We start from the raw sequence: 57031 nt of genomic DNA, 5'->3' as shown, positions 1-57031 counted from the left end.
CCGCGCGTCCACGCCCTCCTCGGCCGCCCGGGCTCCTCTCCTGCGGAGTTGGCCCGCACCGTCGCCGCCGCCGCGGAGGCCGTCGCCACGACCCGAGCCTTTCTCCTCGCGGAGGGTGGTGCCTGATCTCCTGCGGAGGGCGTTCAGTTAGGGGCGCGGGGAACTGCGCGACCAGCCGAAGCGCGCCTTCAGGCGAAAAACCGCCCCCAGCGGGGCAGACGCTGTTGTTTTGCGACCACCGGGCCGGTGGGGGCTGAGCGCGCAGTTCCCCGCGCCCCTATCGGGCACCCACTTCCGTAGAGGTGCGGGTCAGTGGCGGGCCGCGTGGCGGAGGTGGTGGAGGACGGTGCGGGCGGCGTGGTGGCCGGACATGCCGTGGACGCCGGGCCCGGGCGGGGTGGCGGAGGAGCAGAGGAAGACGTTCGGCCGGATGGTGGTGTAGGGGTTGAAGGCCAGCCGTGGCCGCAGAACCGCCTGAAGTCCCGTATAAGCGCCGCAGGCAATGTCGCCGCCGACATAGTTGGCGTTGCGCGCCGCGAGCGCGGGCGGTCCGCTGACGGCCCGGGCCAGTACGAGATCCCGGAAGCCCGGCGCGAACCGCTCGATCTGCCGCTCGACCGCGTCGGTCGCGTCCCCGCGCCAGTCGTGCGGCACATGGGCGTAGGCCCAGAAGACGTGCTTGCCCTCGGGCGCCCGGGAGGGATCGATCACCGAGGGCTGCGCGGTGATCAGGAAGGGCGTCTGGGGGGCGCGCCCGGTGACCGCCCGGTTGAGCGCGTCACCGATCTCGGTGTAGGTGGGACCGATGTGCACCGTGCCGGCGCGGCGCGCGTCCGGCGCCGTCCAGGGCACGGGCCCGTCCAGCGCGTAGTCGATCTTGAAGACGGACGGCCCGTAGCGGTAGCCGCGATAGGCGTCGCCGAGCCCGGCGATCCGGGCGAGCGCGGTCGGCGAGGTGTCGAAGACGTACGCGCGGGCCGGCGGCAGTTCGTCGAGCTTGCGGACGGTGGTACCGGTGACGATGGTGCCGCCGAGTTCGGTGAGGTGCGCGGCCAGCGCGTCCGCGATGGCCTGGGAGCCGCCGCGGGCGACCGGCCAGCCGTTCTCGTGCGCGGCGAGCGCGAACATCATGGCCATCGCCCCGGTGAAGGGCTGCCCGAGCCGGGTGATGGCGTGCCCGGCCAGGCCCGCGATCAGCGCCCGCGCCTTCGCGTCGTGGAAGCGCAGCGCCAGCACGGCGGCGGGCGGGGTGCCGGTCAGCCCGAACCGCAGGAAGCGGTAGGGGTCGTGCGGGATCCCGGCCCACTGCGGGCGGAAGAAGTCCGCGGCGAGGGTGTCCCAGTGGCCGGTGTACGGCGCGAGCAGCCGCCGGTAGGTGCCGGCGTCGCGGGCGCCGAGGGAGGCCGCGGTCTCCCCCACGCTGCGGGCGAGCACGGCGGCGGTGCCGTCGGGAAAGGGGTGGGCGAGCGGGAGTTCTGGCTGCAGCCACTCCAGGCCGTGCTCGCGCAGCGGCAGGGCGCGGAAGACGGGCGAGCCGACGCCGAAGGGGTGGACCGCGGAGCACGGGTCGTGCCGGAAGCCCGGCAGGGTCAGCTCCTCGGTGCGGGCGCCGCCGCCGACGGTGTCGGCCGCCTCGTAGACCTGGACGGAGAGGCCGGCGCGGGCCAACTCCACCGCGGCGGTCAGCCCGTTGGGGCCGGCCCCGACGACGACCGCGTCGGCGACGACGGCGCGGCTCACCGTCCGGCCGCCATCAGGTCGGTGACCCGGCGCGCGGTGGCCTCGTCGCGGGCGAGGGTGAAGGGCAGTTCGTTGCCGCCGGGGATGGAGAAGGGCGCGCCCGACGCCGTACGGCTGACGCCGCCCGCCTCGGTGGCGAGCAGCAGTCCCGCGGCGTGGTCCCAGGGCGCCTCCCAGAAGAAGGCCACGCCGTCGATCGCGCCGCGCGCGACGTCCAGATAGGCCAGGCCCGCGCAGGTGCAGGGGGTGCAGACGGCGCCGGAGGCGTCGAGCCGGGTGAGCACGTCGCGCTCGTACCCGGTGCGGTAGACCGGGTTGGAGGTGGTCAGCCGCAGCGGTTCGCCGGCCGCCGGGGTCGCGGTGCGCAGCCGTTCGCCGTCCAGGTGGGCGCCCCGGCCGCGCCGCGCGGTCGCGAACAGGCCGCGCTGCGGGGCGTACGTCCAGGACGCGAGCGGCTGTCCGCCGTGCACCAGCGCGACGAGGGTGGCGAAGCCGTCCTCGCCGCGGACGAAGGCGGCGGTGCCGTCGACCGGGTCGACCACCCACACCGGGTCGTTGCCGCCGAGGCGGTCCAGGACACCGCTGTCGGCGCTGACCGCCTCCTCGCCGACGACGACGGAGCCGGGCAGCAGCGCGGTGAGTTCTTCGGTGAGCCGTTCCTCGGCGAGCCGGTCGGCGGTGGTCACCAGGTCGTACGGGCCGCTCTTGTGCGCGATGTCGCCGTCGTCGAGCCGCCGCCAGCGCGGGGTGACCTCGGCGGCGACCACCGCTCTGATCACGTCCTCGACGGCGGCGAGCAGCTCGTCGTCCACGCCGCCGGGAGCGCCGTACGCGCCCGCCGCGTCACCGGGTACCGCACCGACCTCGTCGCTCATGCCGCCATCCAATCAGACCGCGGGGCACGGCGGCTCCGGGCCCGGGCAAGGCGGCCGTGCGGGCCGGGAGCCGCCGGGAGTCGCAGGGGCCCGCCCGGGAATCAGCCCAGGACCGGCACGATGTGCTCGCCGTACGCGTCGATCGTCGCCTCCTTCGCGTCGTGCATGTCGTAGACGGCGAACTGGTCGACGCCCAGGTCCCGCAGGGCCCGCAGTTTCTCCAGGTGCCGTTCGACCGGGCCGATCAGGCAGAAGCGGTCCACGATCTCGTCGGGCACGAAGGCGGTGTCGGGATTGCCCGACCTGCCGTGGTGCGCGTAGTCGTAGCCCTGCCGGCTCGCGATGTACGCGGTCAGCTCCTCGGGCACCAGGTCGGAGTGCTCGCCGTAGCGGCCGACGAGATCGGCGACGTGATTGCCGACCATGCCGCCGAACCAGCGGCACTGCTCCCGCGCGTGGGCCAGCGCCTCGGGCGAGTCGTCGGCCGTGACGTAGGCGGGCGCGGCCACGCAGACGGTGACCGAGGCCGGGTCGCGGCCCGCCTTCTCGGCGGCCTCGCGCACCGCCTTGACCATCCATTCGGTGAGGTAGACGTCGGCGAGCTGGAGGATGAAGCCGTCGGCCTTCTCACCGGTCAGCGCGAGCGCCTTCGGGCCGTACGCCGCCATCCAGACCGGCAGTTCACCGTTCTCCACCCAGGGCAGCCGCAGCGGGGTGCCGTCGACCACGGCCTCCCGGCCCTCGGCGAGGTCGCGGATGACGGTCATCGCCTCGCCCAGCCGGGCAAGGGTGTTGGGCCTGCGGCCCGCCACCCGCATCGCGGAGTCGCCGCGCCCGATGCCGCAGACGGTGCGGTTGCCGTACATCGAGTTGAGGGTGGCGAAGGTGGAGGCGGTCACCTCCCAGGTGCGGGTGCCGGGGTTGGTGACCATCGTGCCGACCTTGAGCCGGTCGGTGTGGTCGAGGATGCGGCTGTGGATGACGAACGGCTCCTGCCACAGGACGGCGGAGTCGAAGGTCCAGCCGTGGGTGAAGCCGGCCCGTTCGGCGCGGCGCATCAGATCGACGACGTTCGAGGCGGGCGGGTCGGTCTGCAGTACGAGGCCGAAGTCCATGGCGCCGCTCCTTCGTTTCCTTGGCTGCCTTCGGTCGGGCACGGGCTGGATCAGGTACTGCACGGGCTAGATCAGGTACTGGCAGATGCCGCGCGGCGTGTACTGGCCGTGTCCCGCGCGGCCCACGTACGTGCGGTTGTCGATCACCGGGACGCCGCGGGAGAGCACCGTCTCGACCCGGCCGGTGGTGCGCCGGCCCTCGTAGGCGGAGTAGTCGACGTTCATGTGATGGGTCTCGGCCGACATCACCTGCTCGGCGTGCGGGTCGTAGATCACCACGTCGGCGTCGGCGCCCGGCGCGATGGTGCCCTTGCGCGGGTAGAGGCCGAACATCCGGGCCGGGGTGGCGCAGGCGATCTCGATCCAGCGGCGGCGGCTGATCTGCCCGTCGACCACGCCCTGGTGGAGCAGGTCCATCCGGTTCTCCACGCCCGGCATGCCGTTGGGGATCTTCGAGAAGTCGCCGACGCCCATGTCCTTCTGGCCGGCGAAGCAGAACGGGCAGTGGTCGGTGGAGACCACCTGGAGGTCGTTGGTGCGCAGCCCCTGCCACAGCGCCGCCTGGTGCTCGCGGGGCCGCAGCGGTGTGCTGCACACGTACTTGGCGCCCTCGAAGCCGGGTTCGGCGAGATTGTCGGTGGACAGGAACAGATACTGCGGACAGGTCTCGCCGAAGACATTGAGGCCGAGGTCGCGGGCGGCCGTGAGTTCGGCGACGGCCTGCTGCGCCGAGACGTGCACGATGTAGAGCGGGGCGCCGGCCACGCGGGCGAGCTGGATCGCGCGGTGGGTGGCCTCGGCCTCCAACAGGGCGTGCCGGACCTCGCCGTGGTAGCGGGGGTCGGTCCGCCCGGCGGCGAGCGCCTGCTGCACCAGGACGTCGATGGCGATGCCGTTCTCGGCGTGCATCATCGTCAGGCCGCCGTTGGCCGCCGCGCGCTGCATGGCGCGCAGGATCTTCCCGTCGTCGCTGTAGAAGACGCCCGGGTAGGCCATGAACATCTTGAAGCTGGTCACGCCCTCCTCGACGAGGACGTCCATCTCCTTGAGGGTGTTGTCGGTGACGTCGGAGACGATCATGTGGAAGCCGTAGTCGATGGCGCACTGCGCGTCGGCCTTGGCGTGCCAGGTGTCCAGGCCCGAGCGCAGCGAGCCGCCGACGCTCTGGATGGCGAAGTCCACGATGGTCGTGGTGCCGCCCCAGGCGGCGGCGCGGGTGCCGGTCTCGAAGGTGTCGGAGGCGGTGGTGCCGCCGAACGGCATCTCCATGTGGGTGTGGCCGTCGACGCCGCCCGGGATGACGTACTTGTTCGTGGCGTCGATGACGGTGTCGGCGCTCCAGCCGGCCGCCGCGTCGCTGTCGTGCGCGGCGAGTGCCGCGATCCGGCCGCCCTCGATGAGGACGTCGGCGTGCATCTCGTCGGCCGCGGTGATGACGAGGCCGCCGCGGACGACCGTGCGTGTCGTGGTCACTGCGCGGTCCCTCCTTCCAGTTCGGCCTGGGCCTGCTTGAGCGCCGCCTCCAGCGCCTCGGCGCCTTCCTCGGCCTCGGCGACGGTCAGCGACAGCGGCGGTGCGATCCGCAGGACGTTGCCCGCCAGGCCGCCCTTGCCGATCAGCAGGCCGTGCTCGCGGGCCGCTTCCAGTACGGCGGAGGCCGCGGCGGCCGACGGGGTGTCGGTGCCCGGCTCGACGAGTTCGACACCGAGCATCAGGCCGCGTCCGCGCACCTCGCGGACGATGCCGAGACCGGCGGTGATGGCGGTGAGCCGGGACTTGAGCAGGCCGCCGACGCGGCGGGCGTTGCCCTGGAGGTCGTGGTCGATCAGATAGCCGAGGTTGGCGAGCGCCGCGGCGGTGGTGATCGGGCTGCCGCCGAAGGTGGAGATGGAGTTGGCGCCCAGGCAGTTCATCACCTCGGCGCGGGCCACCACACCGCCCATCGACATGCCGTTGCCGACGCCCTTGGCGAAGGTGAGGATGTCGGGGGTGCCGGAGCCGCTGTGCGCCTGCCAGCCCCAGAAATTGTCGCCGGTACGGCCCCAGCCGGTCTGCACCTCGTCGGTGATCCACAGGATGCCGTGCCGGTCGAGGACTTCCTTGAACGCGGCCAGCAGCCCGTCGGGTCCCGAGGTGAAACCGCCGACACCCTGCACGGGTTCGGCGATCAGCGCGGCGACCGTACCGTTGGCCTGGCCGAGGATGTCCTCCAGGTCCGCGACGCACGCGGCGGTGAACTGCGCGTCGGTCAGGTGCGCGTACGGCCCGCGGCTGCGCACCCCGCCGTGCACGTACAGCGTTTGCAGCGGGGACAGGCTCGTCGGCGACCAGGCGGTGTTGCCGGTGATGCCGATCGAGGTGAAGGACCGGCCGTGGTAGCTGTTGCGCAGCGCCAGCACCTGGTTGGAGCGGCGGTACGTGGTCGCCAGCAGCAGGGCCGTGTCGTTGGCCTCGGTGCCGGAGGTGGTGAAGAAGACGCGCGCGTCGGGGATGCCGGACAGCCGGGCGATCCGCTCGGCCAGTTCCACCGCCTGGCGGCTGAGGTAGAGCGTCGAGGAGTGCAGGATCTTCCCGGCCTGCTCGGTGACGGCCGCGGTCACCTCGGGCAGTGCGTGCGCGGTCATCGTGGTGAGGATGCCGCCGAAGAAGTCCAGGTAGCGGGTGCCCTCGGCGTCCCACACATGGCGGCCCTCGCCGTGCGTCAGCTCGATCGGCCGGGCGTAGTACGTGGCCAGCCAGTCGGGGGCCACCGCCAGGTGGCGGGCGTGCAGCGCGGCGTGCGCGCTCTCGGTGGCGGTCGCCATCGCTCAGCCCTCCGTGAGGTCGCCGTAGGCGTCCGGCCTGCGGTCCCGGTAGAACGCCCAGGTCTGCCGGACCTCGTCGATCAGGTCCAGGTCCAGGTCGCGGACCAGCAGCTCCTCCTTGGTGTCGGAGGCGGTGCCGTCCACGAACTGCCCGCGCGGGTCCACGAAATAGCTGGTGCCGTAGAAGTCGTTGTCGCCGTACTCCTCCTGGCCGACGCGGTTGATCGCGGCGACGAAGTACTCGTTGGCGACGGCCGCGGCGGGCTGTTCCAGCTTCCACAGGTACGCCGACAGGCCGCGGCTGGTCGCCGACGGGTTGTAGACGATCTGGGCTCCCGCCAGGCCCAGCGCGCGCCAGCCCTCCGGGAAGTGCCGGTCGTAGCAGATGTAGACGCCGATCCGGCCGACGGCGGTGTCGAAGACCGGCCAGCCGAGGTTGCCCGGCTTGAAGTAGTACTTCTCCCAGAAACCGCTGACCTGCGGGATGTGGTGCTTGCGGTACTTGCCGAGGACGGTGCCGTCGGCGTCGATCACGGCGGCGGTGTTGTAGTACACGCCGGGCTGCTCGATCTCGAAGACGGGCACCACGATGACCATGCCGGTCTCGCGGGCCAGCGCCCGCATCCGCTGGACGGTCGGGCCGTCCGGCACCGGTTCCGCCCAGCGGTAGAGCTCGGATTCCTGGACCTGGCAGAAGTAGGGGGCGTTGAACACCTCCTGGAAGCCGATCACCTTCGCGCCCTGCGCGGCGGCGGCGCGAGCGTGTTCCTCGTGCTTCGCGATCATCGATTCCGTATCGCCGGTCCAGGTGGCCTGGACCAGTGCGGCACGCACGACATTGCTCATGATCAGCTCCTCTGACGCGGCAGCTTCACGTCGGCCGCTTTTCGTTCTACGCACGTAGATTCCGGCCGTGGGAAGAACGTAGAAGCGGGGTACCCACTGTGGCAAGGGTGGTGCCGTTACCGGCGGAAGACGATCACATTTCGCTCCCCGGGTACCCCATTCGGCCCCTCTCGGGGCCGATCTCTCCACCCGCACGCGCGGGGGGCGTTCCCCTCCTGCGGAGGGGCGTGCCGATTCGCCTGCCGGCGAGTGAGGTCCTTGGGGGGGCGCGGGGCCGCGCGCTGCGCCGGCGGAAGTGGGTGCCCGACAGGGGCGCGGGGAACTGCGCGCTCAGCCCCCACCGGCCCGGTGGTCGCAAAAACAACAGCGTCTGCCCCGCTGGGGGCGGTCTTTGACCCGCACCCCGCGCGGGCTGAGCGCGCAGTTCCCCGCGCCCCTGAGGGTTGCCGTCCCTCCGCAGGAGGGAACCGTCCTCCGCGGCGGGCGGGCAGCGGGGCGCGTCCGGAACGGCCTCGCTCGCCGTCGGGCGGGAAGGCGCCCCCGCAGGGGGCTAGCGGTCGGGGAGGGAGGAGCGGCGGAGGGCCGCGGCGATGTCACGCTGACGAGAGCGGGAGACGGCCTCGGCGGCGGCGAGGAGCGGCTGGGCGAGGCCCGGCCGGGCCTTGACGACGGCGACGGCCTCCTCGGGAGGCCGCACCCGGACCAGCGCCCCCAAAAGCTCGGCCACCTCCTCGTGGCAGCCCGCCGCGGTGAGCGCCCCGGCGATCATCGCGAGGTCGGCGGGCGGCCGGGACGCCGCCTGGTGCAGCAGCGTGCGGCAGTCGTCGGCGCGCCCGGCGGCGGCGAGCTCCGTCGCGGCGGCGGCCAGCGGATCGGCCGGCAGCGTCGCGACCTCCCACAGCAGCGTGGCCACGTCGGCGGCCAGCTCGGACCGCTCCAACTCCCGTACGAGATACGGCAGCGCGGCGGCCGGCCCGTTGGCCGCCTCGCTCAGGAAGACGTAGGCGGCCCCGCTCTGCCCGGTGCGCCGCAGATCGCCGAGGCGCGCGGCGTCCTGCCGGGCCTGGGCCCGTCGGCCCGGGTCGAGGGGCAGTTCGGGCACCGAGGGGCGGCCCCGCTCGGGAGCGCCCGCGAAGCGCGCGCCGCGCGGCGCGGGTCCGGCGTCCGCGGGAAGCCCGGGCTCGGGCGCCGCCGCGGTCTCCTGGAAGACCCCGGCGAAGCGGGCGCCGCGCAGCCGGGCGAAGCCCCTGCCGCGGCCGGACCGCGACGCCGCCGCGTCCTCGGCGCCGTCACCGGTGTCGGCGTCCTCGCGCGCCCAGGAGGCGCTGCGCGCGGGCCGGGCCGCGCCCGTACCGGCGTCGTCCATGCGCGGGCGCGGCGCCGGGACGCGCGGCACCGCGCCGCCCGCGCCCTCCCCGGCGAACTGCGGCGGCTGCCGGAACCACTCGTCCGCCGACGGAGCCGTGAAAGCCGCGAGCCGGGCCCGGATCTCGTCGCAGCGGGCCGCGGCCCGCTCCCGGTCGTCGCGCGCCCAGGCGAGGATGTTGGCGAGCCGGGCCACGGCGGGGTTGGCCGGGTCGGCGCCGGTCCTGTCGAGCGCGCGGGTCGCCTCCCGCTCGCGCAGCAGCGCGGTCTCGCGGGCCCGCGAGGTGGCGTCGAGCCGGTTCCGCAGCGCGTTCTCCGCGCCCGGGGCGGAGTCCTGGTCGGCGACGGCCGCGCGGTGCAGGGTGCGGGCGCGGCCGGCCTCCGCGTCGTCGAGCGGCGCGCCCGCGGCGGCCGCCAGATCGTGCAGGACGGCGCTGACGACGTCCCACGGCGGCACATCCGTACCGTCCTCATAGGCGCGCGCCGCGCCTGGCTCGCGTTCGGTGAATACGCGGTACCAGCCGGCGTGGTCGCCGAGCGCCACCACCATCGACCGGAAGTAAAACGCGAACTCCGCTGCCGCACCGGCCGGTTCCGTCGTCACCACACCCTCACGTCCTCCGCCGCCGCGCCGCCGTCCGGTGGGCATTCGACACCCGGAGTGTTACGGCGCTGCTACGAAGAGTTTTCCCCACGCGGAACGATTTCGGCAGGCAAACTTGCAAGTTTTCCCGCGGCCGTTTTACGGTGCAAGGGTGCCCACCGACGATCAGGCGCGTGCCGCCGACGAGCTGACGGATGTGATCGCGCGGTTCCACCGCAGGTTGCGGGCCGCGTCGGCGGCGGCGGAGGACGAGTTGACGCCCTCGCAGGTGTCGGTGGTGGCACGGCTCGGCCGGGACGGACCGGCGACGACGGCCGCGCTGGCGCGCGCGGAGATCGTCCGGCCGCAGTCGATGCGGACGACGCTCGCCGCGCTGGAGGAGCGCGGGCTCGTGGACCGGCGCCCGCACCCCACCGACGGCCGCCAGGTCGTCTTCTCGCTCACCGAGCAGGGCGCGCTGCTGCGCGGTACGGGCCGCAGGGCGCGCCGCGGCTGGCTGGCCGAGGCGATCGAGGCCGAGCTGTCCCCCGCGGACCAGCGCCGCCTTGCCGAGGCGCTTCCCGTACTCCGGCGCCTGGTCCCGTGACCCGTCGCCCGCGGCGGGCACCCCGGACCGGCCGCCTCACGGCCCCGGTACATCCGCACGGACACCGGCAAGCTTGCCGGGAAAGGGCCCCGCAGGCCCGGGCCCCGGCACCCCACGACCATCCCCACCCCGCGGCGCACGCCGCACCGAAGCACCGAAATGCCGGCACAAGGAGTTCCCGCATGACCGCCACCACTCTCGACCCGCGGACCGCACTCGTCGTCATCGACCTCCAGCGGGGCATCGTCGCGCTGCCCACCGCGCACCCCGCGCAGGAGGTCGTGGCGCGCAGTGCGAAGCTGGCCGCGGCCTTCCGGGAGCGGGGGCTGCCGGTGGTGCTGGTGAATGTGGCGGGGGTCGCGCCCGGGCGCAACGAGGGCCCGGCGATAAGCGGTTCGCTGCCCGCCGACTGGGCGGTGCTGGTGGACGGGCTCGACGCGCGGGACAGCGACATCAGGATCACCAAGCACCAGTGGGGCGCCTTCAACGGCACCGCGCTGGACATGGAGCTGCGCCGCCGCGGTGTCACCCAGATCGTGCTGGCCGGCATCTCGACGAGCATCGGCGTCGAGTCGACCGCGCGTACCGCGCACGAGCTGGGCTACCACGTCACCGTGGCCACCGACGCGGTGACCGACACCGACGCCGAGTCGCACACGCACTCGGTCACCAAGATCTTCCCGCGCCTGGCGGAGACCGGCAGCACCGACGAGATCCTCGCGCTGCTGCCGGCCGCCGCCGTCTGAACGCCCCCTGGAACGGGCCCGGTTACCGGGCGGGCCGCACCACGAGTGCGGACCCGCCACCGCGCCGTACGGGTTCGGCGGCGGCCAGCCAGCGGCCGTCCGGCAGCCGTTGCACACCGGTCGCCGCGCCGATCTCCGGATTCTGGGTGAACGTCTCGCCGAGCGCTTCCAGTTGGGCCCTCAGCGGGCTGTTCCAGAGCGCGGGTTCGAGTTCGGTGGCGGCCGCGTTGCGCTGGCTGGCGCGCGGCGCGGCGATGGCGTCCACCAACGGCAGCCCGCGGTCGATGTGTTCGGTGAGCACCTGGAGCACCGTGGTGATGATCGTCGCGCCGCCGGGCGAACCGGCCGCGAAGTCGACCTTGCCGTCCTTGAGCACGATCGTCGGGGAGATCGAGGACCGCGGCCGCTTCCCCGGGCCGGGCAGATTCGGGTCGTGCACGGCCGGGTTGGCGGGCACGAAGGAGAAGTCGGTCAGTTCGTTGTTGAGCAGGAAGCCGCGGCCGGGCACGGTGATCGCGCTGCCGCCGGTCTGCTCGATGGTGAGGGTGTAGGAGACGACGTTCCCCCACTTGTCGGCGACCGTCAGGTGCGTGGTGTTCTCGCCCTCGTAGGTGGTCGGCGCGGCCGTGCCGGTGGCGGCACAAGGGGTCGGGTGCGCCGGGTCGCCGGGCGCGAGCGGGCTGGTCAAGGTGGTGTCGTCCTTGATCAGGCAGGCCCGCGAGGCGGCGAAGCCCTTGGAGGTCAGCCCGGCGGTCGGCACCTGCTCGAAGGCCGGGTCGCCGACCCAGCGCCCCCGGTCGGCGAAGGCGATCCGGCTCGCCTCGTCGAAGTGGTGCAGATACTGCGCCTGGCTGGCGTGCGCCAAGTCGGTGTGCTCCAGGATGTTCAGCGCCTCGGCGACGGTGGTGCCGCCGGAGGACGACGGCGCGGGTCCGTACACGTCGCGGCCCCGGTACGTGGTGTGCGTCGGCGCCTGCTTCTTGGCGCGGTACGCGGCCAGGTCGGCGGTGGTGAGGTCGCCGGTGCGCACCACGCGGGTCGCGGCCGGGTCGACCGGGGGCTTGCGCACCGTCTTCACGATGTCGGCGCCGATGTCGCCGTGGTAGATCGCCCCGATCCCCTTGCGGCCCAATTCCTTGTACGTGGCCGCCAGTTGGGGATTGCGCAGGGTGGAGCCGACCGCAGGGGGCTGCCCGCCGGGCAGGAACAGCGCCGCGGTGGCGGGGAAGTCCTTGAAGCGGTCCTGGTTGGCGGCGGTCTGGGAGTTGAAGGTCGCGTCCACGGTGAAGCCGTCCCGGGCGATCCGCTCGGCGGGCTTCAGGACGTCGCCGAGCGAGCGGCTGCCCCAGGAGTCGAGCGCGGTCTGCCAGGTGGCGGCGGTGCCGGGCACGCCGACGCTGCGGCCGCTGGTGACGGCGTCGGCGAAGGCGAGCGGCTGTCCGTTCTCCACGAAGAGCTGGTCGGTGGCGCTGCGCGGGGCGGTCTCGCGGCCGTCGACGGTGAAGACCTTGTGCTGGCGCGCGCTGTAGTAGACGAAGTATCCGCCGCCGCCGATGCCGGAGGAGTACGGCTCGGTCACGCCGAGCGCGGCGGCGGTCGCGACGGCCGCGTCCACGGCGTTGCCGCCGCGGCGCAGCACCTCGATGCCGGCGGCCGAGGCGTCGGCGTCCACGCTGGCGACCGCTCCCCCGTAGCCGACGGCCAGCGGGGTCTTGCCGCCGGAGCCGGGCGGCGGGGGCGGCGGGCCGCCGTGCCCTGCGGGTGCGGCCGCGGTGACGGCGGCCACCGCGGCGGTGACGGCGAGCGCCGCGACCGCGCGTAAAGCGGCCGTACGCGACCGGGACCGGCGACGGACCGCGGGATGGGTGCGGGCCGCGGGACCGGTGCGGGCCGCGGCCCGGTCGCGGCTTCGGGCGTGCGGAGCGATGGCGGGCGCGATGTCCTCGCCTGTGCGGATGCGTCGCATTGCGGAAACCTCCACTCAACGGCCGTCCCGGAAGAGTAACGGCGTATCCGCTGTCCCGTCAGGACCGCGTGGCCCCGCGGTGGGTCGAACACCGCTACGATGCCGCGCCATGAGCGACGACCTCCGCAACCTCGTCCTGGGCCTGGTGGCCCTCGCCATCGGCGCCGCCCTGGGCTGGTTCGCGCGCACGTATCTGATACGCCGCAGACTCCAGCGCAAGCAGCGCTTCTTCGGGCTGCCGCAGGACTCCGAGTGCCTGCTGGTGGTGCCCCGCGACCCCGGCTCCCGGGGCTGGAGCCTGGCCCGGCACGACGCCTTCGCGCTGCTGGAGCTGGCGGCGGTGATCAAGGAGTGCGGGGCGCACGCCGAGGTGCTGGCGCACGACACGGCCTGGCAGGGCTTCGGGGCGCGCACCGAATTCTGCATCGGCGGACCCGCGGCGAATCTGCGGCTGGCCGCGCACCTGCGCTCGATGCTGCCGGGCGTCGAGATCGACACCGACCCGGCGCCGGGCCCCGACCAGGGCGCGATCACGGTGGGCGGCGACACGTACCGGATGGAGAAGGGCGCCGTCGAGTACGTCCTGCTGGCCCGGCTGGCCTCGGCCGGCGACTCGGGCAACGACCGTCCGGTCTTCCTCTCGGCCGGCCAGCGCGGTATCGCCAATCAGGCCGCGACCCGCTATCTGGCCAGGCACCAGACCCGGCTGGCCCGCAAGCACGGCACCGACGGCACCTTCTGCCTGCTGCTGCGCGTGGTGAATTCCCAGGCGTACGGCTCGGACGTGGTGGAACTGGTCGCCGACGTCACCAAAGCGGCCGTAACGCCCCCGAAAGCACCCAAGGGCGGGAAGGTCATTCCGCCAGACCGATCACCAGCCACATGAGCGACGCCCCGGCGACGGTGCACAGCAGGGTCGAGGTCGACGGGTGCGGGCTGTGCGCCTCCGGGAGGATGTCGGAGGTCGCCAGATAGAGCAGGAATCCCGCGAAGAAGCCGAGGTAGAGGCCGAGGACGCCGGACGGGATGGTGAAGCCGAGGGTGATCGCGGCGCCGATCACCGGGGCCAGCGCGTCGGCGCCGAGCAGCAGCCGCGCCCGCCCGTGGTCGTTCCCGTACATGCGGGTGATCGTGTACGTGTTGAAGCCGTCGGCGAAGTCGTGCGCGACGACGGCGATGGCCACGACGATGCCGACGGTGCTGCCCGCCTGGAAGGCGGCGCCGATCGCGAAGCCGTCCATCACGCTGTGGCCGACCAGTGCGGCGCCCGCGGTGAGGCCGATGCCGCGGACCGGGTCGTGGGCGTGCCCGTGGCCGTGCGCGTGCGGCGCGTACTCGCCCTCGTGGGCCCGGTGGATCGCCACGGAGCGCTCGACGATGTGCAGGGCGAGGAAGCCGGCCACGAACATCAGCAGCGCAGCGGGCACCCCGAAGATGATCCTGGCCTGCATCTCCAGCGCCTCGGGCAGCAGGTCGAAGCCGACGACGCCGAGCATGAGGCCGGCGGCGAGGCCGAGGACGAGGTGCCGGCGGTCCCCGATGCGCTGGGCGACGATCCCGCCCACCAGGGTCATCGCGAACGCGCACGCGGCTATGAGGACCGGCATGAGGTCATGATCCACGACGCCTCTCGGGCCCGCGACTCAGGGGTGCCCCTTACCGCCGGACGTGCCGGGCACCCCTTCGCCGCCGGTCCGCTACCAGTGCCAGGGGCCGCCGTGCCCGGAGCCCTGCCGCCCGTCGCCGACCGTCCGCAGCACGGCCTGCGCCATGGACTGCTCGCCCTTGGCGTTGGGGTGCGCGGGCGCGGCCGGTGACGCCGGGACCAGCGGCTCGATCCAGCGGTCGGCGGGCGCCTTGCACATGTCGTGGCCGACGGTCGGCTTGTAGGTGTCGACGTAGCGGGCCCCGTTCAGCAGCGCCTCGACGCGGAGCATCGCGTTGAGCTTCTTCTCGACGTCCCGCAGGTAGGGGAAGTCCCCGGCGGCGAAGGGCACCGAGGGGAAGCAGCCCACGCCGTCGTCGGGCAGCAGGTCCGGGTAGCCGACCACGACCACCTCGGCGCGCGGCGCCCTGCTGTGCACGGCGCGCAGCACCTGGGCGATCTTGGGGGCGGTCTTGAGGATGGTGACGGTGAGCTGGTCGACGCCGGTGGCGCGGTAGTGGTCCTTGCAGGGGGCGCCGGCCGGGTCGGTGACGCTCAGCCCGGCGCAGGTGGCGATGATCGGGCCGAAGCCGACGTCATTGCCGCCGATCTGGACGGTGACCAGGGTGGTGTCGCGGTGCACGGCGTCGAGCTGCGGGCCGTTGGTGCCCTGCGGCTTCCACATCTCGGCGGTGGTGGCGCCGCTGCAGCTCGCGTCGGTGAAGGACGCGAAGTGGTCGGTCCTGTTCACCAGCGACGGGTAATTGTTGTCCGAGCGCGCGCAGATGGCGTCGACCTGGGTCGGGATGACCGGGCCCGCGGTGTAGGAGTCGCCGAGCGCGACGTAGTGCGCCGCCGGGGCGTGGCCGCCGTGCCCGCCGCCGGGGCCGGACGGGCGGCCGGAGTGGGCCGCCGCGGGGGTCACGGCGGCGGCGGTCAGCGCGAGGGCGCCGCCGAGCGCCGCGGCCACGGTGACGGCGGTGCGCCGGCCGGACGGCCCGACCCGTACCCCGCCCGTGCCCGCGCCCTTCGCGTCGTGCGCGGCGCTGTCGTTCGCCTTGTCCTGGCCTGCGGCCATCGGGCCCTCCCCTGATGTCGTCGTTGACGATGATCAGGCTCGGGTGTGACACGACCGCTGTCAATCCTCCGGGCGCTGCCGTCTTGCCCTGACTTCACGTTCCGTTCGCGCGTCGGTGATGTCCAGGAAGACCCGGTCGGCGGTCGGCCACTTGTCGTGGATGTCGTGCCGGATCCGAAGGCTGACCTCTTCCACGCGCTCACTGTCCAGGCCGCCCACCAGGTCGATCCGGGCGGCGACGAGCGTGGAGTCCAGGCCGAGCCGCATCGTGAGCAGTTCCTCGACCGTGTCGATCTCGGGCTGCCGGGCGAGCAGTTCCCGGATGCCGTCACTGAGTTCGGAGTCCACCGAGACGCCGATGAGCTGCTGGTGCGCGCTGCGGCCGAGGCCGAAGGCCACCACCATCAGCAGCACGCCGATCGCCATCGAGGCGACGGCCTCGCCGACGGGGCTGCCCGTGGTCATGTGCAGCACCATGCCGCCGGCCGCGAGCAGGACGCCGATCACGGCGGTGCCGTCCTCGGCGAGCACCGTGCGCAGCGCCGGGTCGCTCGCGCCCTCCTCCGAACGGCGGGCCTGCACCACGGCCCTGAGCAGCGAGGCGCCCTCGGCGAGCAGCGCGATCAGCAGCACGGCAAGGCCGGCCACGTATCCGCTGCGGGTCTCGTCCTCGGAGCCGCCGAGCGCGTGCACGCCCTGGTAGAAGGAGAAGCAGCCGCCGAGCACGAAGATGCCGACGGCGGCGAGCAGCGACCAGAAGTAGCGCTCCTTGCCGTAGCCGAAGGGGTGGTCGCTGTCGGGTGCGCGGCGGCTGCGGCGCAGCGAGAGCAGCAGGAAGACCTCGTTGAGGCTGTCGGCCACCGAGTGGGCGGCCTCCGACAGCAGCGCGGGCGAGCCGGAGAACAGGCCCGCGGCCGTCTTGGCGGCGGCGATCAGCAGATTGGCGCCGAGCGCGACGAGGACGGCGCTCCTGGTGCCCTCGTCCCGCCCACCGCCGGTTCCGCCGCCCTGACCACCGTCCTGGCCGCCGCCCTGATCACTGTCTTGGCCGCCGTCCTGGCCGCTACTGTCCTGACCTTCGTCCACGCCGTCGTCGTAGCCCTTCTCCGCCTCCGCGGTCCATTCCCGCTCGTCCGTCGCCATCAGCGCTCCAGGGCGCGCAGCCGGCGCCTGGCCGGGCCGAGCGAGCGGCCCCGGCTCGGCAGCAGTCCGGCCCACGGGTCGCTCTTGGCGTGCTCGACGGCGTCGGCGAGCGTCCATTGGCGGGCGGTCGCCTTCGGGTCGTCCAGGACGTCGCGGGCCACCGGCACCGCGACGGGCGCGCCGGGCAACGGCCGTACGGAGTAGGGCGCGACGGCGGTCTGCGCGTAGCCGTTGCGCATGACGTCCAGGTAGAGCCGGTCGCCGCGGTCGGCCTTGCGCGGCTCGGTGGTCAGCTCGTCGGGGTGCCGGGCGGCCAGCAGGTCGGCGGCCTCCCGGGGCGAAGTCCCGTACGTCGTCGGCGTCGGCGCGGCAGTCGAGCGGGACGATCAGGTGCAGGCCGCGCGAGCCGGTGGTCATCGGCGCCCACGGCAGCCGCAGTTGGTCCAGCAGGTCGCCGAGCCGGCGCGCGGCCCGGCGTACCGCCGCGAAGTCGGCTGCCGCGTCCCCGGCGCTCTCCGCCGGGTCGAGGTCGAAGACCAGCCGGTCGGGGCGGCGCGGCAGGTCGGTCCTGGCGAGCCAGCGGTGCAGCGTGACGCAGCCCTGTCCCGCCAGGTAGACCAGCGTGTCGGCGCCCGCGGCCAGTACGTGCGTCACCGTGCCGCCCTCCTTGTCCACCTCGGCCCTGCGCACCCAGTCGGGGAAGTGCTCGGGCACGTTCTTGCGCATGATCCGCGGGCCGTCGACGCCGTCGGGGTGGAGTTCCAGCGTCAGCGGCCGGTCGCGCAGTTCGGGCAGCATCCAGGGCGCGATGTCGCGGTAGTACGCGGCGAGGTCCGCCTTGGTGACGGCGGGCAGCGCGCCGTGCGCCGGGAACAGCACCTTGTCGGCGCGCGTGATCTCCACCTCGCGCCGCCCGCCCGTGGCCGTCGCCGCGCCGATCCGCCCCTGGTCGCCGCTCCGGCCCTCGTCGGCCGGCCGCCGCTCGCTCATCCGTTGCCGATCAGGGTGCGGGCCGCCGCCACGACGGAGTCGGCGTCGATGCCGGCCGCCGCCAACTGCTCGGCGGAGGTGGCGGACCCGGGCATGGAGTGCACCGCGAGGCGGGTGAGCCGCGGCATGGGGTGGCCGTTGCCGAAGGACTCCAGGACCGCGTCGGCGAGCCCGCCCTCGGGGTGGTGGTCCTCGACGGTGACGAAGCGGCCGGTCTCCTGCGCGGCCCGGCGCAGCGCCTGGGTGTCGACGGGCTTGACCGAGTACAGGTCGATCACCCGGGCCCGGATGCCCTCGTCGGCCAGCCGGTCGGCCGCGGTCAGCGCCTGGTGCAGGGTGACGCCCGCGGCGATCAGGGTCACCTGGTCGTCGGGGTGCGAGCGCAGCGTCTTGCTGCCGCCGACCGGGAAGTCCTCCTCGGGCCCGTAGATCACCGGAGTGTCGCCGCGGGTGGTGCGCAGATAGCCGATGCCCGGCCGGTCGGCGAGCGCCGCGACGAGCTTGGCGGTCTGGTTGGCGTCGCAGGGGTAGAGCACCGTGGTGCCGTGGATCGCGCGCATCATCGCCAGGTCCTCCAGCGCCATCTGCGAGGGCCCGTCCTCGCCGATGGCGACGCCGGCGTGCGAGCCGACGACCTTGATGCCGGAGCGGCTGATCGCGGCCATCCGCAGGAAGTCGTGCGCGCGGGTCAGGAAGGCGGCGAAGGTGCAGGCGTACGGGGTCCAGCCGCGTACGTCCAGGCCGACGGCGGTGCCGATGAGCTGCTGCTCGGCGATGTAGCACTCGATGTACCGCTCGGGGTGCTCCTTGCTGAACAGTTCGGCCTTGGTGGAATCGCCGACCTCGCCGTCCAGGACGACGACGTCGCCGCGCCGGCTGCCGAGCGCGGCCAGTGCCTCGCCGAAGGCGGTACGGGTGGCCACGTCCTCGCCCGGCGGGTAGTCGGGCAGGGGCGCGTCCGGCCGCTCGTCCAGCTCCGGCTCCTGGGCGTCCGGCGGGCGGCGTACGTGCACCCGCGAGGAGCGGACGCCGCCGAGTTCGCGGATCGCGGCCTCGGCGTCGGGCAGCGGTTTGCCGTGCATGCCCTCGCGGTCCTCGACGGCGGCGACCCCGCGGCCCTTGCGGGTCCTGGCGATGATGGCGGTGGGTGCGCCGCGGGTGGTGCGGGCGGTGGCCATCGCCTCGTCCACGGCGTCGATGTCGTGGCCGTCCACCTCGACGGTGTGCCAGCCGAAGGCGCGGATCCGGCGGGCGTAGGCGCCCAGGTCCCAGCCGTGCCGGGTGGGGCCGCGCTGGCCGAGCCGGTTGATGTCGAGGATCGCGGTGAGATTGTCGAGTCCTTCGATGCCCGCCTGCTCGAACGCCTCCCAGACCGAGCCCTCGGCGAGTTCGCTGTCGCCGCACAGCACCCAGGTGCGGTACGGCAGGTGTTCGAGCCGTTTGGCGGACAGGGCGACGCCGACGCCGATCGGCAGGCCCTGGCCGAGCGAGCCGGTGGCCACGTCTACCCACGGCAGCCGGGGCGTGGGGTGGCCCTCCAGACGGCTGCCGAGCGTGCGGAAGGTCAGCAGTTCCTCGTCGTCGATGGCGCCCGCGGCCTTGTAGGCGGCGTAGAGCAGCGGCGAGGCGTGGCCCTTGGACAGGATCAGGTGGTCGTTGCCGGGGTGGCCCGGCCGGTCGAAGTCGTAGCGCAGATGGCGGGCGAGCAGGACGGCCATCAGGTCGGCGGCGGACATCGACGAGGTGGGGTGGCCGGAGCCGGCGGCGTCGGCGGCGCGGACCGCGTCGACCCGGAGCTGCTGTCCCAGCTCGGCGATCTCGGCGTCGCTCGGACCGGGCGCCGACGGGTCGGCGGGCCGGGTCCCGGCGGATGTGCCGGCGGACGTACGGACGGTGTCGTTCATCGGGGCGTCTCTCCCTTCGTGGCGGGGCCACCGCGGGCGACGGCAGCGGGGAGCCGGTGCGGCGGACGGGCCGCCGCGGGGGCGCGATGCCTCCGCTCCCCGCGCGCGTGCTTCCGTACGGCTCCCACGCCGTGCGGCTGCCCGGACGAGGGGCGGACAAACAGGGCGGCGGCCGGCGGCGCGGTCCGCGGTGGTCGTGGCCTCCCCCGCAATCGTTACCCGTGCGTAACACGCACGCACGTTACCTTCGGTAAGGCCGCGTGGTTACTCTCCAGTCACTTTGCATCCGGCGTGTCAGGAGCAGTCCATGAGAGCAACCACAGCGGGTGTCGTCGGCGCGGCTCTGCTCGCCTCCACGGCCCTCGGCCTCGCCCCCTCGGCCACCGCCGCACCCGCACCCGCACCCGCCGCCCCCGCCTCGGCCGCGTACGCCGCCGCCCCGGCCGCCGCCCCGACGCTGCGCTTCGTCGACATCCCCGGCTCGGGCGGCATCACCCTCAAGGCGAACGTCTACACCCCCGCCGGCTACGACGGCTCGCAGCGCTACCCGGTCGTCGTGCTGCCCAGCAGCTGGGCGATCAACGACCTGGAGTACCTGGCCCAGGAGAAGCTGCTCGCCGACTCCGGCTATGTGGTGGTCAGTTACACCAGCCGCGGCTTCTGGCTGTCCGGCGGCGAGATCGAGACCGCGGGCCCGCCGGACGTCGCCGACGTGTCCGAGGTGATCGACTGGACGCTCGCCAACACCCCGGCCGACCCGGACCGGATCGGCATGGCCGGCGTCTCGTACGGGGCCGGCATCTCGCTGCTGGGCGCCGCGCACGACCCGCGGATCAAGGCGGTGGCCGCGCTCAGCGGCTGGGCCGACCTGGTCGAGTCGATCTACCAGGGCCGCACCCCGCACCTCCAGGCCGCCGCGCTGCTCGGCGGCGCCGCCTATCTGACCGGCCGCCCCAGCGCCGAACTCCAGTCGATCCTGAGCAATTTCCTCAGCGCCAACCTGGCCAACGAGGACACCATGATCGCCTGGGGCAGGCTGCGCTCGCCGCTCACCTATGTGGACCAGCTCAACGCCCACCACACCGCGGTGATGCTCGCCAACGCGTGGGGCGACAGCCTCTTCCCGCCCAATCAGTACGCCGACTTCTACGAGAAGCTGACCGGCCCCAAACGGCTGGAATTCCGCCCGGGCGACCACGCGACCGCCGAGGCCACCGGTCTGCTGGGGCTGCCCAACGACACCTGGACCGACGCCCGCGCCTGGCTCGACCACTACCTCAAGGGCAGCGACAACGGCATCGACCGGCAGCCCCCGGTCCAGCTCAAGTCCCGCTCCACCGGCGCCTACGAGGGGTACGCGGACTGGTCGGCGGTGCCGTCGAGGACCGAGAAGCTGGCGCTGGGCGCCAAGGGCCTGCGCACCGGGGCGCTCGGCGGCGACGCGGGCTCCGGCTGGCGCACCACGATCGGCACCGGCGCGGACTCCGGCGCGGACGGCGGGGTGATCTTCCTGTCCAGCCTGCTCGACCAGTTCGCCAAGGCGCCGCCCACCGCCTCGATCCCGCTGCTGCCGCGCGCCTTCGCCGGGGTGTGGCAGTCGCAGCCGTACGCCACCGCCCGCCATGTGCGCGGCACCGCGGTGCTGCACACCACGCTCACCCCGTCGGCGGCCAACGGCACGGTGATCGCCTACCTCTACGACGTGGACGCGCTCGGCACCGGCAAGCTGGTCGCGCACGCGCCGTACACCTGGATCGGGAAGACACCGGGCAAGGCGTTCGGCACCGACATCGCGCTCCAGGCGACGGCGTACGACGTACCGGCCGGGCACCGGCTCGCGCTGGTCGTGGACACCGCCGACCCGCTCTACATCGGGGAGAACCCGGCCTTCGCGACGGTGACCTTCTCCTCCCCCGCCGCCGATCCCTCGACGCTGTCGGTGCCGCTGCGGGACGAGTGATCCACTGGGAAAAGCCTAGATCTCCTGCGGTGTGTCGACCGTGACCGGCGTGTCCTTCACCTTGGGGCTGCGCCGTTCACGGCCCGCCAGCCAGTTGGCGAACCACGACAGCAGCATGCACATGCCGATGTAGATCGGCGCGATCACCATCACGACCGGGATGAAGGGCAGGTCGTAGTCGAGATTGGTGGCGATCAGCTTGCCCGCGTAGAGGAACTCCTCGTAGGTGATCAGGTAGCCGAGCGAGGTGTCCTTCAGGGCCACCACGAGTTGGCTGACGATCGCGGGCAGCATCGCGCGGGCCGCCTGCGGCACCAGCACCTGCGCCATCACCTGCGTCTTGCGCATGCCGAGCGCGAAGGCGGCCTCGCCCTGGCCGCGCGGCACCGCGTTGACACCGGAGCGGAAGACCTCGGCGAGCACCGAGCCGTTGTAGAGGGTGAGCCCGATGACCAGGGCCGTCATCGGCTCCAGCTTGAGGGCGATGAAGATGAAGAAGATCATCACCAGCAGTGGCATGGCCCGGAAGAACTCCACGACCAGGGTGCTGAACCAGCGCACCACCCGGTGGTCGGACAGCCGTCCCGCGGCGAAGACCGCGCCGAACACCAGGGACAGCGCCGCCGCCCAGCCGAACGCCTTGAGCGTGTTGCCCAGGCCCCGCAGCAGCAGCCGCTGGATGCCCTCGTATTCGAACGGCCGCCATTTCACGGCCGCGAACTGGCCGGTGTCCACCAGCTTCCAGACGATCAGGCCGACCAGCGCGGCCAGCACCGCCGTGGTGATCCAGGCGTACAGCCGGTGCCTGGCTAGCGCCTTGGGCCCCGGGATGTCGTACAGCGCGCTGCTGCCGCTCATCGGGCGACCCCCAGCTTCCGCTCCAGCAGATTGAAGACGGCGCTGATCGTGAGCGTGACGATCAGATAGCCGACGGCGATCCAGACGAAGGTCCACACGATGCTGTAGCCCAGTTCGTTGAGCGGTTTGTACGTGCCCAGCAGTTCGGTGACCGAGAAGGAGCCGGCGATCGCGGAGTTCTTGGCGAGCGCGATCAGTGTGGAGCCGATCGGCGAGATCACCGAGCGGGCCGCCTGCGGCAGCACCACCAGACTCAGCGTCTGGGTGAAGGTCATGCCGAGGCTGCGGGCCGCCTCGCCCTGACCCAGCGGCACGGTGTTGATACCGGCCCTGACCGCCTCGCAGATGAACGCCGAGGTGTACGCGCCGAGCGCCAGCACCGCGAAGACCCGGAAGGGCAGCACCACGCCGAAGCGCGGCAGGCCGAGCAGCACCGCGAAGAACAGCAGCGTCAGCGGGGTGTTGCGCAGCACCGTCACCCACGCGGTGCCGAAGGCGCGCAGCGCCTTGACCGGCGACACCCGGAAACCGGCGATGATCACCCCCACCACGAGCGAGAGCGCCCCGGCGAGCAGGGTCAGCTGCACCGTGCCCCACAGCCCCTTGGCGAAGAGCGAGAAATTGTCGGACAGCACATTCATCGGCGTCGGGCCCCTTTCAGTGCCGGGTCAGTACCGGTCGACGGGCGGCGGGGCGGGCGCGGGCACCCCGGACAGGCCGAGCGTCGCCTGATACGCCTTCTTCCAGTCGCCGTTGCGCACGTGCGTCTCGATCGCGTCGTCCAGCGCGTTGCGCAGCGCCGTGTCGCCCTTGGCCAGCCCGATGCCGTACGGCTCCTTCGAGAAGGGCTTGCCGACCACCTTCATCTCGTCCGGGGCCTTGGCCGCGTAGCCCAGCAGGATCGAGTCGTCGGTGGTGACCGCGTCGACCTGATAGGTCAGCAGATTGTCCACGCACACCGAGTACGTGTCGTACGTGACCGGCGTCGCGTCCGGGTAGTCCTTCTCGATCCGCTGGATCGGGGTGGAACCGGCCGCCGAGCAGACCTTCTTGCCGTCCAGGTCCTGCGGGCCGTTGATGTCCTTCTCGTCCTTGCGCACCAGCAGTCCCTGCCCGGCCATGTAGTACGGCCCGGCGAAGCCGACCTGCTTCTTGCGCAGGTCGTTGATGGTGTACGTGCCGACGTAGTAGTCGATCTGACCGTTGCTCAGCGCGGTCTCGCGGTTGGCGGAGGCGATCGGCTTGTACTGGATGCGGTCCGCGCCGAAGCCCAGCGAGGCGGCCATCATCCGGGCGATCTCGATGTCGAAACCGGAGTACGTACCGGTGGCCGGATCGCGCTCGCCCAGATACGGCTGGTCGTCCTTGACGCCGACCACGACCTTGCCGCGCCGGTGCGCGGCGCTCCAGGTGCGGGAGGCGGGCAGCGCGAAGTCGCGCATCACCTGATACGTCGGCAGGTCGTCCGAGCGCGGTCCCTTGGCGGGCGGGCTGCCCTGCTTGCCGCAGCCGGTCAGGCCGGCGAGTGCGGTGAGCACGGCGACCGCGGCCAGGCAGACCGGCGTGACGAGCCGGATGGAGCGTCGTCGCATGGCGGTCCCGGTGCTGGTCAGTGGTGCGGGTCGGTGCTGGGGGCGGTGGCGCGGGTCAGTGGTGCAGGTCAGCGGTGCACGTCAGTGGTGCAGGATCTTGGAGAGGAAGTCCTTGGCTCGCTCGCTCTCGGGCGCGGTGAAGAACTCCTCGGGCACCCGGTCCTCGATGATCCGGCCGTCGGCCATGAAGACCACCCGGTGCGCGGCGGAGCGGGCGAAGCCCATCTCGTGGGTGACCACGACCATGGTCATGCCCTCCTCGGCGAGCTGCCGCATCACCTCCAGCACCTCGTTGATCATCTCGGGGTCGAGTGCGGAGGTCGGCTCGTCGAAGAGCATCGCCTTGGGGTTCATCGCCAGCGCGCGGGCGATGGCGACCCGCTGCTGCTGGCCGCCGGACAGCTGTGCCGGGTACTTGTCGGCGTGCGCCACCAGCCCGACCCGCTCCAGCAGTTCACGGGCGTGCCGCTCGGACTCGGCCTTGCCCCGGCCCCGCACCTTGACCGGTGCGAGCATCACGTTCTGCAGCACGGTCTTGTGCGCGAAGAGGTTGAAGGACTGGAAGACCATGCCGACGTCGGCGCGCAGCCGGGCCAGCGCGCGGCCCTCGGCGGGCAGCGGCTCGCCGTCGATGGTGATGGTGCCCGACTCGACCGGCTCCAGCCGGTTGATGGCCCGGCACAGGGTGGACTTGCCGGAGCCCGAGGGGCCGATGACGACCACGACCTCGCCGCGGCCGATGGTCAGCTCGATGTCCTTGAGCACATGCAGCTGACCGAAGTGCTTGTTGACCCCGCTGAGGACGATCAGTGGTTCCCTGGCCATCCGCGCGGTCAGCCCAGCACGCGGTGGACGAGTGTGTCGCGTTCGGTCTGCGGGATCGCGGTCCAGCGCATGCCGCGCAGCGCGCCCTCCAGGGCGAGCAGGGTGTGGGTGCAGGCGTCCTCGGGCAGTTCGGGGCGGATCTTCTCGAAGGCGCGGCCGGAGCCCAGGCGCCGCAGTTCGCCCGCGTCGTCCACGCCGGCCCGGCGCAGGCGGTCGGCGAGCACCGCCCCGATGTTCGGGAGCTGCTGAAGGGAGTCCACGTCGCGCCTCCGGTACCGAGCTGGTGGGGGAACCTCCGGCGCCATCATGCACGTACGACCGGGCCGTGCCGGGCCATCGGCGGCTGACACGCCCGTGACCGACCCGCACGGTGTGCTGCGGACCACCGGATCGGGTGACGGCGCGCCGCCGCGCGGACGTTCAGTCTTCCGACGACTCGGCGAGCACCTGGGACAGCTCGGGGCTGCCGCTCTCGGCCCACGCGTGGCCGATCTCCACGACCTCGATCTCACGGCCGGAGGCGAGGCGTACCACGGGGTCGCCGTTCGGCCGGAGCGTCCAGCCGGCGCCCGGGACGGTGCGGACGACGACGGTGCCGAGGTAGAGCCCCGCGTCATTGCCGAGCCCGGACAGCTCGTCCTCCTCGCCGTCCCGCCAGTCGGGCGCGAGCTGGTCGAGCGCGGTCAGCGACTCCGGCGTGTCGTCCAGGTCCACCCCGGAGTCGGCGGCGCGGGCGCGCAGCAGCGGGCACTCGCCGAGGAGTTCGGTCATGGTGCCGGGGTCGGGCGCGCTTTCCATCGGTCAGACCTCCAGGTCCACCACGACGGGCGCGTGGTCGGAGGCGCCCTTGCCCTTGCGCTCCTCGCGGTCCACGTACGCGTCGCCGACGGCCTTGGCGAACGGTTCGTTGCCGTACACCAGGTCGATCCGCATGCCGCGGTTCTTGGGGAAGCCGAGCTGGCGGTAGTCCCAGTAGGTGAACGGGTGGTCGTACTTCAGCGGGCGCGGCACCACATCGGTGAGGCCGGTCCCGCGCAGGGCGGCCAGCGCGGCCCGCTCGGGTTCGGTGACATGCGTCTGGCCCTCGAAGACCGACAGGTCCCACACGTCCTCGTCGGCGGGCGCCACATTGAAGTCGCCGAGCACCGCGAAGGGCCGCGGGCCCGCCGCGTCCTCGGCGACGGCGGCGCGCAGCGCCTCGAACCACTGGAGCTTGTAGGCGTAGTGCGGGTGGCCGACCTCGCGGCCGTTGGGCACGTAGACCGACCAGAGGCGGACCGGGCCGCAGGTCGCGGAGACCGAGCGCGGCTCGTGCACGCCCTCGTAGTCGGGGCCGCCGGGCAGGCCCTCGACGACGTCCTCCAGGCCCACCCGGGAGACCAGCGCCACCCCGTTCCACCTGCCGGTGGCGTGCACCGCGGCCTCGTACCCCAGCTCGCGCAGCTCGTCGCGCGGGAACTGCTCGGCGGTGCACTTGGTCTCCTGGAGGCACAGGACATCGGTGCCGCTGCTCTCCAGCCAGGCGAGCAGCCGCGGCAGGCGGGCGGTGATCGAGTTGATGTTCCAGGTCGCGATGCGCATGTCCACCAACTTAGCCGCTGGGTCCGACAGTCACCCGGCGGCCGCCCGACAGCCGTCGGCAGCGGCTCGGGCCGTCAGGCGTCCGAGCTGTCGCCCGGGGTGAGCCTGACGTGCTCGGCGCCGCCCAGACCGCCGATCTGCATGTCGTAGATCGGCCGGGCCAGATCGGTCAGCAGCGCGTCGTGCACATCGATCGCGCGACGCGGTTTGACTTCGCGCACATAGTCGATGACCTCGGAGATCTTGCTCCACGGCGCCTGTACGGGCAGCAGCAGGGTGTCCACGTCCGCGCCGGGCACGGTGAGCGCGTCGCCGGGGTGGAAGACCGAACCGTCGACGAGATAGCCGACGTTGGTGATCCGCGGGATGTCCGGGTGGATGACGGCGTGCAGTTCGCCGTGCACCTGGACGTCGAAGCCCGCCGCCTGGAAGGTGTCGCCGTGGCCGACGGTGTGCACCCGGCCGGGGAAGGCCGCGGAGACCTTCTCGGCGACGCTGCGCAGCGTCCACAGCCGGGCGCCGGGATTGGCTTCGAGCCCGGCGCGCAGCCGGTCCTCGTTGAAGTGGTCCAGGTGCTCGTGGGTGACGAGGATGGCGTCGGCGCCGACGGCCGCGTCCTCCTCGGTGAAGGTGCCCGGGTCGATGACGAGCACCTGCCCGTCCTTCTCCAGCCGGATGCAGGCGTGGCGCTTCTTGGTGAGCTTCACAGGGACCGTCCTCGGCAGCGCGTGTGCGGATACTCCCCCATCCTGCCCGCTCCCCCGGTGCCGGGTCGCGCCGAGGGTCGCGCCGAGGGTCGCCCCGGGTCCCGCCTCACGAGTGCGCGCCGGTCTCCTGCCGCACGACCGTACGGGCGGTGTCGACGGCGGCCCGGGCGGCGGGCAGGCCGCAGTAGACGGCGGTGTGCAGCAGGACCTCTTCGATCTCGGCGGGCGTCAGGCCGTTGCGCAGCGCGGCCCTGGTCTGCTCGGCCAGTTCCGTCAGCTGCCCGGTGGCGGTCAGCGCGGTGAGTGTCACGCAGCTCCTGGTGCGCCGGTCCAGGCCCGGCCGGGACCAGACCTCGCCCCAGGCGTAGCGGGTCTGGAAGGCGTCGAAGCCGGCCCCGAAGCCCTCGGCGCGGGCCAGCGCCCGGTCCACCTCGGCGTCCCCGGTCAGCTCCCGCCGCAGCCGCAGCCCGTCCTGGTACGTGTCGGGTGCGGGGGCGGGCGGCGCGGGCGGGGCCTGCGGCGGTACGGCGGGCGCCGGGGGCACGGCGACCGACGACGTTGTCAGGGAGCCGGTGTCCGCCCAGGCGCCCGCGAAGTGGGTGGCGAGCAGGTCGCCGACCGCCACCGGTTCCTCGACCGGCGCCAGGTGCGCGGTGCCGGGGACGACCGCGAGCCGGGCGTCGGGTATGCCGGCGACCAGCAGCCGGGCGTCGGCGGGCGGTGTCTCGGTGTCGTCGGCGCCGGCCACGACCAGCGTGGGCAGCTTGATGCTGCCGAGCGCGTCGCGGATGTCGAAGGAGGCGAGCGCCTCGCAGCCGGCGACGTAGCAGTCCGCGTCGGTGGTCCTGACCATCTGCACGGCCCATTCGGTGATGGCGGGCTGGGTGGCCAGGAAGGCGCCGGTGAACCAGCGCTCGGGGCTGCCGAGCGCGGTGCGGTCCATGCCGTTGGCCCGGACCACGACGCCGCGCTGCCGCCACAGGTCGGCGGTGCCGTACCGGGCGGCGGCCGAGACCAGGGCGAGGGCTGCGACCCGGTCGGGGCGCAGCAGCGCCAGCCGGGCGCCGATCGCGGCGCCGAGCGAGCAGCCCGCGTAGCCGAAGCTCTCCACGCCCTCCTTGTCGAGGACGGCCAGCAGCCGGGTGGCCAGGTCGTCGACCGAGGCGGCGGGTTCGGCGGGGGCGCCGCCGTGGCCCGGCAGTTCGTAGCGGAGCACCCGCCACTGCTCGGTGAGGACGGGGAGCTGCCGGTCCCACATGTGCCAGGTGGCGCCGAGCGCGGGGCCCAGCACGATGACGGGCGCGTCGTCCGGGCCGTCGAAACGGTGCTGGAGGGGCAGCGGGCGCAGTTCGCCGTCGGCGCCGTCGCTCGAGTCGCTCATCGCCTCACGCTACCCACTGGAGTGTGTGCTTCCGAAACCAGAGCGGCAGGCTACTGGGTGCCTGTGGCCGACGTCACCCGCGGCTTTCGGTCACCTCGGGCACGGCCGCGTTCCGGGACCGGCGGTCAGCCTCCGCCGCCGAAGCCGTGCTGGAAGTTCACCGTGGAGGCGACGTACACGATGGGCAGGTCGGGCCTGGTCAGGTCCACCACGATGTCGTGGTCCGGCTTGTCGCCGACCTGGTGGCGGGCGACGCCCTTCAGGTCCCGGCCGGGCTTGAAGATCCAGCCGGCCGTTTCGGTCTGCTCGCCGGTCAGCGCCTTGGTGCCGGAGCGCAGCGCGTACCGGCTGGTGCCGATCTTGGCCAGGAAGGTGTCGAGGCCGCCCGAGGTGGTGGTGAACTGGGCGTACAGCACGCTGGTGTCCCAGGAATTGGTCTCCAGGTAGCCGGGCGACTTGGCGCCGTCGGGGAACGGCACCTGGTAGATCCGCTGCTGGAGCGCGGTCGGCTCGGCCATCGTGAGGTGGCTGATCGCGGCCTGCTTCTGCTTGGCCTCGCCGCTGCCGCGGCTCTGCTCGGCGGAGATCAGCGCGTACACCAGTGGCACCAGGACGAGCAGCGGGACGACGGTCCAGCGCACCCAGCGCGGCGCGCTCCTGGGCTCGCGGTGGTACGGGTCGGGCCGCCCGTCGGCGGACGCCCCGCCGACGCTCCCCTCCTCGTCCTGACCGTCGTGGCCTTCCTGTCCGGTGCCGGTGTGCTGGTCGGGCGGCGTGGCCGTCACGACTGGGCCCCCTGCCGCCCGTAGACCCGGCCGTAGCGCTCGTACCGCTCGACGCGGCGGCGGGTGGCGCGGCGGAAGCGGCGGGCGACCAGCCGGGCCAGGTCGGCGGCGCCGACCATGCCGGCCTCCGGACCCAGCTCGGCCTTGGCGATCCTGGCCTCGGGCCGGTAGCCGCGGCCGGTGAGATTGCGCCGGAAGGCGTCCCTGGCCGGGGCGATCAGCAGGTCGTCCGCGGCGCTGACGCCGCCGCCGATGACGAAGCAGGACGGGTCGAGGGCGGCGGCGAGATTGGCGATGCCGACGCCCAGCCACTGGCCGATGTCCTGGAACAGCTCGACGCACATCGCGTCGCCCTCGCGGGCCAGCTCGGTGATCAGCGGGCCGGTGATCTCGCCGATGGCGCCGCCGACCCGGTCGATGATCCCGTAGGCGACCGGCGAGTCCGCGGCGGCCATCTCCCGCGCCTCCCTGACCAGTGCGTTCCCCGAGCTGTACTGCTCCCAGCAGCCGCGGTTGCCGCAGGCGCAGCGGTGGCCGCCCTGCACGACCTGCATATGGCCGAATTCACCCGCGACGCCGTAGCGGCCCCGCTTGACCTGGCCGCCCTCCAGGATGGCGCCGCCGATGCCGGTGCCGAGGGTGATCATCACCAGGTCGGCCTCGCCGCGGCCCGCGCCGAAGCGCCACTCGGCCCAGGCCGCGGTGTTCGCGTCGTTGTCGACCATGACGGGGACCAGCAGCCGCTCTGCCAGCCGGTCGCGCAGCGGTTCGTCCCGCCAGGACAGGTGCGGCGCGAACAGCACCCGGGAGCGGTCGGCGTCCACCCAGCCCGCGGCGCCGATGCCGACCGCGTGCACGTCGTGCCGCTCCGACAGGTCGAGGACCAGCTCGACGATGGTGTCCTCGACGACCTTGGGGCTCTTGGACTTGTCCGGCGTCTCGGTGCGCAGCTTCTCCAGGATGTTGCCGTCCGCGTCGACCACGCCGGCCATCACCTTGGTGCCGCCGATGTCGATACCGACGGTGGGCACGCGGGGCGCGGTCAGGTGCGAGCGCCTCTCGCGGCGGCCGACGGTCTGGAGCACCGTCGCCCTGGCGGCGCCGCCGCGGTACACACGTTCACGATTGGCACTCAAGCGGGGTTCTCCGGGTCGGTCGCCGGTGGCGCGGTGGTCGTCCGGCGCATCAGTTCGTGGGTCAGCTCGTCCAGCTCGCTGCCCCCGGCCATCTCGCGGGTCAGCTCGTCCAGCGTAATGTCCTTCTTCAGGTGGCTGCCCGACATGGTGCCGCGCTTGAGCAGAATGAAGCGGTCGCCCACCAGATACGCGTGGTGCGGATTGTGCGTGATCAGCACCACGCCGAGCCCGGCGTCGCGGGCGGCGGCCACGTATTTCAGCACCACACCGGACTGCTTGACGCCGAGCGCCGCGGTCGGCTCGTCCAGTACCAGCACCTTCGCGCCGAAGTGCACGGCGCGGGCGATGGCCACGCACTGCCGCTCGCCGCCGGACAGGGTGCCGATCGGCTGGTCGACGTCGCGCAGGTCGATGCCCATCCGCAGCAGCGCCTGGTGGGTGGTGCCGCGCATGGCGGCCACGTCGAGCCTGCGCAGCGGGCCGCGGCCCTTGGTGGGCTCCGAGCCGAGGAAGAAATTCCGCCAGACCGGCATCAGCGGGACGACCGCGAGATCCTGGTAGACGGTGGCGATACCGCGGTCCAGGGCCTCGCGCGGCGAGGTGTGCCGCACCTGCTCGCCCTCGATGGTGTACGTGCCCGCGTCGTGCGGGTGCAGCCCGGCGATGATCTTGATGAGGGTGGACTTGCCGGCGCCGTTGTCGCCGAGGACGCAGGTGATCTCCCCGGCGTGCACTTCGAGGGAGACCTCGCGCAGCGCCCGGACGTTCCCGTACGACTTGGAGACGCCGGTCAGCTCGACCAGCGGGGTGCCGGCCGGGGCGGGCGCGGGGGCCGGGGTGTCCTTGGTGAGGTCGTTCATGCCGCGGCCTCCGCCCGCTTGCGGACCCAGGCGTTCAGCAGCGTCGCGAGCAGCAGCATCGCGCCGAGGAAGAACTTGAACCAGTCCGGATTCCACTGGGCGTAGACGATGCCCTTGTTGGTCATGCCGAAGATGAACGCGCCGACCGCCGAGCCGATGGCGCTGCCGTATCCGCCGGTCATCAGGCAGCCGCCGATGACGGCCGCGATGATGTAGAGGAATTCGTTGCCGACGCCCTCGCCGGACTGCACCACGTCGAAGGAGAACAGCAGGTGCTGCCCGGAGATCCAGGCGCAGAAGGCGACCGCCATGTACAGGCCGATCTTGGTACGGGCGACGGGGACGCCGACCGCGCGGGCCGCGTCCGCGTTGCCGCCGGCGGCGAAGATCCAGTTGCCCGCGCGGGTGCGCAGCAGCACCCAGGTGGCGACCACGACCAGGCCGAGCCACCAGGCGATGGTCACCTGGAGGTCGACCGAGCCGATCGTCCAGTGCGAGGCGAACAGGTCCTGGGCGGTCGGGAAGCCCTCCATGTCGGAGATCGACTTGGTGGAGACGGTGCCGCTGATCAGCTTGGTGAAGCCCAGATTCAGGCCGGTGAGCATCAGGAAGGTGCCCAGCGTGATGATGAAGCTGGGCAGCTTGGTGCGCACCAGCAGGATCCCGTTGAAGGCGCCGATGGCGAGCGTGACCAGCAGCGAGACGCCGACGCCGACCCAGACGTTGGCGGTCATCTGGTAGCTGAACATCGAGGAGACCAGCGCGGAGCTGGTCACCAGCACACCGGCCGACAGGTCGAATTCGCCGCCGATCATCAGCAGCGCGACGGGCACGGCCATGATGCCGATCGTCGAGGACGCGTAGAGCACCGTGCCGAGGCTGGAGGCGCGCAGGAAGGAGTCGGCGACGATCGAGAAGAAGACGAAGACGGCCACGGCGCCGACGGCAGAGCCCAGCTCGGGGCGGGCGAGCAGCCGCCGCACCACCGATCTCGGCGCCAGCCGCTCGTCGTCCACCGGGCTCACGAGAAGGTCCGGTGTGCTCAACGGGTGCCTCGCTTGGTGTACGCCAGCAGCGCGTCCGCGTCGTCCTTGGTGACGATCTGCGGTCCGGTCAGTACCGGCTGGCCGCCGCCGAGGGTGTTGGCGTTGTAGCGGTAGAGCCACAGCAGGTCGATCGCCTCGTAGCCCTGGAGATAGGGCTGCTGGTCGACGGCGAAGCCGAGGGTGCCGGCCTTGAGCGAGGAGGCGACCTGCGCGTTGAGGTCGAAGGTGTCGACCTCGGCGGAGGAGCCCGCCTGGTCGGCGGCCTTGACGGCGGTGGCGGCGAAGGGCGCGCCGAGGGTGACGACGGAGTCGATGCTCTTGTCGGCCTGGAGCTTGGCCTGGATGGCGGAGAGCACATCGGGCATGTTGGTGCCGTCGACGTACAGATTGTCCATCTTCCCGGAGAAGGTGGCCTTGGCGCCGGCGCAGCGCTGCTCGTGGCCGACATTGCCCTGTTCGTGCAGGACGCACAGGGCGTGCTTCTTGCCGCGCTTGTTCAGCTCGTCGCCGACCGCGCGGCCGGCGATGGTCTCGTCCTGGCCGATGTGGCCGAGGGTGCCGAACTCCTTGGACTCCTGCGAGCCGGAGTTGATGGTGATGACCGGGATGCCGGCCTTCTCGGCCTTGAGGACCACGGCCTTCATCGCGTCGGGCTTGGCGAGGGTGACGACCAGGCCGTCCACGTGCTGGTCGATGGCGGCCTGCACCAGCTGCGACTGCTCGTTGGCCTGGTCGCTGTTGGAGTAGAGGAATTTGATGTTGTCCTTGTCGGCGGCCTGCTTGGCGCCGCTCTGCACGATGTCCCAGAAGGTGTCGCCCGCTCCCGAGTGGGTGACCATCGCGAAGGTCCAGTGCGGGGTGTTCACGGCGGAGCTGTTGGCCTTCGCCGCGCGCTTGGCCCGGTCCTCGGCCCGCTTGCCGCCGGTGCTGCTGCACCCGGCCAGGCAGGCCGCGCCGAGCACCGCCACCAGGACCGCGCCCACCACTCGTGTTCCTGCCCTTGCCATCGCCACGAGGCCCTGCCTTTCCCTGCGGTTCGCCGCTACTGCGTGTGTGACTGCCGGGGTGAGAGTGCTGCGAGCGACCATCCCGGCGGGCCAAGTATCCGTCAAGGGGTACGGCGCTATGGCCGCCGGGGCGGTGCGGCGGGTCGTGCGGTGCGCGCGGAACCCGCCGGTCAGGCGCGGTCGGGCCGGGGCCGGCCGCGGCTCAGGGGCGGTCGGACCGCGAGCGGGCCGGGAGGTTGGCCCGGTCTCAGGCGCGCACCAGCAGCCGGAATTCGAAGGTGTAGCGGGAGGCCCGGTAGAGGTGGGAGCCGAATTCGATCGCGCGGCCCCGGTCGTCGTACGTGGTGCGCTGCATCGTCAGCAGCGCCGCGCCGGCCGGTTCCGCGAGCAGCCGGCTCTCCTCGGCGGTGGCGGCGCGGGCGCCGACGGTCTGCTCGGCGCTGTGCAGAGTGATGCCGTGGTGCCGCATCAGCGCGTACAGGCCGGTGGCCTCCAGCTCGGGGGTGGCCGGCTCCAGCAGGTCGCAGGGCAGGTAGTTGCACAGGTACGCCATCGGCTCGCCGTGCGTCAGACGCAGCCGGTGCACGACGGCGACCTGGCAGGACTCCGGCAGCCCGAGTGCGGCGGCGACGGCCGCGGGGGCGGGTCCGCGGGCGTTCTGCAGTACCCGGGTGCTGGGGTGCTGCCCGGCGGCGAGCAGATCGTCGTACAGGCTGCTCAATTCCAGCGGGCGCGCGACATGGCTGTGCACCACCTGGGTGCCGACCCCGCGGCGGCGCACCAGCAGACCCTTGTCGACCAGCGACTGGATGGCCTGCCGGACGGTGGGGCGGGACAGGCCGAGCCGGGCGGCGAGTTCGATCTCGTTGCCGAGCAGGCTGCCGGGGGCGAGGGTGCCGCTCTCGATGGCGGCTTCGAGCTGCCGGGCGAGCTGGAAGTACAGCGGTACGGGGCTGGCGCGGTCGACGGCGAGCCGCAGATCGCGGTGGCGCGGCGGCGGGCGGTCATCGGCGCGCGGCCCCGGCGCCTGTTTGGGTCCGGTCACGGATCCGTTGTCGGGTACGTGATCGGAACCGGGACCGGGTGCGTGCGGAGGCTCGCGCTGGGGCACGTAGGGAGCGTATCGACAGGTCAAGATCACCGGAAGTCCTTATGTCCGGACAAAGCGTTGACAGCGGGCGGACGGCGCGGGAGGTTGGGACAGCGCGCACGTCTCCCTCTTGCGAAGGGGCAGAGCAGCTATGCGGATCGGACTCATCGGCGCCGGGCGGATCGGCTCCTTCCACGCCGCCACGCTGGCCGCGCATCCCGATGTCGGCGAGCTGACGGTCGCCGACTCCGATCCGCTGCGGGCCCGGCAGGTCGCGACGGCGGTCGGCGGGCGGGCCGCGCTCTCGGTGGACGCGCTCTTCGAGGCGGCGCCGGACGCCGTGGTCATCGCCTCGGCGACCGCCGCGCACGCCGCGCTGATCACCCGGGCCGCGCGCGCCGGCGTCCCCGCCTTCTGCGAGAAGCCGGTCGCGCTCGACCTCTCCGGTACGGTGGCGGCGCTGCGTACGGTCCGGGCGGCGGGCGGTGTGCTGCAGATCGGTTTCCAGCGGCGCTTCGACGCCGGTTACGGCGCGGCGCGCGAGGCGGTACGGTCCGGGCGGCTCGGCCGGCTGCACACCGTGCGGGCGGTGACCTCCGATCCTGCGCCGCCGCCGGCCGCGTACGTACCGCAGTCCGGCGGGCTGTACCGGGACTGCCTGATCCACGACTTCGACATGCTGCGCTGGGTCACCGGCCGGGAGATCACCGAGGTGTACGCGGCGGGGGCGAACGGCGGCGCGGACTTCTTCCGGGCGGCGGGCGACGCGGACACCGCGGCGGCGCTGCTCACCCTGGAGGGCGGTCTGCTCGCGACGGCGACCGCGACGCGCTACAACGGCGCGGGCTACGACGTCCGGATGGAGTTGGCCGGGTCCGACGACCAGATCGCGGTCGGCACCGGCCCGCGCGCGCCGCTGCGCTCCGTCGAACCGGGCGCGCCGCCGGCCACCGCCGCCCCCTGGCCGGGCTTCCTCGACCGCTTCGCCCCCGCCTACCGCGCCGAACTCGCCGCCTTCCTGCGCGTCGTCCGCGGCACCGACCCCAATCCCTGCGAGGGTCATGAGGCGCTGCGCGCCCTCCTGGTCGCCGAGGCGTGCGAGATCTCGCGCCGCGAACACCGCCCGGTGGCGGTGGACGAGGTGGGCATGCGGGTACATGAGGACGATGTGAGCGGGGTGGTGGCATGAGGCGGCAGCGACTCGCCGCGCGGCGGGCGGGGACGGTGAGGGAATGAGGGCCGAGCGGATCGCCGGGGCGCCGATTTCCTGGGGGGTGTGCGAAGTGCCCGGCTGGGGGCATCAGTTGACGCCCGAGCGGGTGCTGGCGGAGATGGCCGGGCTCGGCATCGGCGCCAGCGAGTTCGGGCCCGACGGCTTTCTGCCGGGGCCGCTGCTGGCCGCGCACGGCGTGACCGCCGTCGGCGGTTTCGTCCCGGCGGTGCTGCACGACGCGGAGCACGACCCGCTGCCCGGCATCAGGGCCGCGCTCGACCGTTTCACCGCGGCGGGCGCCCGCACCCTCGTGCTGGCCGCCGCGACCGGCCTCGACGGCTACGACGAGCGGCCCGCGGTCTCCCCCGAGGGGTGGCACCTGCTGCTGTCGCGGCTCGACGAGGCCGCCGCCCTCGCCGCGTCGCTGGGCGTCACCGCCACGCTGCACCCGCATGTCGGCACCGTCGTGGAGGGCCCCGCCGAGGTGGACCGGGTGCTCGACGGCAGCGGCATCGGCCTGTGCCTCGACACCGGCCACCTCCTCATCGGCGGCACCGACCCGGTCGCCCTCGCGCACCGCGCGGCCGGCCGCGTGGGCCACGTCCACCTCAAGGACGTCGACCCGGACACGGCCGCCGCCGTCCGCGACGGCCGCACCACGTACACCGCCGCCGTCAAGGACGGCCTCTACCGCCCCCTCGGCCACGGCGGCCTCGATCTGCGCGCCCTGGTCACCGACCTCGAAGCGGCCGGTTACACCGGCTGGTACGTCATGGAGCAGGACACCGTCCTCACCGAGGAACCCCCACCGGACCAGGGCCCGTTGGCCGACGTCCGCACCTCGCTGCGCTGGCTGGCCGACGCGTGACCGGTCACGCACCGCGGCCGGAGCGCACATCGGGAGCCGCGCGATGAGCGCCGCGTACGACGTGATCACCGTCGGCCGGGTCGGGGTCGATCTGTACCCGGAGCAGAGCGGAGTGGGCCTGGCGGACGTGCGGAGCTTCGCCAAGTCGCTGGGCGGGACGGCGAGCAATGTGGCGGTCGCCGGGGCCCGGCTGGGGCTGCGGACGGCGCTGCTGAGCGGGGTCGGCGACGATCCCTTCGGCGGCTACGTACGGGGCGCGCTGCGGGACTTCGGCGTGGACGACGCGCTGGTCACCACGGTGCCCGGGGTGCAGACCCCCGTCGTCTTCTGCGAGCTGTTCCCGCCCGACGACTTCCCGATCTACTTCTACCGGCGGCCGGTCGCACCCGACCAGTGCCTGACGCCTGACCGGCTCGACCGGGCGGCGGTGCGCGCCGCGCGGGCCCTGTGGATCACCGGTTCCGCGCTGGCCGTGGAACCCACCCGCTCCACCGTCTTCGCCGCGCTGGAGGCCCGCGAGGGCGGCGAGGTCTGGTTCGACCTCGACTGGCGGCCCGGCTTCTGGGCGGACGCCGCCGAGGCACCGGACCTCTACGCCCGCGCGCTGTCGTACGCCTCGGTGGCCGTCGGCAATATCGCCGAGGCCGAAGTCGCGACCGGCAGCCGCGATCCGGAGACCGCGGCCGGCCTGCTGCTGCGGCACGGCGTGCGCACCGCGATCGTCAAGCAAGGCCCGGCCGGCGTGCTCGGCCGGACCGCCCGCGAGCAGCACGTCGTCCCGCCCGTCCCGGTCAAGGCCGTCAACGGCCTCGGCGCGGGCGACGCCTTCGGCGGCGCGCTGTGTGCCGGTCTGCTGTCGGGCGCGCCGCTCCCGGACACCCTGCGCGCCGCCAACGCGGCGGGCGCCCTGGTCGCCGCCCGCCTCGCCTGCGCGGACGCGATGCCGACCCGCGCCGAGATCGACGCGATGCTCGCCGCGCCGAACGCGACAGCCGCCGCGGGCGCAGGCACGGGCACGGGCACGGGAGTCGAGGAGGAAGCGTGACGCATCTGGCCGCGGGCAGCACCGCCAGGGACGGGTACGACCTGTGGGTGGAGCCGGAGACCGCCGGGTGGGCGTACTCGTCGCTGCGGGTGCTGACGCTGGAGCCCGGCGGGGAGCGGCGGTTCGCGGCCGGGGAGAGCGAATGGATCGTGCTGCCGCTGGCGGGCGCGGCCACGGTGGAGGTGCTGGACGGCGCCGGGGAGCGGGCCGTCTTCCCGCTGCGCGGGCGCGCCTCGGTCTTCGACGGGGTCAGCGACTTCGCGTATGTGCCGCGGGACGCGCGGGCGGTGCTGCGCAGCCCCGGCGGCTGCCGCCTCGCGCTGGCGGGCGCGCGCTGCGAACGGCGGCTGGCGGCGCGCCACGGCCCGGCGTCCGCGGTGCCGGTGGAGGTGCGCGGGGCCGGCGGCGCGACCCGCCAGGTCAACAACTTCGCGGCGGCGGACGCCTTCGGCTGCGACCGTCTGATCGCGGTGGAGGTGCTGACCCCCGGCGGCAACTGGTCCTCCTTCCCGCCGCACAAGCACGACGAGGCGGGCCCGCACGAGTCGGTCCTTGAGGAGATCTACTACTACGAGTTCGGCGGCGGCCCGGCCGCCCTGGGCTACCAGCGCGTCTATCCCTCCCCCGCCGGGGCGACCGATGTGCTGGCCGAAGTCCGCACCGGGGACGCGGTGTTGATCCCCGACGGCTGGCACGGCCCGAGCATGGCCGTGCCCGGCTACGACATGTACTACCTGAACGTGATGGCGGGTCCCGGCCCCGAACGGGCCTGGCTGATCAGTGACGACCCGGCGCACGCCTGGGTGCGCACGTCCTGGGCGGACCAACTCCCCGATCCCCGGCTGCCGTTGTACGGGCCGCCGCCCCAGGAAGGCACCGCATGAGCACCCGGCTCACCGTCGCGCAGGCCCTTGTCCGCTTCCTGTCCGTCCAGTTCACCGAACGCGACGGGGTGCGGCACCGCGCGGTCGCCGGGATGTGGGGCATCTTCGGGCACGGCAATGTGGCGGGCGTCGGCCAGGCGCTGGTGGAGGCCGGCCCCGGGGCGATGCCGTACCACCAGGGGCGCAACGAGCAGGCGATGGTGCACGCGGCGGTCGGCTACGCCCGTACGCGGCACGGCCTTTCGACGATGGCGTGCACGACCTCCATCGGCCCGGGCGCCACCAATCTGGTGACCGGCGCGGCGCTGGCGACGGTCAACCGGGTGCCGGTGCTGCTGCTCCCCGGCGACGTCTTCGCCACCCGCCCGGCCGACCCGGTGCTCCAGCAGCTCGAAGTGCCGTGGGCGTACGACGTCACCGTCAACGACGCGCTGCGGCCCGTCTCCCGCTACTTCGACCGGATCTGGCGACCGGAGATGCTGCCCGCCTCGCTGCTCCAGGCGATGCGGGTGCTGACCGATCCGGTGGCGACCGGCGCGGTGACGCTGGCGCTGCCGCAGGACGTGCAGGCCGAGGCGTACGACTGGCCGGACGAGCTGTTCCGTGAACGCGTCTGGCACGTACGGCGGCCGGTGCCGGACGCGGCCGCCCTGGCCGAGGCGGCGGCGCTGCTGCGCGGCGCGCGGCACCCGTTGATCGTGGCGGGCGGCGGGGTGCGGATCTCCGAAGCGGCGCCCGCGCTCGCGGAGTTGGCGACGGCGACGGGCATCCCGGTCGCGGAGACACAGGCAGGAAAGGGTTCGCTGCCCTGGGACCATCCGCTGGCGCTCGGCGGCATCGGCCACACCGGCAGCGCGCCCGCCGACGCGGCGGCGCGGGCCGCCGATGTGGTGCTCGGGGTCGGCACCCGCTGGACGGACTTCACCACCGCGTCCGGCTCGCTGTTCGCACCGGACGCCCGTTTCGTCAGCCTCAACGCGGCCTCCTTCGACGGCCACAAGATGGCGGGCCTCGCCCTCGTCGGGGACGCGCGGGCCGGACTCACCGCGCTGGCCGCGGAATTGACGGGGCATCAGGCACCGCCCGCCGCGTACGACACTGCCGGGTGGCGGGCCGTCACGGACGCGGCCTTCGGCGACGGCTCCGGCGACGGGCCGCCCTCGCAGAGCGAGGTGATCGGCGCGCTGGACGCCGTGCTGCACGACCGGGACGTGGTGGTCAACGCCGCCGGGTCGATGCCGGGCGACCTGCACAAGCTGTGGCGCTCCCGGGACGTGGAGCAGTACCACGTCGAATACGGCTTCTCCTGCATGGGATACGAGATCCCCGCCGCGATCGGCGTGAGGCTCGCGGCCCCCGACCGCGAGGTGTTCGCGCTCGTCGGCGACGGCACGTATCTGATGCTGCCGACCGAGGTGGTCACGGCGGTCCAGGAGGGCATCCCGATCAATGTGGTGATCGTCCAGAACCACGGATACGCCTCCATCGGCGGCCTGTCGCAACAGGTCGGCGCCGAACGCTTCGGCACCGCCTACCGCTTCCGCGCGCCGGACGGCTCCTTCACCGGCGAGCCGCTGCCGGTCGATCTCGCGGCCAACGCCGCCAGCCTCGGCCTTGAGGTCTTCACCGCCACCACCGCCAAGGAGCTGCGGGCGGCCCTGACCGCCGCCCGCGAGTCCCCGCGGCCGACCGCCGTCCACGTCGTCACCGACCCCGACCGCCCGGGGCCGCCCGCCGAGGCATGGTGGGACGTCCCGGTCGCCGAGGTCTCCACCCACCCCGCCACCCGGGAGGCGCGCACGGCGTACGACGGCGCCCGCCCGGCCCCGCACACCCGCCCGCGGCTCTAGGTGGGCGGGTGTCGCCGTATAAAGGGGGCATGGACTTCTCGCAGGCCGATGCCTATCTCGCGCGCACCGGGGTCGAGCGGCCCGCCGCAGCCGATGCCGCGTCGCTGCGCGCCCTGCACCTGGGGCACCAGATGACGGTGCCGTTCGAGAATCTCTCGATCCACCTCGGGCAGGACATCGTGCTCACCGAGGAAGCGCTGTACGAGAAGATCGTCGGGGCCCGACGGGGCGGATTCTGCTACGAGTTGAACGGTGCCTTCGGCGCGCTGCTGCGGTCGCTCGGCTACAGCGTGGAGCTGCTCGCCGCCCGGGTGATCGGCGAGGACGGCCGGCCGGGGCCTCCGTACGACCATCTGGCGCTGCGGGTGCGGACCGCGGACGGCGAACGCTGGCTCGCCGACGTCGGGTTCGGGCGCCACAGCCACTTCCCGCTGCGCTACGACGAGCGCGGCGAGCAGCGGGACCCCGGCGGGACCTTCCGGGTCGAGGAGACCCCGGACGGCGACCTGGTGGTGTCCAGGGGCGGGGTGCCGCAGTACCGGCTGGAGCAACGCCCGCGGCAGCTCGGCGACTTCGAGGCCACCTGCTGGTGGCAGCGGACCTCGCCGACGTCCCACTTCCGCACGTCCCTGATCTGCTCCCGCCTCACCGAGGACGGCCGCGTCAGCCTCTCGGGACGTTCACTCGTACGGACGACGGCCGCGGGCCGCGAGGAACACCACCTGTCCGAGGCGGAGGTCCTTCCGGCCTACCGCACGCACTTCGGCATCACCCTCGACAGGGAGCCGTCCGTCGCCCCGCTCGCGGCGTGAACAGCACGGACCGCAGCAGCACTTGGACCGGCGCCCGGCGCCCGTGCGGGCGCAGCGTGGCGTAACCCCCGGTGCAGTCCGGCCCGGTGAACACCCGGGCCGGCGCCCCGGTGTCGTTGTGCGGCGCGTAGGCGGGCCCGAGGGCGTGCGGCCCGAGCACCTCGGGCAGCGGGAGGCAGATCCCGCTCGGCGGGTCGGTGAGGACGCTGGTCAGGACGCCCCGCGGGGCCCGGAAGGTGTACGCGAAGGTGCCGGTGGCCGCGGACGCGGGGGCCGCGGGGAGGCAGCAGACCGCGAACAGGGCGGCGAGAGCGGCGGCGGTGACGGTGGTGCGCTGGCGCATGATGCGCGCACCGTACCGCAGCGGTCTCATGCTCCTCTCATGTCACGTTGCGGTGACAGCTCCCTCCTCCGCCCCCGAATCCGCCGGCGCGTGCCGGTAGCGTGCTGATCGCGTGCACCGCCCCGGCGCACGGCCCGCCACCGCCCGCACCGCAGCGGCCCTGCCGCAGTCGCAGGCCCCGAGGAAGGACGGCGATCCGCCGTGTACCGCTGGGAGATCACGCGGGCCGCACTGGCCCAGCGGGTGTTCGCCACCATCCGCAGCGAGAGCTACGACCAGGCCGCCGCGACCGCCGACACACTGCTCTCGGCGGGCCTGACCACGCTGGAGATCTCGCTCACCACGCCGTTCGCCCTGGAGGCGGTGACGACGCTGGTCCGCGAGGTGGGCGACGACGCGGTGATCGGCGCGGGCACCGTGCTGGACGCGGTGTCGGCGCGGATGGCGATCGAGGCGGGCGCCCGCTTCCTGCTCTCGCCGAGCCTGGACGAGGACGTGCTGCGCACCGGCCACCGCTACGGCGTCCCGGTCTTCCCCGGGGTCGCCACGCCCGGCGAGGTGGTGCGCGCGATGGAATGGGGCGCCGACGCGCTCACCCTCTACCCGGCGACGTCCTTCACCACCGCCTGGGTCACCGATGTGCGGGCGATCATGCCGCAGGCGGCGCTGCTGCCCTGCGGCGGCATCACCGTGGCCGCCGCGCCGGACTGGGTCGCGGCGGGCGCCGCCGCCGTCGGCATGGGCTCGGCCCTGACCTCGGGCGACCGCGAGACGGTCACCAAGCGCCTCACCGACCTCCTGGAACGGCTGGCCGACACCGCGTGACCGGAGGCCCCGTCCGGTTAAGCTGGCCCGTGGGGGACGCGGACCCGGAGGGGGATGTGTGAGCTTCATCGGAACGGTCGATCTGCACGCGGCGGGCGAGGACTTCACCGCCGACCCGTATCCCGTCTACGCGCGGCTGCGCGAGCGCGGGCCCGTGCACCGGGTCCGTACGCCGGAGACCGGCGAGATGTGGCTGGTCGTCGGCTACGAGGAGGCCCGCGCGGCGCTCGCCGACCCCCGGCTCAGCAAGAACTGGCTGTCGGTGATGCCGGACGGCGCGGAACTGGCGGGCTTCGCCAGTCACATGCTCGACTCCGATCCGCCGCGGCACACCCGGCTGCGCAAGCTGGTGGCGCGGGAGTTCACCCCGCGCCGGGTGGAGGCGCTGCGCCCGCGGGTGCAGGCGATCACCGATGGGCTGATCGACGCGATGCTGCCGCACGGCGCCGCCGATCTGGTCGACGCGCTGGCCTTCCCGCTGCCGATGACCGTCATCTGCGAACTGCTCGGCGTACCCGACCTGGACCGCGAGGCGTTCCGCGGCTGGTCCAACGAGATCGTCGGGCCGACCGGACCCGACGCGGAGGCCGCGGCCGTCACCGCGATGACGTCGTATCTCGTGGAGCTGATCGAGGACAAGCGCTGCACCGCGCCGCGCGACGACCTGCTCAGCGCGCTGATCCGCACCCGGGACGAGGACGACGACCGGCTCTCGCCCGAGGAGCTGGTCGGCATGGCCTTCCTACTGCTGGTCGCGGGCCATGAGACGACGGTCAATCTGATCTCCAACGGGATGCTGGCGCTGCTCCGGCACCCCGGTCAACTGGCCGCGCTGCGCGCCGATCCCGGGCTGCTGGACGGCGCGGTCGAGGAGATGCTGCGCTACGACGGGCCGGTCGAGACGGCGACCTGGCGGTTCGCCGGCGAGACGCTGGAGATCGGCGGGGCGCGGATCACGGCCGGCGAGCCCGTACTGATCGCGCTGGCCTCGGGCGACCGCGACCCGGACCGTTTCCCGGAGCCGGACACGTTCGACATCCGCCGCAGGACGCAGGGGCACCTGGCGTTCGGCCACGGCATCCACTACTGCCTGGGCGCCCCGCTGGCCCGGCTTGAGGGCCGGATCGCGGTGCGTACGCTGCTGGAGCGCTGCCCGGACCTGGCGCTGGCCGCGGCGCCCACGGCCCTCACCTGGCGCCCCGGCCTGCTGATCCGCGGGGTGCACAAGCTGCCGGTGACCTTCTGACGGTCCGCCGGGCGGACACCGGAGCGGGGCGCGCGCCCGGCAGTCGGACGGCTCCGACAAGGGCGAGGCGTACGCCCTAGACTCGCGGCGGCGCCCAAGCCCGCGCCCCGCGTTCCGTGTGACCTGCCAGGAGGCACCCCGTGTCAGTCGTCGCCGTCCCCGGCTCCAAGTCGGTGACCGCCCGCGCCCTCTTCCTCGCCGCCGCGGCGGACGGTACGAGTGCGCTGCGCCGTCCGCTGCTGTCGGACGACACCGACGGCTTCGCGGAGGGGCTGGTCCGGCTCGGGTACCGGGTCGAGCGCGAGCCGGACGTGTGGCGGATCACCGGCCGCCCGGCCGGGCCCGCGGTGCCGGAGGCGGACGTCTACTGCCGTGACGCGGCCACCGCCGCCCGCTTCCTGCCCGCGCTGGCCGCCGCGGGCCACGGCACGTACCGCTTCGACGCCTCCGCGCAGATGCGGCGCCGGCCGGTGGCGCCGCTGACCGGCGCGCTGCGCTCGCTCGGGGTGGACCTGACGCACGAGGAGGCGGAGGGCCATCTGCCGCTGACCGTGGTCGCGGGCGGCCTCAAGGGCGGGGCGATCGAGCTGGACGCGGGGCTGTCCTCGCAGTTCCTGACCGCGCTGCTGCTGGCCGGGCCGCTGATGGCCGAGGGCCTGCGGATCCGCGTCACGGATCTGGTGTCGGCGCCCTATGTGGAGATCACCCTGGCGATGATGCGGCGCTTCGGTGTCGAGGTCGCCCGCGAGGGCGACACCTTCGTGGTGCCGCCGGGCGGCTACCGCGCCACCGACTACCCGGTGGAGCCGGACGCCTCCACGGCGAGCTACTTCTTCGCCGCCGCCGCGCTCAGCGGCCGCGGCGCGACCGTGGAGGGCCTCGGCGCGGACGCCCTCCAGGGCGACCTGGCCTTCGTGGAGGTGCTGCGGCGGATGGGCGCCGACGTCGAGATCGGTACGGACGCCACGACGGTCACCGGCACGGGCCGGCTGTCCGGACTCACCGTCAACATGCGCGACATTTCGGACACGATGCCGACGCTGGCGGCCATCGCCCCGTTCGCGGACGGCCCGGTGCGGATCGAGGACGTCTACAACACCCGGATCAAGGAGTGCGACCGGCTGGAGGCGTGCGCGGACAATCTGCGCCGCCAGGGCGTCGAGGTGGCCACCGGCCGGGACTGGATCGAGATCCGGCCCGGGACCCCGGCGCCCGCGACCATCGCCTGCCACGGCGACCACCGCATCGCGATGAGCTTCTCCGTCGCCGCGCTGCGCACGCCGGGCACGGTCCTGGACGACCCGGGGTGCGTGAAGAAGACCTTCCCCGGCTTCCACGAGGTCTTCGCGGCGACCCGCGCGGAGTGGGGCGTCTGAGAGGACCGAGGCCGGGCCCCCTGCGGTGCGGGCTCAGCCGGCGTGCGTGGAGAACATCCCGCCGGTCGGGCCCTGCTTGTCGCCGCCCTGCGCCTTCTTGAGCGCGTTGGCCAGGCCCTCGATGGTCATGGACTGGAGGATCACCCGCCCGTTGCCCTCCAGGGTGGCCAGGGACAGGCCCTCGCCGCCGAACACGGCGTTCATGATGCCCTGGCGGTTGAGGCCGCCGATCCGCTGGACGCCGTACTGGATGCCTTCCTCGAAGGCGACGATGCAGCCGGTGTCGACCTCGATCCGGCCGCCGAAGTCGGCGGGGTTGAGGTCGATGAAGTTGCCCGCGCCCGCGATGATCACCGTGCCGTGGCCGGTGAACTTCTCCAGGATGAAGCCCTCGCCGCCGCTCATGCCCTGCCGTCCGCCCGCGAAGGCGATGCCGAACTGCACGGTGGACTCGGCCGCCACGAAGGCGTCCTTCTCGGCGAACCAGGCGCGCGAGCCGTTCAGCTCCAGCGCCCGCATCTCGCCGGGCAGCACACCGGCGAAGCCGACGGTGCCCTCGCCGCCGGAGGCGGTGAAGTACTGGAAGGCCAGTGACTCGCCGGCCAGGGCGCGCTGGCCGACCTGCATCGCGGTGCCCATGGCCTGCCGCAGCATGCCGCCCATGCCGCCACTGCCGCCGCCTCCCCCGGGACCGCCGGAGCCGCCGCCCTGCCGGGCGCCGGGCCCGCCGAGCCGGGTCTCCATCGACACATTGGCGGTCTTGAAGAGGAACTTCCCGGCCTCGCAGTACACCGTCTGGCCGGGGTTGAGGGAGCAGACCGCCATCTGCATGGCGTTGCCGACGATCTCCTGCTGGAGGGTCACTGCGGACTCCTAGGACGTGCGGGGCACGCTCCGTGCGCGGGAACGTGCGGGAAATACGTGAGAACGGTACCCATCGGACGGGCCGGTCACCGGACCTGTCGTCCGACCGGTGCCGTCCTGCCGGACCGTCCTGTCAACGTACCGCCCGCGCGATTCGGTTCCGCACCGGATCCGGGCCGCCGTGTCCCGGCCCGCCGGCCTGCCCCGGGCCCGGTCCCGTACCGTCCTGGCCGTCGGCCTGCGCCGGCAGCCGTACGGGGCGCTCGCCGCCGGTTTCGAGGAAGCGGGCCAGCGGGAGGGTGGCGGCGCCCACGGTGACCGCGTCGGCGCCGAGCCTGCCCAGCTCGATCGAGGTCTGTTCGCAGGGCTGGCGCAGCGAGTAGGCGGCGGCGACCTCCCGGACGGTGGGCAGCAGCCGGGGGCCGAGCAGCAGGCCGGCCCAGCCGCCGATGACGATGCGCTGCGGGTTGAAGAGATTGATCAGGTCGGCGATCCCGGCGCCCAGGTACTCGGCGGCCTCGGCGAGCAGCGCCCCGGCCTCCGGGTCGTGGTCGGCGGCGGCGATCAGCGCGGCCAGGCCCGTCTCCTCGCTGACCCCCTCGGGCGCGCCGGGCCAGCGGCCGAGCAGCGCCTCGGCGCCGACGTACGCCTCCAGGCAGCCGCGCGAGCCGCAGCGGCAGGTGCGCCCGCCGACCCGCAGGGTGGTGTGGCCCCACTCCCCCGCGCTGCTGCTGGCGCCGCGGTACGGCTGACCGTCGGCGACCACGGCGGCGCCGACGCCGGAGCCGAGCAGCGCGATCACGACATTGCCCGAGCCGCGTCCGCCGCCGAACCACATCTCGGCCTGGCCGAGGGTCTTGGCACCGTTGTCAATGTGCAGCGGGAGCGCGGTGCCGGCCCGCAGCAGCCGGCCGAACGGCACGGCGTCCCAGCCGATGGTCTGGCCGTGCACCACGACGCCGTCGCCCTCGCCGGGCGCGGTGTCGCCCTGTTCGACGATGCCGGGCACGCCGATGCCGACGCCGAGCACCTCGCTGTCGTCGATCCCGGCCTCGCGGACCACCGACTCGATGCCTTCGAGGGCGAGCCGTACGACGTGGTCGACGTCGTGGCCGCTGTCGGACAACGGCAGGTCGGCGGAGGCCCGTTCGGTCAGCGCGAGGTCGAACAGCTCGACCCTGACCCGGGTTTCGCCGACGTCCACGCCCACCACGTACCCGTACCCCGCGGAGACCTGGAGCAGGATGCGCGGCCGGCCGCCGTCGGACTCGACGGCGCCCGCCTCCTCGACCATGCCGTCGGCGATCAGCTCGCCGACGACGTTGCTGATCGACCCGGCGCTCAGGCCGGTGTCCCGGCCCAGCTCCTGACGGCTGAGGGGTCCCTCGAAATACAAATGACGCAGAAGCGATGCACGGTTGCCGCGCCGCAGGTCACGCACTGTTCGCTTGCCGCGTTCAGCCACTTTGTCGCCCTCCCGGCTCGTCCGGCGTGAATCTATCGCTGCACAGGGTCTTGACGCCACCTTTTCTCACAAGTTAAATCACGGCCTGAATTAAGGCACAGGCGCTGTTCACTTCCTGAAGTGGACCCACCTCTGAGAGGGAACCGTTATGCGCACCTCCAGCACCTCCAGCAGACTCCTCGCGGCCACTGCCCTCGTGGCCGCGCTCGGTCTCACCCTCTCCGCCTGTGGCGGCGGGGACGACGACAACGGCAGCAGCGGCAGCAAGGGCAAGTCCTCCAGCGGCGGCACGCTGACGTACTGGGCGAGCAACCAGGGCACCAGCCTCGACAACGACAAGCAGGTGCTCACCCCCGAACTGGCCAAGTTCACCCAGCAGACCGGCATCAAGGTCAAGCTGGAGGTCATCCCGTGGTCGGACCTCCTCAACCGGATCCTGGCCGCGGCCACGTCCGGCCAGGGCCCCGACGTGCTGAACATCGGCAACACGTGGTCGGCCTCCCTCCAGGCCACCGGCGCCCTGCTGCCCTTCGACGACGCGACGTTCGCCAAGATCGGCGGCAAGGACAAGTTCGCGCCCGCCTCGATCGCCGCCGCCGGCGCGGCCGGCAAGGACCCGGCCGCGGTGCCGCTGTACTCGATGGCGTACGGGCTGTACTACAACAAGAAGATGTTCGCCGACGCGGGCATAGCCAACCCGCCCAAGACCTGGGACGAGCTGGTCGCGGACGGCAAGAAGCTGACCACCGGCGGCCACTACGGTCTGGCGGTCGAGGGCGGCAACGGTTCCGAGAACATCCACCACGCCTTCGTGCTGGCCAAGCAGCGGGGCTCGGACTGGTTCGACGCGTCCGGCAAGGCGACCTTCGACACCCCGAACAACGTCGCCGCGGTGAAGCAGTACGTCGACTTCATCGCCAAGGACAAGATCGCCGCCAAGGGCAACGCGGAGTACGCGCAGAACCAGACCATCACCGACTTCGCCACCGGCAAGGCCGCGATGATGATGTGGCAGTCCGCCGCCACCTCCATCAAGTCGCACGGCATGAACCCGGACCAGTACGGCGTGGTCCCGGTCCCGACCCAGCAGGCGGGCGCGACCGGTGACGCCGGTGTCACCTCGATGGTGGCCGGCATCAACCTGGCGGTCTTCAAGAACTCCAAGAACATCGACGGCGCCCTGAAGTTCGTCAACTTCATGACCAGCGACGCCGAGCAGAAGACCCTCAACTCCACGTACGGTTCGCTGCCGCCGGTCAAGGCCGCGCAGAGCGACCCGGCGTTCCAGACCCCGGACCTGAAGACGCTGGCGAGCGTGCTGGGCAGCTCGGCCGCCCCGCTGCCGCAGGTGCCCAACGAGGCGCAGTTCGAGACCCTGGTCGGCACCGCGGTCAAGGACCTGTTCGCGGACGCCGCGGCCGGCAAGGACGTGACCACCGACTCCGTCAAGGCCGCGCTGTCCAAGGCGCAGCAGCAGATGCCCGCTTCCTAAGGATCGGCTCCATGACTGCCACCGCCCCTCCTCGGAGCGCCCCCGAGGCCGGCCCCTCCGACGGCAAGTCCGTCGGAAGGGGCCGGCTCCGGCCGCGTGTTCCCGATCGGCTGCGCCGCGTCGGCGTGCCGTATCTGATGCTGTTCCCCGCTCTCATCCTCGAACTGCTGATCCACCTGGTGCCGATGATCGTCGGCATCGTGATCAGCTTCAAAGGTCTCACCCAGTTCTTCATCCGCGACTGGGGCAGCGCGCCCTGGACCGGCCTGGACAACTACCGCATGGCGGTCAAGTTCAACCAGCCGGTGGGCGAGGCGCTGCTGCACTCGTTCTGGGTGACCGTCCTGTTCACCCTGCTGTCGGTCGGCTTCTCCTGGCTGATCGGCACCGCGGCGGCGATCCTCATGCAGGACGCCTTCCGCGGCCGGGCGGTCCTGCGCGCGATCTTCCTGGTGCCGTACGCGCTGCCGGTCTACGCGGCCGTCATCACCTGGGCGTTCATGTTCCAGCAGGACACCGGCCTGGTGAACCACGTGCTGCACGACCAGTTGCACGTCACGTCCAACAAGCCGTTCTGGCTGATCGGTGACAACAGCTTCTGGGCGCTCGTCATCGTCTCGGTGTGGAAGTCCTGGCCGTTCGCGTTCCTGTGCCTGATGGCCGGCCTGCAGAACATCCCGCGCGAGCTGTACGAGGCCGCGGCGATGGACGGAGCGGGCATCTGGCAGCAGATCCGCAAGATCACCCTGCCGTCGCTGCGGCCGGTCAACCAGGTGCTGGTCCTGGTGCTGTTCCTGTGGACGTTCAACGACTTCAACACGCCGTTCGTGCTGTTCGGCAACTCCGCGCCGCACTCGGCCGACCTGATCTCCATCCACATCTACCAGTCGTCGTTCATCACCTGGAACTTCGGCTCGGGCTCGGCGATGTCCGTGCTCCTGCTGCTCTTCCTGCTCGTGGTGACCGCGTTCTACCTGCTGTTCACACGGAAGCGGGACGTCGATGCCTAGGATCCCCGTTCAGCCGTCGCCGATGGCCTCCCCGAAGTCCTTCCTGTGGACCCGCCGGATCTTCCTGACCCTGCTGCTGCTGTTCGTGCTCACCCCCGTGTACGTGATGCTCAGCTCGTCGCTGAAGAAGCTCCAGGACGTCCAGGGCTCCTTCCAGTGGCTCCCCAACGGGATCACCTTCCGGCCGTACGTGGACATCTGGAAGACCGTGCCGCTGGGGCACTACTTCATGAACTCGCTGATCGTCTCGGTGAGCGCCACGCTCTTCTCGGTGATCATCGCGATCTTCGCGGCGTACGGCGTGAGCCGGTACCGCTTCCCCGGCCGCCAGTTCTTCACCGTGACGGTGCTGTCCACGCAGATGTTCCCCGGCATCCTGTTCCTGCTGCCGCTGTTCCTGATCTTCGTCAACATCGGCAACAGCACGGGCATCCAGCTCTACGGCAGCCGGCTCGGCCTGATCATCACCTACCTCACCTTCTCCCTGCCCTTCTCCATCTGGATGCTGGTCGGGTACTTCGACTCCATTCCGCGCGACCTCGACGAGGCCGCGAAGGTGGACGGCTGCGGCCCGTTCGGCGCGCTGTTCCGGGTCGTGGTGCCGGCCGCCATCCCCGGCATCGTCGCGGTGTGCGTCTACGCCTTCATGACGGCGTGGGGCGAAGTGCTCTTCGCGTCCGTCATGACCAACGACTCCACCCGCACGCTCGCCGTGGGTCTGCGCGGCTACGCCAGCCAGAACGACGTGTACTGGAACCAGGTCATGGCCGCCTCGCTCGTGGTGAGCGTGCCGGTGGTCGCCGGATTCCTGCTCCTGCAGCGTTACTTGGTGGCCGGGCTCACCGCCGGCGCCGTCAAGTGACCCCGACCCCTCATGAATTGGGAAACTCTGTGAACGACCTGAGCAATCTTCCCGCCGATTTCGTCTGGGGCGCGGCCACCGCCGCCTACCAGATCGAGGGCGCGGCGGACGAGGACGGCCGGGCCCCGTCCATCTGGGACACCTTCTCGCACACTCCCGGCAAGGTGGCGGGCGGCGACACCGGCGACGTCGCCTGCGACCACTATCACCGCTGGCCCGAGGACCTGGAGCTGATGCGGGCCCTCGGTATCGACTCCTACCGCTTCTCCGTCGCCTGGCCCCGGGTGATCCCGCAGGGTTCGGGCGCGGTGAACGCGGCCGGCCTGGCCTTCTACGACCGGCTGGTGGACGCGCTGCTGGAGGCGGGCATCACGCCCAACGCCACGCTGTACCACTGGGACCTGCCGCAGGCGCAGCAGGACCTGGGCGGCTGGCCGGAGCGGGAGACCGCCGAGCGGTACGCGGAGTACGCGGCCGTGGTCGGGCAGGCGCTCGGTGACCGCGTCAAGGACTGGGCGACGCTCAACGAGCCGCTGTGCTCGGCCTGGATCGGCCATCTGGAGGGCACCATGGCCCCCGGCTGGACGGATCTGACGGCGGCGGTGCGCGCCTCGTACCACCTGCACGTCGGTCACGGCCTGGCCGTCAAGGCGCTGCGGGCGGCCCACTCCGATCTGCGGATCGGCATCGTCAACAACCTCAGCCCGTGCGAGCCGGCCACCGACCGCGACGCCGATGTCGCGGCGGCCCGGCGCGCCGACGGCCACACCAACCGCTGGTGGCTGGACCCGATCCACGGCCGCGGCTACCCGCAGGACATGGTGGAGCTGTACGGCGTCGACCTGCCGATCAAGGACGGCGACCTGGAGTCGATCGCGGCTCCGCTGGACTGGCTGGGGCTGAACTACTACTTCCGCAACGTCATCACGGACGACCCGACGGGTCCGGCGCCGTACGCCAAGTCGGTGTACCTGCCGGGCGTGCGGCGGACCGCGATGGACTGGGAGGTCAACGCCGACGGTCTGGAGCAGCTGCTGGTCCGGCTCTCGGAGGAGTACGGCGCGCGCCGGATCTTCGTGACCGAGAACGGTTCCGCCTATCACGACACGGTGGGCCCCGACGGGCAGGTGGACGACCCCGAGCGGTCCGCCTACCTGGAGGAGCACCTGGCCGCGTGCGCGCGGGCGGTGCGCCGCGGGGTGCCGCTGGCCGGCTACTACGCCTGGTCGCTGCTGGACAACTTCGAGTGGGCGTACGGCTACGACAAGCGCTTCGGTCTGGTGCACGTCGACTACGCCACGCAGAAGCGCACGATCAAGGGCAGCGGGCGCCGCTACGCGGACATCATCGCCGCCCACCGCCGCCGGGTGCGGCGCGCGGCCTGAGCCGCTGCGTACCGCGGCTGCGGGGCGCCGCGGGGCGGTGGAACGGCCGGGAAGCCGTTCCACCGCCCCGCGGCGCCGCGGGCGTCAGCTCCCGCCGGCCGGCCGTTCGATGAGCCGGCCGGCGGGCTCGCCCGTCACCCGGCCGTCGCGCGCGACGGGTTCACCGCGCAGCCAGGTGCTCCGTACGACGCCGTGCAGGGTCTTGCCCGCGTAGGCCGTGATCGGGTTGCGGTGGTGCAGGTGCGCGGGGTCGACGGTGAAGGTCTCCTCCGGTGCCAGCACCGCGAAGTCGGCGTCGTGGCCCTCGGCGACGGCGCCCTTGGCGGTGAGCCCGGCGAGCCGGGCGGGCCCGGTGGACATCCAGCGGGCGACGTCGGCGACGGTGTGGCCGCGCCGCCTGGCCTCGGTCCAGACGGCGGGCAGCCCGAGTTGCAGGGACGAGATGCCGCCCCAGGCGGTGGCGAAGTCGCCGGTGTCCCGGTTCTTGAGGTCGACGGTGGACGGCGAGTGGTCGGAGACCACGCAGTCGATGGTGCCGTCGGCGAGCGCCTGCCAGAGCAGGTCCTGGTTGGCGGCCTCGCGGATCGGCGGGCAGCACTTGAACTCGGTGGCCCCGTCCGGCACTTCCTCTGCTGTCAGGGTGAGGAAGTGCGGGCAGGTCTCCACCGTGACCCGGACGCCGGACCGCTTGGCGGCGGCGATCAGCGGCAACGCGCCGGAGGAGGACAGGTGCAGGACGTGGACGCGGGCGCCGAGCCGCTCGGCCAGTGCGATCAGTCCGGCGATCGCGGTGTCCTCGGCGGCGCGCGGCCGGGAGGCGAGGAAGTCGGCGTAGCGCGGGCCGCCACGCCGCGGGGCGCCGTCGATCAGTCCCGGGTCCTCGGCGTGCACGATGAGCAGCCCGTCGAAGCGGGTCAACTCGGTGAGCGCGTCGGCCAGTCCGTCCGGGGACAGCTGCGGGAACTCGTCCACGCCGGAGGGCAGCAGGAAGCACTTGAAGCCGAACACACCGGCGTCGTGCAGCGGCTGAAGGTCCTTCAGATTGCCGGGCACGGCGCCGCCCCAGAAGCCGACGTCGGTGTGCACCCGGCCGCGCGCGGTGTCCTGCTTGACCGTCAGATGCGCGGTGGTGGTGGTCGGCGGGATGCTGTTGAGCGGCATGTCGACCAGGGTGGTGATGCCGCCGGCCGCCGCGGCGGCGGTGGCCGTGGCGAAGCCCTCCCATTCGGTGCGGCCCGGGTCGTTGATGTGCACATGGGTGTCGACCAGGCCGGGCAGCAGGACGTCCGCGCCGAGGTCGGTCAGCCGGGCGCCGTCCGGGACGGCCGAGTCGTAGGGGCGTACCGCGGTGATCACACCATCGGCGACGGCGACGTCCGCGGGCCGTTCGCCCTCGGGGGTCACCACGCGCCGCGACCGCAGGATCAGCTCCGCCGCGTCCTTCACGTACCCTCCAACCACCGCTTCAACAATCCGTTGAACGAAATGTGCAGGAAGATCCCGCGGACCGTCAAGGGCGTGTAAGCTTCCGCACAGCGGAAACCAATTTTCGCAAGGGTACGCTCGCGCACCACCGGCGGGCACGCCCACGCAGCTGCCGACCATGCCGAGGAGAGCACGTGTCTGCTGACCGCGCCGGGGGCGTCCAGTCGCTCGAACGGGCCTTCGACCTGCTGGAGCGCATGGCGGACGCGGGCGGAGAAGTCGGGCTCAGCGAACTGTCGACCAGCAGCGGGCTGCCGCTGCCGACCATTCACCGGCTGATGCGCACCCTGGTGAGCTGCGGCTACGTCCGCCAGCAGGCCAACCGGCGGTACGCGCTCGGCCCGCGGCTGATCCGGCTCGGCGAGACCGCGTCCCGGCTGCTGGGCACCTGGGCCCGGCCGTTCCTCGCGGAACTGGTGGAGGCGACCGGCGAGACGGCCAACATGGCGCTGCTGGACGGCGACGAGGTCGTCTATGTGGCGCAGGTGCCGTCCCGGCACTCGATGCGGATGTTCACCGAGGTCGGCCGCCGGGTGCTGCCGCACTCCACGGGCGTCGGCAAGGCGCTGCTCGCGGATGTGCCGCCGCAGGACGTACGGGCGCTGCTGGCCCGTACCGGCATGCCCGCGCTCACCGAGCGGACGATCACCGAACCGGACGCATTCCTCGCCGAGCTGGAGCGGATCCGCGCCCTCGGCTACGCGGTGGACGACAACGAGCAGGAGGTCGGGGTGCGGTGCCTCGCGGTGACCGTGCCCGACTCCCCCACCATGGCGGCGATCTCCATCTCGGGGCCCGCGGGCCGGGTCACCGAAGCGGCCACCGACAAGATCATCCCGGTGCTGCACCAGGTCGCGCGGGAGCTGTCGGCGGCGCTGGCGAACACCACGCCGGCGGTCCCGGCGCCCTGACACCGGTCGCCGCCCGTCAGCACATCCAGGGTCAGCGCTGCCGGGTCGCCCGCTCCACGGCGAGCCGCAGTTCCGCGACCGGTTCGGCCAGCGCGCTGACCGAACCGAGAGCCGCGGCGACCAGTAAGAGGGAGTGCCGCAGCACCTCGGTGTCCAGCTTTCCCGGCGGTCCCGGCAGGGCCGCGAGCCGGGTCAGCGCGTCCAACTCGTCCTCCGCGACGGCCCGGTCGGGCAGCGCGGGGCGGTAGGCCGCCAGTTCCCGCCGCACGCGGGCCACCGCCGCCCGTAACTCCGCCACCGCCGGCGTGCCGTCCGCCGCCGCCGTCCGGGCGGCCGCGCCGCCACGGTCGTCGTCGACCACCTGTGTCTCCCCCACCGCGAACTTCTGCCTCACACCCACTCCGCCCCGGCTGTCCGACCATGCCGCCCGGAGCCGATCAGTAAACGCGAAGGTATGGGCGTCGCGCTATACGGTCTTCAAAAAATGCGCCAAATTCGCTGGACCGAGGGTTTGTTGGTTTGGCGGCGCGTCCCCTTGTCCCGCTTCGGCCGCGCGGCCCCCGACCCGCCAGACGGTGACGTCCAGGCTGGCACTGGGTGCCGGGGCCTCCAGCGGACTGAAGGCCCGGAACACCACGAGCGCGACCGTGCCGTCCGACGTCCGCAGGCAGAGCCGGGTGCCGTTCGCCACAGCCCGGCGCGGTATCGAGACCCGCTCGAAGGTGCCGCTCTCGCAGCCCGCCAGGGTGGCGGGCGCCCGCGGGTCCAGCAGCGCGAGGGTGCCGTGTTCCGGCTCGGTGGCGAACGCCTCGGCCTGTTCGGTGTAGCCGATGTCCCCGGTCAGCGGTCCCGGGCTGAGCACCGGCGGGTCGGTGACGAAGGACAGGCCGTAGCCGGCGGGGAGTTGGAGGCCCCGGTAGAGGGTGCCGGCCGGTCCCGACGGGGTGACGGGCGTCAGCGGCGGCGGCTCCGGCGATCCGGTCGCGTCGCCGCCCCCGGTGCCGGGGTCGGCCGGACGTGTGGTGGCGCCGGGACCCGAGGGCGACGGCCGGACGCTGGGCGCCCCGCCCGCCGCGGGCGACGTGGGCGCCGCGCCGCTCACCCGGTGGTCGCTCCCGCCACCGTCACGGCCCATGACCACGGCTCCCGCGACGGCCGCGACGGCGAGGGCGGCGACGGCCGCCACCACGGTGCCGCCTCTGCGGCGGGCGGGCGTCCGCTGGAGGTGCGGCAGGTGGGGGCGGTACTGCGGCAGATGTGCGGTGGGGCGGGCCCAGCCGTAGTGCAGCGGGCTCGGCGGCCCGGCCGGCGGCGGGGCCAGCGGTATCGGCGGGGCGGGCGGCGGCATCGCCGGGACGATCGCGGCGAGCAGTGCGGGCGGCAGCCAGCGGTCGGCCCGGCGCAGCGCGGCGTCCGGCGCGGCCTGCGCGCACATCGCGATGATCTGCGCGGGCGAGGGCCGCAGCGCCGGGTCCTTGATCAGGCAGCGGGTGACGATCTCGCGCAGTTCGCCGGGGAGTTCATTGAGGTCGGGGTCGTCCTGGGGGCTCCTGGCCGGTGCCTCGTCGGCCGGTCCCGTACCCGGCGGGCCGCCGACGGGCGTGCCGATCGCGGCGTGGACGGCGATCCGGCCGAGCGCGAAGACATCGGAGGCGGGTCCCGTGGGCTTGCCCGCGGCCTGTTCAGGCGCGGCGAAGACCGGTGCGGCTCCGGTGATCCCGGCGAGACCGAAGTCCTTGACCCGGGGGCCGTCGGCGGCCAGCAGCACCTGGGCCGGGCTCAGGTCGCCGTGCACGACGCCCGCGTGGTGCAGGGTGCGCAGCGCCTCGGCGATCCCGGCGACCAGCCGCAGCACGCTCGGCACCGGCAGCGGCCCCGTCGTGTCGACGGCGGTGCGCAGGGACAGGCCGGGAACGTATCCGGTGGCCAGCCACGGGCCGGTGCCGTCCGGCTCGCTGCCCTCGGGGCGCCCGTCCTGCCCGTCGCCGTCGTCCGGATCGCGGTCGTCCGGATGCCGGTCGTTCGGATCGCGGCCGCCGCGGTCCCGGTTGTCCGGAGCGCCGCCGTCGCGCGCGCCCGCACCGGGATCGCCGGGGGTCCCCGTACCGCTGTCGACGTACGGGACCACGTACGGCCCGTGGACCTGGCGCAGGGTGTGCGCGTCGTGCGGGAAACGGGCCGCGAAACCGGGGCGGGCGACGGTCGCGGGGGCGAGCAGCCGGAGCGCCACGGGGCTGCCGCCGGGGGCGTGCGCGAGGTAGACCCGGCCGCCGCGGCGCCCGTCGCCGGTGCCGAGCCGCGCGCTGATCCGGTAGCCGGAGACCTCCGCCGGGTCGTCGGCCGTCAGCGGCTGGAAGACCGGCCGCCCGAAGTCCGGCCCGGTGTGCTGAGCGCCCATCAGTCCCCGTTCCCTCGGCCGGTCACCACCCCTTCCGGCCCTCACGCCGACGATACCGGAACACGCCACGCCGACCGCGGCCTGTTCGGGCATGGCCCCGTCACGGTATGCAGGAGCCATGAACACGAAGGGCGAGGTGGCCGGACTGCTGCTGGCGGCCGGCGGTGGCCGGCGGCTGGGCGGCCGGCCGAAGGCGCTGCTGCCGTACGAGGGGCGCCCGCTGGTCGAGCACGCGGTACGGGTGCTGCGGGACGGCGGCTGCGGTCCGGTGCACGTGGTGCTGGGCGCGGCGGCCGACGAGGTGGTCGCCGCGGCCGATCTTTCCGGCTGCGTGGTGGTGCGCAATCCGCGCTGGGAGGAGGGCATGGGGTCCTCGCTGCGGGCGGGTCTCGCCTCGCTCGCTGCGGCCGGTCCCGCGCCGGCGGCGGCGCTGATCGGGCTGGTGGACCAGCCCGGTGTGGG

Annotated in this window: 53 protein-coding genes and 1 pseudogene (2 of these 54 only partly in view); 20 read left to right on the top strand and 34 right to left on the bottom strand. The window is 73.0% G+C overall.

Translation table 11 applies throughout. The features are described from left to right. On the top strand, window positions 1-126 hold the 3' end of the coding sequence (locus BM076_RS00705; protein WP_407640600.1) for a nucleotidyltransferase domain-containing protein. 735 nt of this gene lie to the left of the window's left edge; the window shows 126 of its 861 coding nt (coding positions 736-861); its start codon lies beyond the left edge, outside the window; it ends in the stop codon at window positions 124-126. Window positions 127-309: 183 nt separating this feature from the next. On the opposite strand, the gene BM076_RS00700 is transcribed toward BM076_RS00705, so the two are convergent. The 7 genes from BM076_RS00700 to BM076_RS00670 form a co-directional block, all read right to left on the bottom strand. After that, complete coding sequence (locus BM076_RS00700) at window positions 310-1740, bottom strand: phytoene desaturase family protein (RefSeq protein WP_093711317.1); 1431 nt, start codon at window positions 1738-1740, stop codon at window positions 310-312. Next, a complete protein-coding gene (locus BM076_RS00695) occupies window positions 1737-2615 on the bottom strand; it encodes an inositol monophosphatase family protein (protein ID WP_093711316.1) in 879 nt (292 codons plus the stop codon). The genes BM076_RS00700 and BM076_RS00695 overlap by 4 nt, the downstream gene beginning before the upstream one ends. 101 nt (window positions 2616-2716) lie before the next feature. Continuing rightward, entirely contained in the window at window positions 2717-3730 is a 1014-nt protein-coding gene (locus BM076_RS00690) for a TIGR03842 family LLM class F420-dependent oxidoreductase (RefSeq protein ID WP_093711315.1), read from the bottom strand. 66 nt (window positions 3731-3796) lie between these two features. Continuing rightward, a complete protein-coding gene (hydA, locus tag BM076_RS00685; protein WP_093711314.1) occupies window positions 3797-5203 on the bottom strand; it encodes a dihydropyrimidinase in 1407 nt (468 codons plus the stop codon). Next, window positions 5200-6534, bottom strand: a complete 1335-nt coding sequence (locus tag BM076_RS00680) for an aspartate aminotransferase family protein (RefSeq protein WP_093711313.1) — start codon at window positions 6532-6534, stop codon at window positions 5200-5202. Before BM076_RS00680 ends, hydA begins: the two co-directional genes overlap by 4 nt. Window positions 6535-6537: 3 nt before the next feature. Continuing rightward, entirely contained in the window at window positions 6538-7380 is an 843-nt protein-coding gene (locus BM076_RS00675) for a nitrilase-related carbon-nitrogen hydrolase (protein ID WP_093711312.1), read from the bottom strand. A 550-nt stretch (window positions 7381-7930) separates the two neighbouring features. Beyond that, on the bottom strand, window positions 7931-9349 hold the full coding sequence (locus BM076_RS00670) for a hypothetical protein (protein WP_143120491.1): 1419 nt from the start codon (window positions 9347-9349) through the stop codon (window positions 7931-7933). A 151-nt stretch (window positions 9350-9500) separates the two neighbouring features. Between BM076_RS00670 and BM076_RS00665 the strand changes: the two genes are divergently transcribed. After that, the gene (locus BM076_RS00665) at window positions 9501-9935 is read left to right on the top strand and encodes a MarR family winged helix-turn-helix transcriptional regulator (protein ID WP_177246266.1); all 435 of its coding nucleotides are present in this window, start codon (window positions 9501-9503) and stop codon (window positions 9933-9935) included. A 182-nt stretch (window positions 9936-10117) separates the two neighbouring features. Then, window positions 10118-10681: an isochorismatase family protein gene (locus tag BM076_RS00660; RefSeq protein ID WP_093711309.1), complete on the top strand. Its 564-nt coding sequence runs from the start codon at window positions 10118-10120 to the stop codon at window positions 10679-10681. Between the two features lie 22 nt (window positions 10682-10703). Here BM076_RS00660 and ggt read toward each other — a convergent pair whose 3' ends face one another. Next, the gene (gene ggt, locus BM076_RS00655) at window positions 10704-12647 is read right to left on the bottom strand and encodes a gamma-glutamyltransferase (RefSeq protein ID WP_093711308.1); all 1944 of its coding nucleotides are present in this window, start codon (window positions 12645-12647) and stop codon (window positions 10704-10706) included. 109 nt (window positions 12648-12756) lie between these two features. On the opposite strand from ggt, the gene BM076_RS00650 reads away from it, so the two are divergent. Continuing rightward, entirely contained in the window at window positions 12757-13533 is a 777-nt protein-coding gene (locus BM076_RS00650; RefSeq protein ID WP_093711307.1) for a hypothetical protein, read from the top strand. On the opposite strand, the gene BM076_RS00645 is transcribed toward BM076_RS00650, so the two are convergent. The 5 genes and pseudogenes from BM076_RS00645 to BM076_RS00625 all read right to left on the bottom strand — a co-directional run bounded on the left by BM076_RS00645 (window position 13502) and on the right by BM076_RS00625 (window position 19407). Beyond that, the gene (locus BM076_RS00645) at window positions 13502-14254 is read right to left on the bottom strand and encodes a ZIP family metal transporter (protein ID WP_093711306.1); all 753 of its coding nucleotides are present in this window, start codon (window positions 14252-14254) and stop codon (window positions 13502-13504) included. The two genes, BM076_RS00650 and BM076_RS00645, sit on opposite strands and share 32 nt — an antisense overlap. Window positions 14255-14344: 90 nt before the next feature. Continuing rightward, a complete protein-coding gene (locus BM076_RS00640; RefSeq protein ID WP_093711305.1) occupies window positions 14345-15370 on the bottom strand; it encodes an SGNH/GDSL hydrolase family protein in 1026 nt (341 codons plus the stop codon). Window positions 15371-15430: 60 nt separating this feature from the next. Beyond that, window positions 15431-16456, bottom strand: a complete 1026-nt coding sequence (locus BM076_RS00635) for a cation diffusion facilitator family transporter (RefSeq protein WP_407640607.1) — start codon at window positions 16454-16456, stop codon at window positions 15431-15433. Window positions 16457-16512: 56 nt separating this feature from the next. Beyond that, window positions 16513-17503, bottom strand: a pseudogene (gene ligD, locus BM076_RS00630) (non-homologous end-joining DNA ligase). Continuing rightward, window positions 17500-19407 carry a transketolase gene (locus BM076_RS00625; protein ID WP_093711303.1) on the bottom strand — a complete coding sequence of 636 codons (1908 nt, stop codon included), beginning with the start codon at window positions 19405-19407 and terminating at the stop codon, window positions 17500-17502. The pseudogene ligD and the gene BM076_RS00625 overlap by 4 nt, the downstream one beginning before the upstream one ends. A 307-nt stretch (window positions 19408-19714) precedes the next feature. Here BM076_RS00625 and BM076_RS00620 point away from each other — a divergent pair, with 307 nt between their 5' ends. After that, window positions 19715-21367: a CocE/NonD family hydrolase gene (locus tag BM076_RS00620; RefSeq protein ID WP_093711302.1), complete on the top strand. Its 1653-nt coding sequence runs from the start codon at window positions 19715-19717 to the stop codon at window positions 21365-21367. A gap of 15 nt (window positions 21368-21382) precedes the next feature. On the opposite strand, the gene BM076_RS00615 is transcribed toward BM076_RS00620, so the two are convergent. From BM076_RS00615 to BM076_RS00545, 15 genes are all read right to left on the bottom strand, one after another. Further along, on the bottom strand, window positions 21383-22225 hold the full coding sequence (locus tag BM076_RS00615; protein WP_093711301.1) for an amino acid ABC transporter permease: 843 nt from the start codon (window positions 22223-22225) through the stop codon (window positions 21383-21385). Further along, entirely contained in the window at window positions 22222-22866 is a 645-nt protein-coding gene (locus tag BM076_RS00610; protein WP_093711300.1) for an amino acid ABC transporter permease, read from the bottom strand. The genes BM076_RS00615 and BM076_RS00610 overlap by 4 nt, the downstream gene beginning before the upstream one ends. Window positions 22867-22893: 27 nt before the next feature. Then, entirely contained in the window at window positions 22894-23817 is a 924-nt protein-coding gene (locus BM076_RS00605; RefSeq protein ID WP_093711299.1) for a glutamate ABC transporter substrate-binding protein, read from the bottom strand. A gap of 81 nt (window positions 23818-23898) precedes the next feature. Next, complete coding sequence (locus BM076_RS00600) at window positions 23899-24642, bottom strand: amino acid ABC transporter ATP-binding protein (RefSeq protein ID WP_093711298.1); 744 nt, start codon at window positions 24640-24642, stop codon at window positions 23899-23901. 8 nt (window positions 24643-24650) lie between these two features. Next, a complete protein-coding gene (locus BM076_RS00595; protein WP_093711297.1) occupies window positions 24651-24902 on the bottom strand; it encodes a TfoX/Sxy family DNA transformation protein in 252 nt (83 codons plus the stop codon). A gap of 160 nt (window positions 24903-25062) precedes the next feature. Continuing rightward, on the bottom strand, window positions 25063-25440 hold the full coding sequence (locus tag BM076_RS00590) for a DUF6278 family protein (RefSeq protein WP_093711296.1): 378 nt from the start codon (window positions 25438-25440) through the stop codon (window positions 25063-25065). A 3-nt stretch (window positions 25441-25443) separates the two neighbouring features. Beyond that, window positions 25444-26223, bottom strand: a complete 780-nt coding sequence (locus BM076_RS00585; RefSeq protein ID WP_093711295.1) for an exodeoxyribonuclease III — start codon at window positions 26221-26223, stop codon at window positions 25444-25446. A 74-nt stretch (window positions 26224-26297) separates the two neighbouring features. Beyond that, entirely contained in the window at window positions 26298-26930 is a 633-nt protein-coding gene (locus tag BM076_RS00580) for an MBL fold metallo-hydrolase (RefSeq protein WP_093711294.1), read from the bottom strand. A 106-nt stretch (window positions 26931-27036) separates the two neighbouring features. After that, entirely contained in the window at window positions 27037-28311 is a 1275-nt protein-coding gene (pcaDC, locus tag BM076_RS00575; protein ID WP_093711293.1) for a bifunctional 3-oxoadipate enol-lactonase/4-carboxymuconolactone decarboxylase PcaDC, read from the bottom strand. A 125-nt stretch (window positions 28312-28436) separates the two neighbouring features. Then, the gene (locus BM076_RS00570) at window positions 28437-29096 is read right to left on the bottom strand and encodes a hypothetical protein (protein ID WP_245795617.1); all 660 of its coding nucleotides are present in this window, start codon (window positions 29094-29096) and stop codon (window positions 28437-28439) included. Further along, a complete protein-coding gene (locus tag BM076_RS00565) occupies window positions 29093-30232 on the bottom strand; it encodes an ROK family glucokinase (protein WP_093711292.1) in 1140 nt (379 codons plus the stop codon). The genes BM076_RS00570 and BM076_RS00565 overlap by 4 nt, the downstream gene beginning before the upstream one ends. Further along, window positions 30229-31092: an ATP-binding cassette domain-containing protein gene (locus BM076_RS00560; protein WP_093711291.1), complete on the bottom strand. Its 864-nt coding sequence runs from the start codon at window positions 31090-31092 to the stop codon at window positions 30229-30231. The genes BM076_RS00565 and BM076_RS00560 overlap by 4 nt, the downstream gene beginning before the upstream one ends. Further along, on the bottom strand, window positions 31089-32138 hold the full coding sequence (locus BM076_RS00555; RefSeq protein ID WP_407640599.1) for an ABC transporter permease: 1050 nt from the start codon (window positions 32136-32138) through the stop codon (window positions 31089-31091). Before BM076_RS00555 ends, BM076_RS00560 begins: the two co-directional genes overlap by 4 nt. Further along, entirely contained in the window at window positions 32135-33145 is a 1011-nt protein-coding gene (locus tag BM076_RS00550) for a sugar ABC transporter substrate-binding protein (RefSeq protein ID WP_456151204.1), read from the bottom strand. Before BM076_RS00550 ends, BM076_RS00555 begins: the two co-directional genes overlap by 4 nt. 247 nt (window positions 33146-33392) lie before the next feature. Beyond that, window positions 33393-34124: a GntR family transcriptional regulator gene (locus tag BM076_RS00545; RefSeq protein WP_093711699.1), complete on the bottom strand. Its 732-nt coding sequence runs from the start codon at window positions 34122-34124 to the stop codon at window positions 33393-33395. A gap of 262 nt (window positions 34125-34386) precedes the next feature. On the opposite strand from BM076_RS00545, the gene BM076_RS00540 reads away from it, so the two are divergent. The 6 genes from BM076_RS00540 to BM076_RS00515 are packed head-to-tail and all read left to right on the top strand — an operon-like array spanning window position 34387 to window position 40907. After that, window positions 34387-35424, top strand: coding sequence for a Gfo/Idh/MocA family protein (locus tag BM076_RS00540; protein WP_093711289.1), 1038 nt, complete (start codon window positions 34387-34389; stop codon window positions 35422-35424). Window positions 35425-35467: 43 nt separating this feature from the next. Beyond that, complete coding sequence (locus BM076_RS00535) at window positions 35468-36316, top strand: TIM barrel protein (protein WP_093711288.1); 849 nt, start codon at window positions 35468-35470, stop codon at window positions 36314-36316. A gap of 43 nt (window positions 36317-36359) precedes the next feature. Further along, on the top strand, window positions 36360-37361 hold the full coding sequence (iolC, locus tag BM076_RS00530) for a 5-dehydro-2-deoxygluconokinase (RefSeq protein ID WP_093711287.1): 1002 nt from the start codon (window positions 36360-36362) through the stop codon (window positions 37359-37361). Further along, on the top strand, window positions 37358-38245 hold the full coding sequence (gene iolB, locus BM076_RS00525; RefSeq protein WP_093711286.1) for a 5-deoxy-glucuronate isomerase: 888 nt from the start codon (window positions 37358-37360) through the stop codon (window positions 38243-38245). The genes iolC and iolB overlap by 4 nt, the downstream gene beginning before the upstream one ends. Further along, the gene (gene iolD / locus BM076_RS00520; protein ID WP_093711285.1) at window positions 38242-40095 is read left to right on the top strand and encodes a 3D-(3,5/4)-trihydroxycyclohexane-1,2-dione acylhydrolase (decyclizing); all 1854 of its coding nucleotides are present in this window, start codon (window positions 38242-38244) and stop codon (window positions 40093-40095) included. The genes iolB and iolD overlap by 4 nt, the downstream gene beginning before the upstream one ends. Window positions 40096-40124: 29 nt before the next feature. Beyond that, window positions 40125-40907, top strand: a complete 783-nt coding sequence (locus BM076_RS00515; protein WP_093711284.1) for an arylamine N-acetyltransferase family protein — start codon at window positions 40125-40127, stop codon at window positions 40905-40907. Here BM076_RS00515 and BM076_RS00510 read toward each other — a convergent pair. Beyond that, complete coding sequence (locus BM076_RS00510; protein WP_093711698.1) at window positions 40864-41250, bottom strand: hypothetical protein; 387 nt, start codon at window positions 41248-41250, stop codon at window positions 40864-40866. The two genes, BM076_RS00515 and BM076_RS00510, sit on opposite strands and share 44 nt — an antisense overlap. A gap of 201 nt (window positions 41251-41451) precedes the next feature. On the opposite strand from BM076_RS00510, the gene BM076_RS00505 reads away from it, so the two are divergent. From BM076_RS00505 to aroA, 3 genes are all read left to right on the top strand, one after another. Next, complete coding sequence (locus BM076_RS00505; protein WP_093711283.1) at window positions 41452-42075, top strand: bifunctional 4-hydroxy-2-oxoglutarate aldolase/2-dehydro-3-deoxy-phosphogluconate aldolase; 624 nt, start codon at window positions 41452-41454, stop codon at window positions 42073-42075. Window positions 42076-42142: 67 nt separating this feature from the next. Further along, the gene (locus BM076_RS00500) at window positions 42143-43321 is read left to right on the top strand and encodes a cytochrome P450 family protein (RefSeq protein ID WP_177246295.1); all 1179 of its coding nucleotides are present in this window, start codon (window positions 42143-42145) and stop codon (window positions 43319-43321) included. Between the two features lie 140 nt (window positions 43322-43461). After that, window positions 43462-44697, top strand: coding sequence for a 3-phosphoshikimate 1-carboxyvinyltransferase (gene aroA, locus BM076_RS00495; protein ID WP_093711282.1), 1236 nt, complete (start codon window positions 43462-43464; stop codon window positions 44695-44697). A 33-nt stretch (window positions 44698-44730) separates the two neighbouring features. On the opposite strand, the gene BM076_RS00490 is transcribed toward aroA, so the two are convergent. After that, on the bottom strand, window positions 44731-45561 hold the full coding sequence (locus tag BM076_RS00490) for an AIM24 family protein (protein WP_093711281.1): 831 nt from the start codon (window positions 45559-45561) through the stop codon (window positions 44731-44733). 133 nt (window positions 45562-45694) lie between these two features. Then, window positions 45695-47026 carry an ROK family transcriptional regulator gene (locus BM076_RS00485; protein WP_093711280.1) on the bottom strand — a complete coding sequence of 444 codons (1332 nt, stop codon included), beginning with the start codon at window positions 47024-47026 and terminating at the stop codon, window positions 45695-45697. A gap of 148 nt (window positions 47027-47174) precedes the next feature. Here BM076_RS00485 and BM076_RS00480 point away from each other — a divergent pair, with 148 nt between their 5' ends. From BM076_RS00480 to BM076_RS00465, 4 genes are read left to right on the top strand one after another with little or no spacing between them, the layout of a single operon-like run. Continuing rightward, the gene (locus BM076_RS00480) at window positions 47175-48518 is read left to right on the top strand and encodes an extracellular solute-binding protein (RefSeq protein ID WP_093711279.1); all 1344 of its coding nucleotides are present in this window, start codon (window positions 47175-47177) and stop codon (window positions 48516-48518) included. Window positions 48519-48529: 11 nt separating this feature from the next. Beyond that, the gene (locus tag BM076_RS00475) at window positions 48530-49528 is read left to right on the top strand and encodes a carbohydrate ABC transporter permease (RefSeq protein WP_093711278.1); all 999 of its coding nucleotides are present in this window, start codon (window positions 48530-48532) and stop codon (window positions 49526-49528) included. Window positions 49529-49550: 22 nt separating this feature from the next. Then, window positions 49551-50390 carry a carbohydrate ABC transporter permease gene (locus BM076_RS00470; RefSeq protein WP_093711277.1) on the top strand — a complete coding sequence of 280 codons (840 nt, stop codon included), beginning with the start codon at window positions 49551-49553 and terminating at the stop codon, window positions 50388-50390. 29 nt (window positions 50391-50419) lie between these two features. Further along, on the top strand, window positions 50420-51775 hold the full coding sequence (locus BM076_RS00465; RefSeq protein ID WP_093711276.1) for a GH1 family beta-glucosidase: 1356 nt from the start codon (window positions 50420-50422) through the stop codon (window positions 51773-51775). A gap of 84 nt (window positions 51776-51859) precedes the next feature. Here BM076_RS00465 and allB read toward each other — a convergent pair whose 3' ends face one another. Further along, complete coding sequence (gene allB / locus BM076_RS00460) at window positions 51860-53221, bottom strand: allantoinase AllB (protein WP_245795616.1); 1362 nt, start codon at window positions 53219-53221, stop codon at window positions 51860-51862. A 173-nt stretch (window positions 53222-53394) separates the two neighbouring features. Here allB and BM076_RS00455 point away from each other — a divergent pair, with 173 nt between their 5' ends. Beyond that, the gene (locus tag BM076_RS00455) at window positions 53395-54171 is read left to right on the top strand and encodes an IclR family transcriptional regulator (protein ID WP_093711274.1); all 777 of its coding nucleotides are present in this window, start codon (window positions 53395-53397) and stop codon (window positions 54169-54171) included. A gap of 31 nt (window positions 54172-54202) precedes the next feature. Here the strand turns inward: BM076_RS00455 and BM076_RS00450 are convergent, their stop codons facing one another. Both BM076_RS00450 and BM076_RS00445 read right to left on the bottom strand, forming a co-directional pair. Beyond that, window positions 54203-54565 (bottom strand): DUF5955 family protein, encoded by a 363-nt coding sequence (locus BM076_RS00450; RefSeq protein WP_265737067.1) that lies wholly within the window; start codon window positions 54563-54565, stop codon window positions 54203-54205. A gap of 72 nt (window positions 54566-54637) precedes the next feature. Further along, window positions 54638-56569, bottom strand: a complete 1932-nt coding sequence (locus BM076_RS00445) for a protein kinase domain-containing protein (protein WP_093711273.1) — start codon at window positions 56567-56569, stop codon at window positions 54638-54640. A gap of 118 nt (window positions 56570-56687) precedes the next feature. Between BM076_RS00445 and BM076_RS00440 the strand changes: the two genes are divergently transcribed. Beyond that, on the top strand, window positions 56688-57031 hold the 5' portion of the coding sequence (locus BM076_RS00440; RefSeq protein WP_177246265.1) for a nucleotidyltransferase family protein. 334 nt of this gene lie beyond the right edge of the window; only the first 344 of its 678 coding nucleotides appear in the window; it begins with the start codon at window positions 56688-56690; its stop codon lies off the right edge, out of view.

Origin of the sequence: Actinacidiphila alni (assembly GCF_900112845.1) — a bacterium.
GTDB classification, from domain to species: Bacteria; Actinomycetota; Actinomycetes; order Streptomycetales; family Streptomycetaceae; genus Actinacidiphila; species Actinacidiphila alni.
Note: the sequence above shows the minus strand (reverse complement) of the source record. Positions and strands in the feature narration are given on the sequence as shown.

Coding starts and splice junctions, on each gene's coding strand:
- BM076_RS00540 (WP_093711289.1), top strand. CDS start 34,387: ATGCGGATCGGACTCATCGGCGCCGGGCGGATCGGCTCCTTCCACGCC.
- BM076_RS00515 (WP_093711284.1), top strand. CDS start 40,125: ATGGACTTCTCGCAGGCCGATGCCTATCTCGCGCGCACCGGGGTCGAG.
- BM076_RS00625 (WP_093711303.1), bottom strand. CDS start 19,407: ATGAACGACACCGTCCGTACGTCCGCCGGCACATCCGCCGGGACCCGG.
- BM076_RS00690 (WP_093711315.1), bottom strand. CDS start 3,730: ATGGACTTCGGCCTCGTACTGCAGACCGACCCGCCCGCCTCGAACGTC.
- BM076_RS00650 (WP_093711307.1), top strand. CDS start 12,757: ATGAGCGACGACCTCCGCAACCTCGTCCTGGGCCTGGTGGCCCTCGCC.
- BM076_RS00550 (WP_456151204.1), bottom strand. CDS start 33,145: ATGGCAAGGGCAGGAACACGAGTGGTGGGCGCGGTCCTGGTGGCGGTG.
- BM076_RS00585 (WP_093711295.1), bottom strand. CDS start 26,223: ATGCGCATCGCGACCTGGAACATCAACTCGATCACCGCCCGCCTGCCG.
- BM076_RS00445 (WP_093711273.1), bottom strand. CDS start 56,569: ATGGGCGCTCAGCACACCGGGCCGGACTTCGGGCGGCCGGTCTTCCAG.
- BM076_RS00680 (WP_093711313.1), bottom strand. CDS start 6,534: ATGGCGACCGCCACCGAGAGCGCGCACGCCGCGCTGCACGCCCGCCAC.
- BM076_RS00510 (WP_093711698.1), bottom strand. CDS start 41,250: ATGCGCCAGCGCACCACCGTCACCGCCGCCGCTCTCGCCGCCCTGTTC.
- BM076_RS00480 (WP_093711279.1), top strand. CDS start 47,175: ATGCGCACCTCCAGCACCTCCAGCAGACTCCTCGCGGCCACTGCCCTC.
- BM076_RS00475 (WP_093711278.1), top strand. CDS start 48,530: ATGACTGCCACCGCCCCTCCTCGGAGCGCCCCCGAGGCCGGCCCCTCC.
- BM076_RS00590 (WP_093711296.1), bottom strand. CDS start 25,440: ATGGAAAGCGCGCCCGACCCCGGCACCATGACCGAACTCCTCGGCGAG.
- BM076_RS00645 (WP_093711306.1), bottom strand. CDS start 14,254: ATGCCGGTCCTCATAGCCGCGTGCGCGTTCGCGATGACCCTGGTGGGC.
- ggt (WP_093711308.1), bottom strand. CDS start 12,647: ATGCGACGCATCCGCACAGGCGAGGACATCGCGCCCGCCATCGCTCCG.
- BM076_RS00600 (WP_093711298.1), bottom strand. CDS start 24,642: ATGGCCAGGGAACCACTGATCGTCCTCAGCGGGGTCAACAAGCACTTC.
- BM076_RS00610 (WP_093711300.1), bottom strand. CDS start 22,866: ATGAATGTGCTGTCCGACAATTTCTCGCTCTTCGCCAAGGGGCTGTGG.
- pcaDC (WP_093711293.1), bottom strand. CDS start 28,311: ATGAGCGACTCGAGCGACGGCGCCGACGGCGAACTGCGCCCGCTGCCC.
- BM076_RS00560 (WP_093711291.1), bottom strand. CDS start 31,092: ATGAACGACCTCACCAAGGACACCCCGGCCCCCGCGCCCGCCCCGGCC.
- BM076_RS00615 (WP_093711301.1), bottom strand. CDS start 22,225: ATGAGCGGCAGCAGCGCGCTGTACGACATCCCGGGGCCCAAGGCGCTA.
- BM076_RS00535 (WP_093711288.1), top strand. CDS start 35,468: ATGAGGGCCGAGCGGATCGCCGGGGCGCCGATTTCCTGGGGGGTGTGC.
- BM076_RS00675 (WP_093711312.1), bottom strand. CDS start 7,380: ATGAGCAATGTCGTGCGTGCCGCACTGGTCCAGGCCACCTGGACCGGC.
- iolC (WP_093711287.1), top strand. CDS start 36,360: ATGAGCGCCGCGTACGACGTGATCACCGTCGGCCGGGTCGGGGTCGAT.
- BM076_RS00605 (WP_093711299.1), bottom strand. CDS start 23,817: ATGCGACGACGCTCCATCCGGCTCGTCACGCCGGTCTGCCTGGCCGCG.
- BM076_RS00660 (WP_093711309.1), top strand. CDS start 10,118: ATGACCGCCACCACTCTCGACCCGCGGACCGCACTCGTCGTCATCGAC.
- iolD (WP_093711285.1), top strand. CDS start 38,242: ATGAGCACCCGGCTCACCGTCGCGCAGGCCCTTGTCCGCTTCCTGTCC.
- BM076_RS00470 (WP_093711277.1), top strand. CDS start 49,551: ATGGCCTCCCCGAAGTCCTTCCTGTGGACCCGCCGGATCTTCCTGACC.
- BM076_RS00620 (WP_093711302.1), top strand. CDS start 19,715: ATGAGAGCAACCACAGCGGGTGTCGTCGGCGCGGCTCTGCTCGCCTCC.
- BM076_RS00695 (WP_093711316.1), bottom strand. CDS start 2,615: ATGAGCGACGAGGTCGGTGCGGTACCCGGTGACGCGGCGGGCGCGTAC.
- BM076_RS00640 (WP_093711305.1), bottom strand. CDS start 15,370: ATGGCCGCAGGCCAGGACAAGGCGAACGACAGCGCCGCGCACGACGCG.